The 57671-nt window shown below is 59.6% G+C and carries 50 protein-coding genes (2 of these 50 running past the window's edge); 24 read left to right on the top strand and 26 right to left on the bottom strand.

Going from position 1 to position 57671, the window contains the following annotated elements; translation table 11 throughout:
• On the bottom strand, window positions 1-3 hold the start of the coding sequence (locus J2Y56_RS09410; RefSeq protein ID WP_007945421.1) for a polysaccharide lyase family 7 protein. Its footprint begins 666 nt before the window's first position; 3 of the gene's 669 nt are visible here — the first part of the coding sequence; the start codon lies at window positions 1-3; its stop codon lies off the left edge, out of view.
• A gap of 323 nt (window positions 4-326) precedes the next feature.
• Between J2Y56_RS09410 and J2Y56_RS09405 the strand changes: the two genes are divergently transcribed.
• From J2Y56_RS09405 to J2Y56_RS09395, 3 genes are read left to right on the top strand one after another with little or no spacing between them, the layout of a single operon-like run.
• Entirely contained in the window at window positions 327-2450 is a 2124-nt protein-coding gene (locus J2Y56_RS09405) for an EAL domain-containing protein (protein ID WP_310349852.1), read from the top strand.
• 45 nt (window positions 2451-2495) lie between these two features.
• A complete protein-coding gene (locus J2Y56_RS09400; RefSeq protein WP_310349851.1) occupies window positions 2496-2987 on the top strand; it encodes a M48 family metallopeptidase in 492 nt (163 codons plus the stop codon).
• Between the two features lie 25 nt (window positions 2988-3012).
• The gene (locus J2Y56_RS09395; RefSeq protein WP_007945417.1) at window positions 3013-3309 is read left to right on the top strand and encodes a helix-turn-helix domain-containing protein; all 297 of its coding nucleotides are present in this window, start codon (window positions 3013-3015) and stop codon (window positions 3307-3309) included.
• Window positions 3310-3425: 116 nt separating this feature from the next.
• On the opposite strand, the gene J2Y56_RS09390 is transcribed toward J2Y56_RS09395, so the two are convergent.
• The gene (locus J2Y56_RS09390) at window positions 3426-3881 is read right to left on the bottom strand and encodes a GNAT family N-acetyltransferase (RefSeq protein ID WP_007945416.1); all 456 of its coding nucleotides are present in this window, start codon (window positions 3879-3881) and stop codon (window positions 3426-3428) included.
• A gap of 256 nt (window positions 3882-4137) precedes the next feature.
• Here J2Y56_RS09390 and J2Y56_RS09385 point away from each other — a divergent pair, with 256 nt between their 5' ends.
• On the top strand, window positions 4138-4875 hold the full coding sequence (locus J2Y56_RS09385; protein WP_310349848.1) for a transporter substrate-binding domain-containing protein: 738 nt from the start codon (window positions 4138-4140) through the stop codon (window positions 4873-4875).
• 47 nt (window positions 4876-4922) lie between these two features.
• Here J2Y56_RS09385 and yccS read toward each other — a convergent pair whose 3' ends face one another.
• From yccS to betI, 9 genes are all read right to left on the bottom strand, one after another.
• Entirely contained in the window at window positions 4923-7106 is a 2184-nt protein-coding gene (yccS, locus tag J2Y56_RS09380) for a YccS family putative transporter (protein ID WP_007945412.1), read from the bottom strand.
• A 224-nt stretch (window positions 7107-7330) separates the two neighbouring features.
• Window positions 7331-8509: an NAD(P)/FAD-dependent oxidoreductase gene (locus J2Y56_RS09375; protein ID WP_310349846.1), complete on the bottom strand. Its 1179-nt coding sequence runs from the start codon at window positions 8507-8509 to the stop codon at window positions 7331-7333.
• Between the two features lie 146 nt (window positions 8510-8655).
• The gene (dbpA, locus tag J2Y56_RS09370) at window positions 8656-9993 is read right to left on the bottom strand and encodes an ATP-dependent RNA helicase DbpA (RefSeq protein ID WP_238543950.1); all 1338 of its coding nucleotides are present in this window, start codon (window positions 9991-9993) and stop codon (window positions 8656-8658) included.
• Between the two features lie 231 nt (window positions 9994-10224).
• Window positions 10225-11652, bottom strand: a complete 1428-nt coding sequence (gene mdtD, locus J2Y56_RS09365; protein WP_007945409.1) for a multidrug transporter subunit MdtD — start codon at window positions 11650-11652, stop codon at window positions 10225-10227.
• 187 nt (window positions 11653-11839) lie between these two features.
• Complete coding sequence (locus J2Y56_RS09360) at window positions 11840-13177, bottom strand: metallopeptidase TldD-related protein (protein ID WP_310349845.1); 1338 nt, start codon at window positions 13175-13177, stop codon at window positions 11840-11842.
• Window positions 13177-14619 (bottom strand): TldD/PmbA family protein, encoded by a 1443-nt coding sequence (locus J2Y56_RS09355; RefSeq protein WP_310349843.1) that lies wholly within the window; start codon window positions 14617-14619, stop codon window positions 13177-13179. Before J2Y56_RS09355 ends, J2Y56_RS09360 begins: the two co-directional genes overlap by 1 nt.
• 274 nt (window positions 14620-14893) lie before the next feature.
• On the bottom strand, window positions 14894-16597 hold the full coding sequence (betA, locus tag J2Y56_RS09350; protein WP_007947780.1) for a choline dehydrogenase: 1704 nt from the start codon (window positions 16595-16597) through the stop codon (window positions 14894-14896).
• A gap of 156 nt (window positions 16598-16753) precedes the next feature.
• Window positions 16754-18226: a betaine-aldehyde dehydrogenase gene (betB, locus tag J2Y56_RS09345; RefSeq protein WP_007947779.1), complete on the bottom strand. Its 1473-nt coding sequence runs from the start codon at window positions 18224-18226 to the stop codon at window positions 16754-16756.
• 108 nt (window positions 18227-18334) lie between these two features.
• Window positions 18335-18928, bottom strand: coding sequence for a transcriptional regulator BetI (gene betI, locus J2Y56_RS09340; RefSeq protein ID WP_007947778.1), 594 nt, complete (start codon window positions 18926-18928; stop codon window positions 18335-18337).
• 379 nt (window positions 18929-19307) lie between these two features.
• Between betI and J2Y56_RS09335 the strand changes: the two genes are divergently transcribed.
• Window positions 19308-21257 carry a BCCT family transporter gene (locus J2Y56_RS09335; RefSeq protein ID WP_310349864.1) on the top strand — a complete coding sequence of 650 codons (1950 nt, stop codon included), beginning with the start codon at window positions 19308-19310 and terminating at the stop codon, window positions 21255-21257.
• A 197-nt stretch (window positions 21258-21454) separates the two neighbouring features.
• On the opposite strand, the gene choV is transcribed toward J2Y56_RS09335, so the two are convergent.
• From choV to J2Y56_RS09320, 3 genes are all read right to left on the bottom strand, one after another.
• Window positions 21455-22633, bottom strand: coding sequence for a choline ABC transporter ATP-binding protein (gene choV / locus J2Y56_RS09330; protein WP_007947773.1), 1179 nt, complete (start codon window positions 22631-22633; stop codon window positions 21455-21457).
• Window positions 22630-23475, bottom strand: a complete 846-nt coding sequence (gene choW / locus J2Y56_RS09325; protein WP_007947772.1) for a choline ABC transporter permease subunit — start codon at window positions 23473-23475, stop codon at window positions 22630-22632. Before choW ends, choV begins: the two co-directional genes overlap by 4 nt.
• Before the next feature lie 66 nt (window positions 23476-23541).
• Complete coding sequence (locus J2Y56_RS09320; protein ID WP_007947771.1) at window positions 23542-24489, bottom strand: choline ABC transporter substrate-binding protein; 948 nt, start codon at window positions 24487-24489, stop codon at window positions 23542-23544.
• Window positions 24490-24925: 436 nt separating this feature from the next.
• Between J2Y56_RS09320 and J2Y56_RS09315 the strand changes: the two genes are divergently transcribed.
• Entirely contained in the window at window positions 24926-26302 is a 1377-nt protein-coding gene (locus tag J2Y56_RS09315; RefSeq protein ID WP_310349839.1) for an L-serine ammonia-lyase, read from the top strand.
• Window positions 26303-26851: 549 nt separating this feature from the next.
• Window positions 26852-27955, top strand: a complete 1104-nt coding sequence (locus tag J2Y56_RS09310; RefSeq protein ID WP_007947769.1) for a GlxA family transcriptional regulator — start codon at window positions 26852-26854, stop codon at window positions 27953-27955.
• A 103-nt stretch (window positions 27956-28058) separates the two neighbouring features.
• On the opposite strand, the gene J2Y56_RS09305 is transcribed toward J2Y56_RS09310, so the two are convergent.
• The 6 genes from J2Y56_RS09305 to choX all read right to left on the bottom strand — a co-directional run bounded on the left by J2Y56_RS09305 (window position 28059) and on the right by choX (window position 33550).
• Window positions 28059-28322 carry a hypothetical protein gene (locus J2Y56_RS09305; protein ID WP_007947768.1) on the bottom strand — a complete coding sequence of 88 codons (264 nt, stop codon included), beginning with the start codon at window positions 28320-28322 and terminating at the stop codon, window positions 28059-28061.
• A gap of 388 nt (window positions 28323-28710) precedes the next feature.
• Window positions 28711-29874 carry a gamma-butyrobetaine dioxygenase gene (locus tag J2Y56_RS09300; RefSeq protein WP_007947765.1) on the bottom strand — a complete coding sequence of 388 codons (1164 nt, stop codon included), beginning with the start codon at window positions 29872-29874 and terminating at the stop codon, window positions 28711-28713.
• Window positions 29875-29888: 14 nt separating this feature from the next.
• Complete coding sequence (locus J2Y56_RS09295) at window positions 29889-30365, bottom strand: thioesterase family protein (protein WP_150780564.1); 477 nt, start codon at window positions 30363-30365, stop codon at window positions 29889-29891.
• Window positions 30366-30508: 143 nt separating this feature from the next.
• On the bottom strand, window positions 30509-31474 hold the full coding sequence (locus J2Y56_RS09290; protein ID WP_007947762.1) for an L-carnitine dehydrogenase: 966 nt from the start codon (window positions 31472-31474) through the stop codon (window positions 30509-30511).
• 142 nt (window positions 31475-31616) lie between these two features.
• On the bottom strand, window positions 31617-32504 hold the full coding sequence (locus J2Y56_RS09285; RefSeq protein WP_007947761.1) for a 3-keto-5-aminohexanoate cleavage protein: 888 nt from the start codon (window positions 32502-32504) through the stop codon (window positions 31617-31619).
• Window positions 32505-32605: 101 nt separating this feature from the next.
• A complete protein-coding gene (gene choX, locus J2Y56_RS09280) occupies window positions 32606-33550 on the bottom strand; it encodes a choline ABC transporter substrate-binding protein (protein WP_007947759.1) in 945 nt (314 codons plus the stop codon).
• Between the two features lie 224 nt (window positions 33551-33774).
• On the opposite strand from choX, the gene J2Y56_RS09275 reads away from it, so the two are divergent.
• Window positions 33775-34719: a GlxA family transcriptional regulator gene (locus J2Y56_RS09275; protein WP_310333505.1), complete on the top strand. Its 945-nt coding sequence runs from the start codon at window positions 33775-33777 to the stop codon at window positions 34717-34719.
• A 51-nt stretch (window positions 34720-34770) separates the two neighbouring features.
• Here J2Y56_RS09275 and J2Y56_RS09270 read toward each other — a convergent pair whose 3' ends face one another.
• Complete coding sequence (locus J2Y56_RS09270; RefSeq protein WP_007947757.1) at window positions 34771-35187, bottom strand: DUF3010 family protein; 417 nt, start codon at window positions 35185-35187, stop codon at window positions 34771-34773.
• 217 nt (window positions 35188-35404) lie between these two features.
• Here J2Y56_RS09270 and J2Y56_RS09265 point away from each other — a divergent pair, with 217 nt between their 5' ends.
• Together J2Y56_RS09265 and J2Y56_RS09260 are read left to right on the top strand one after the other, a co-directional pair.
• Window positions 35405-35701: a helix-turn-helix transcriptional regulator gene (locus J2Y56_RS09265; RefSeq protein WP_007947756.1), complete on the top strand. Its 297-nt coding sequence runs from the start codon at window positions 35405-35407 to the stop codon at window positions 35699-35701.
• A complete protein-coding gene (locus tag J2Y56_RS09260; protein ID WP_310349833.1) occupies window positions 35698-36936 on the top strand; it encodes a type II toxin-antitoxin system HipA family toxin in 1239 nt (412 codons plus the stop codon). Before J2Y56_RS09265 ends, J2Y56_RS09260 begins: the two co-directional genes overlap by 4 nt.
• A 4-nt stretch (window positions 36937-36940) precedes the next feature.
• Here the strand turns inward: J2Y56_RS09260 and J2Y56_RS09255 are convergent, their stop codons facing one another.
• The gene (locus tag J2Y56_RS09255; protein ID WP_007947754.1) at window positions 36941-37342 is read right to left on the bottom strand and encodes a lysozyme inhibitor LprI family protein; all 402 of its coding nucleotides are present in this window, start codon (window positions 37340-37342) and stop codon (window positions 36941-36943) included.
• Window positions 37343-37576: 234 nt separating this feature from the next.
• On the opposite strand from J2Y56_RS09255, the gene J2Y56_RS09250 reads away from it, so the two are divergent.
• The 8 genes from J2Y56_RS09250 to J2Y56_RS09215 all read left to right on the top strand — a co-directional run bounded on the left by J2Y56_RS09250 (window position 37577) and on the right by J2Y56_RS09215 (window position 47265).
• The gene (locus J2Y56_RS09250; RefSeq protein WP_033049556.1) at window positions 37577-38554 is read left to right on the top strand and encodes a dipeptidase; all 978 of its coding nucleotides are present in this window, start codon (window positions 37577-37579) and stop codon (window positions 38552-38554) included.
• A gap of 161 nt (window positions 38555-38715) precedes the next feature.
• A complete protein-coding gene (locus J2Y56_RS09245; RefSeq protein WP_007947752.1) occupies window positions 38716-39246 on the top strand; it encodes a DUF5943 domain-containing protein in 531 nt (176 codons plus the stop codon).
• Window positions 39247-39261: 15 nt separating this feature from the next.
• Entirely contained in the window at window positions 39262-41322 is a 2061-nt protein-coding gene (gene dgcA / locus J2Y56_RS09240) for a dimethylglycine demethylation protein DgcA (protein ID WP_310349831.1), read from the top strand.
• A gap of 111 nt (window positions 41323-41433) precedes the next feature.
• Complete coding sequence (gene dgcB, locus J2Y56_RS09235; RefSeq protein ID WP_007947750.1) at window positions 41434-43383, top strand: dimethylglycine demethylation protein DgcB; 1950 nt, start codon at window positions 41434-41436, stop codon at window positions 43381-43383.
• Window positions 43383-44603 carry an electron transfer flavoprotein subunit alpha/FixB family protein gene (locus J2Y56_RS09230; RefSeq protein WP_310349829.1) on the top strand — a complete coding sequence of 407 codons (1221 nt, stop codon included), beginning with the start codon at window positions 43383-43385 and terminating at the stop codon, window positions 44601-44603. Before dgcB ends, J2Y56_RS09230 begins: the two co-directional genes overlap by 1 nt.
• Window positions 44604-44618: 15 nt before the next feature.
• On the top strand, window positions 44619-45389 hold the full coding sequence (locus tag J2Y56_RS09225; RefSeq protein ID WP_310349828.1) for an electron transfer flavoprotein subunit beta: 771 nt from the start codon (window positions 44619-44621) through the stop codon (window positions 45387-45389).
• Window positions 45390-45409: 20 nt separating this feature from the next.
• Window positions 45410-45976 (top strand): GNAT family N-acetyltransferase, encoded by a 567-nt coding sequence (locus J2Y56_RS09220; RefSeq protein WP_007947744.1) that lies wholly within the window; start codon window positions 45410-45412, stop codon window positions 45974-45976.
• 122 nt (window positions 45977-46098) lie between these two features.
• Window positions 46099-47265: a retropepsin-like aspartic protease gene (locus J2Y56_RS09215; RefSeq protein WP_310349827.1), complete on the top strand. Its 1167-nt coding sequence runs from the start codon at window positions 46099-46101 to the stop codon at window positions 47263-47265.
• Between the two features lie 249 nt (window positions 47266-47514).
• Here the strand turns inward: J2Y56_RS09215 and J2Y56_RS09210 are convergent, their stop codons facing one another.
• Both J2Y56_RS09210 and gbcA read right to left on the bottom strand, forming a co-directional pair.
• Window positions 47515-47745, bottom strand: a complete 231-nt coding sequence (locus J2Y56_RS09210; protein ID WP_310349825.1) for a hypothetical protein — start codon at window positions 47743-47745, stop codon at window positions 47515-47517.
• A gap of 305 nt (window positions 47746-48050) precedes the next feature.
• Complete coding sequence (gene gbcA, locus J2Y56_RS09205) at window positions 48051-49346, bottom strand: glycine-betaine demethylase subunit GbcA (RefSeq protein WP_310349823.1); 1296 nt, start codon at window positions 49344-49346, stop codon at window positions 48051-48053.
• Window positions 49347-49642: 296 nt separating this feature from the next.
• Here gbcA and gbcB point away from each other — a divergent pair, with 296 nt between their 5' ends.
• Window positions 49643-50743, top strand: coding sequence for a glycine-betaine demethylase subunit GbcB (gene gbcB, locus J2Y56_RS09200; protein WP_007947741.1), 1101 nt, complete (start codon window positions 49643-49645; stop codon window positions 50741-50743).
• Between the two features lie 125 nt (window positions 50744-50868).
• On the opposite strand, the gene J2Y56_RS09195 is transcribed toward gbcB, so the two are convergent.
• On the bottom strand, window positions 50869-51693 hold the full coding sequence (locus tag J2Y56_RS09195; RefSeq protein ID WP_007947740.1) for an NAD(P)-dependent oxidoreductase: 825 nt from the start codon (window positions 51691-51693) through the stop codon (window positions 50869-50871).
• A 280-nt stretch (window positions 51694-51973) separates the two neighbouring features.
• A complete protein-coding gene (locus tag J2Y56_RS09190; protein ID WP_007947739.1) occupies window positions 51974-53014 on the bottom strand; it encodes a low specificity L-threonine aldolase in 1041 nt (346 codons plus the stop codon).
• 133 nt (window positions 53015-53147) lie between these two features.
• Here J2Y56_RS09190 and J2Y56_RS09185 point away from each other — a divergent pair, with 133 nt between their 5' ends.
• From J2Y56_RS09185 to J2Y56_RS09165, 5 genes are all read left to right on the top strand, one after another.
• Complete coding sequence (locus J2Y56_RS09185) at window positions 53148-53858, top strand: TraX family protein (protein ID WP_310349821.1); 711 nt, start codon at window positions 53148-53150, stop codon at window positions 53856-53858.
• A 285-nt stretch (window positions 53859-54143) separates the two neighbouring features.
• Window positions 54144-55397: a serine hydroxymethyltransferase gene (gene glyA, locus J2Y56_RS09180; protein ID WP_007947736.1), complete on the top strand. Its 1254-nt coding sequence runs from the start codon at window positions 54144-54146 to the stop codon at window positions 55395-55397.
• Between the two features lie 23 nt (window positions 55398-55420).
• Window positions 55421-56671 carry a sarcosine oxidase subunit beta gene (locus tag J2Y56_RS09175; RefSeq protein ID WP_007947735.1) on the top strand — a complete coding sequence of 417 codons (1251 nt, stop codon included), beginning with the start codon at window positions 55421-55423 and terminating at the stop codon, window positions 56669-56671.
• 14 nt (window positions 56672-56685) lie between these two features.
• Window positions 56686-57015, top strand: a complete 330-nt coding sequence (locus J2Y56_RS09170) for a sarcosine oxidase subunit delta (RefSeq protein WP_007947734.1) — start codon at window positions 56686-56688, stop codon at window positions 57013-57015.
• Window positions 57012-57671: the 5' portion of a sarcosine oxidase subunit alpha gene (locus J2Y56_RS09165; RefSeq protein WP_310349819.1), read on the top strand. The gene runs 2358 nt beyond the window's last position; the window shows 660 of its 3018 coding nt (coding positions 1-660); the start codon lies at window positions 57012-57014; the stop codon falls past the right edge of the window. Before J2Y56_RS09170 ends, J2Y56_RS09165 begins: the two co-directional genes overlap by 4 nt.

Raw genomic sequence — 57671 nt, 5'->3', positions numbered from 1 at the left:
CATAGACAAAGCTTCCACAAATTTTTACTGCACGCACGTACCAGAAGCTCTAGTACGCGCCTTGGAGGGCGGTCTTTATAAGCGTTGCAGGCCACTTTGTTAATGCCTGAATGGCAAATGATTGACGTCAACATCCTGTCGAAATGCCATCTCGCCCGGTTTTCGGGGCTTGCAGGACCGACCGTTAGTCGGCAAATTAACGCGTTGGTTAAGTGGTGGGGCTCTGATAGCTTCTGCTTATGCGAATCGCGGTCTAAAGTGATGCCACAGTATTTGTCCGGTTTTCACAAGAAACCGGCCTGACGTCCCCGAACAAGAGAAGCAGCATGGAATGCGCGCAACCCACGCCAACCGAAGGCGGTTCGATCCTTTTAATCGTCGATGATTACCCTGAAAACCTGATCAGCATGCGCGCGTTGCTTCAGCGCCAGGACTGGCAGGTCATGACCGCAGCCTCCGGCTTTGAAGCGCTCGGTCTGTTGCTCAAACACGATGTCGACCTGGTTTTGCTCGATGTGCAAATGCCGGGCATGGACGGTTTTGAAGTCGCGCGCCTGATGCGCGGCAGCCAGCGAACGCGTCTCACGCCGATCATTTTCCTGACGGCCAACGAACAGTCTCAGGGCGCCGTGATCAAGGGGTACGCCAGCGGTGCGGTGGATTACCTGTTCAAACCGTTCGACCCGCAAATTCTCAAACCCAAAGTTCAGGCCCTGCTGGAGCATCAGCGCAATCGCCGTTCGTTGCAGCGCCTGAGCCACGACCTGGAAGCCGCGCGCGCGTTTAATGCCTCGGTGCTGGAGAACGCGGCTGAAGGCATTCTGGTGGTGAGTGAGGACGGAGTGATCCGTTTTGCCAACCCGGCCATGTCGCGGCTGCTCAATGCCACGGTGCAGGAGTTGCAAGGCAAAGCGTTTGTGGATTTCCTGCAAAAACCGCATATTCCGGTCTGGGCGGATTCCGAGATGTACAACGGTTACAAGCGTGGCGAAACCTTGCGCCTGCATGACGCGTTCTTGCGTACCGCCCCCGGCCAACAAGTGCCAGTGGCGCTGTCGTGCGCACCATTGCCCGCTGAACAGCACGCCATGGTGGTGACGGTTTTGGACATGTCGGTGGTGCGTCACCTGCATCAGCAACTGGAGTTCCAGGCGGTTACCGACCCGTTGACCGGGCTGCTCAATCGCCGGGGTTTCTACCAGACCGTGGAAAACCTGTTGCTGCGCGGCGAACGCGCCGACAGTACCTGGGTGCTGCTGTACCTGGACCTCGACGGCTTCAAACGGGTCAATGACTCCCTCGGCCACGATGCCGGGGATCGCGTGCTGCGCTGGGTGTCCGAGCAGTTGAAGGCCTGTCTGCGCCCCCTCGATCTTCTGGCGCGCATGGGCGGCGACGAGTTTACGGTGCTCCTGGACCTGGAGTTTCCCGAGCAGGCGGCGAAGATTGCGGAAAAACTCATCGAGCGGGTATCGGTCTGTCAGCAGATTGATGGTCTGGAAATCTCCTTGGGCGCCAGCATCGGTATTGCGACGTATCCGGATGGCGGGGCCAGCCTCGACGGTTTGTTGCGGGCCTCCGACATTGCCATGTACGAAGCCAAGCGTGCGGGCCGTCAGCAGTACCGTTTTTACGATCATGAAATGAATGGCCGGGCGCGATCGCGGCTCATGCTCGAAGAAAGTGTGCGCACGGCCATCGAAAACCGTGATTTCAATTTGGTGTATCAACCCCAGGTATCCATCGCCACTGGGCAGATCCGTGGGTTCGAGGCGTTGCTGCGTTGGCAGCACCCGAGCGTCGGCGATGTCCCGCCAGGGCTGTTTTTGCCATTGCTCGAAGAGGCGCGGCTGATCAGTCGACTGGGCAGCTGGATTTACCATCACGCGATTGGGCAGCGAAAGACTTGGGAAACTTCGTTTTCCGAGGACCTGGTGCTAGGTATCAGTTTGAGCAGTACCCAGTTCGGCATGCCCAATCTGGTCAGCGAATTGCGTCAGGTACTGGAGCGCCATGGGCTGGAGCCTCGTCATCTGGAAGTCGAGGTGACGGAAGAAGCGCTGATGCAAAACCCCGAAGAAACCCGAAAGACCCTGCGGTTGCTGCGCAATCTTGGAGTGCTGGTGGCACTGGACGACTTTGGTTCCGGGCCTTGTTCCCTCTCTCATCTGCGCGATCTGGAACTGGACACGCTCAAGTTCGACCGGCATTTGATCGCCCGCCTGCCTGAATCCTCGCGCGACGCCGCGTTGGTGCGCAATGTGATCGACCTGTGCAAGGGATACGGAATCCGGGTAATCGCCGAAGGGGTGGAAACCGTTGCTCAGTACCAATGGCTGCAAGCCAATGGCTGTGAGTACGTGCAAGGTTTTCTGGTGGCACGGCCGATGATGGCTGTGGACGTCGGCGACTGTGTGCCGCCGTTCGGCTGGAGCGCACTGAAGGGCTGAATTCGCTACACTGGCGACCTTTTCGTGATTCGTGTTGCTGCCCCAATGACCGCGTTGAAATACCTCCAGGCCTATCCTGCTGCATTGCAGGATCAAGTGCGCCAGCTGATCGCCGACGATCGGCTGGGCGAGTACCTGAGCAAGCGTTACCCGCAAAAGCACGGCGTACAGAGCGACAAGGCGCTGTACACCTATGCGCTGGACCTTAAGCAGGAATACCTGCGTAACGCCCCGGCCATCGACAAAGTACTGTTCGACAACCGTCTGGACCTCACTCATCGCGCCCTGGGCTTGCACACAACGATCTCGCGGGTGCAGGGCGGCAAGCTCAAGGCCAAGAAAGAAATCCGTGTGGCTTCGCTGTTCAAGGAAGCGCCTGGCGAGTTTCTGAAAATGATCGTGGTGCATGAGCTGGCACACTTCAAAGAGTCCGATCACAACAAGGCGTTCTACAAACTTTGCGAACACATGCTGCCGGGCTATCACCAGATGGAGTTTGACCTGCGGGTGTACCTGACCTGGCGGGACATGCAATAACGGATCAACAGCCGGGAGTCTTTGAATGGAAGTCAGCAAGACCAAGAGCAGTTTCTATCGCCGATTGTACGTGGCGTACCTGATCGACAGTGGGCAGGCGAGCAGCGTCCCGGCCTTGACCGACGTGACCGGAATGCCCCGGCGCACGGCGCAGGACACAATTGCGGCGTTGGCGGATCTGGATATTGTTTGCGAGTTCGAGCAGGAAGAGGGCGCGCGCAATCATGCCGGGTGCTATCGGATTCGTGAGTGGGGGGCGATTGATCGGGGGTGGATCGAGCGGAATTTGCGGCAGATAAAAGCGGTGTTGGAGTACCCCTGATTCTTGCGGACGATCGTTCCCACGTTCTGCGTGGGAATGCAGCCCGGGACGCTCCGCGTCCCAAGAGCGGACGCAGAGCGTCCATTGAGGCATTCCCACGCGGAGCGTGGGAACGATCATTGTGGCCGACGCATCCCGATATGAGGAATACCATCCTCAACGTATTCCTCACCCGCCACCACAAACCCGTACCGCCCGTAATACCCCTGCAAATGCGCCTGGGCCGACAGATAAACCGGTATGTCCGGCCATTGCTTCTCAGCCTGCTTCAAAGCCTGCGCCATCAGCTCATGCCCAATTCCGATACCACGTGCCGCCGGGGCAACAATCACCCGGCCAATCACCACATCGCCCCCTTGCGTCTGAGGGTCGAGCAATCGTAGATAACCCACCAGCCGATTCTCGTCCCAGGCCATCAAATGGCAGGTGTCACCTTCCAGATCCTGGCCATCAATGTCTTGATACACGCATTTCTGTTCGACGACGAACACCTCGGCGCGCAATTGCAGAATGGCGTACAGCTGTTCCTTACCCAGGTCGCTGTGGTGTTTGCAAATCCAGTCAATTGTCATTTTCACACTCCTTGAACATCGTCGCTCCGATACTAAGCGTCCTGAGGACGGTTGTCTTGATGGCAGGAAAATCTGTGACAAAGGCCAAAATGCCATCATTCATTTCGGGCGGCGTTGTCTTCTTTGTGTAACCTGCAATGAGGCGCTGTGTTGTGGCTTCAATGAGCTATGTTGAGTACTTGGCTGCCGGTATATGGGTCTTGGAGTTTGGGCTGAAAAACACATCGGGTAACCCGCCCGCTAAGGATTTTCTAGCATGCCGCGATTGCATCAAGCTTCTGCTTTGATTGTGTTGCTGTTGCTCACACAGGGTGCGGCGGCGGAAAAGCTGCGTCTGGTTGCCGATGCCTGGCCACCCTTTACCGACGCCACGCTGGTCAACGGCGGCTTGGCGACGGACATCGTCAGTACCGCGCTGGCCCGGGCCGGTTATGCCAGTGATTTTGAACAGGTGCCTTGGGCGCGAGCCCTGATGGGCGTGGGCGAGGGGCGCTATGACGTGCTGGTCAACGCCTGGTACACGGATGATCGCACCAGATTAGGCCAGTTCTCCGACGAGTATTTGCTGAATCGCGTGCGCTTTCTGAAACGCAAGGACTCGTCTATCGAATACAAAAATTTGCAACAACTGCACACTTTTCCGATTGCGATCGTGCGTGGCTACGCTTATTCGCCGGAGTTTGATGACGACGGGTCACTGCAGAAAGTCCCGGTGCATAACTTTTCCATGGCGGTACGCATGGTGGCGGCGGATCGGGTCAAGTTGACGCTGGAGGATGAATACGTCGCCCGTTATCACTTGGCGCGCGAATCATCCAAGGTACGCAATGCCGTGGAGTTTTTGCCAACACCGTTGAGCGAGAACAGCCTGCACATATTGGTCAGCTTGAAGAACCCGCAACACGAAAAGATCGTCGCCGGTTTTGACCGCGAGATTGCCGAGATGAAGGCGGATGGGAGTTATGAGCGTTTGATGAAGCAGCATGGGATGTGAGGTATGGCTGATGGTCCCTTCGCGAGCAGGCCCCCCCCCCGCAAATCTCAAGTCTCGCTGGTGTCTTTAATCAAATGCGCCGCCAAGGTCCGCAACGGCCCCAGCTGCCGACAAATCAACGCTAACTGCGTCTGCACCAAGCGCTGCCCTTCATCGATCTCATCGGGCATCTGCTCAAGCGAATTGGCCAGCGCCTCTTCCTCGTCACTCTGAATCGCAATCGGCTGTTTGCTCGCCAGGCCCTGAGCGATTTCGTCGATGCTCGCCGCCAGGCTCACGCCGGCACCCTCAATCAAATGCTCACGCACATCCGCTGGTAGCGGGGTTTCGCGATGTGCTCCGAGACCCGACAAATAGCTGAGCAACGTATGCGACAGCACCAGAAAACGAAAGCCGACATCCGCTTCTTTCCGGAAATGCCCGGGTTCCATGAGCATGTTGGCCAGCGTCGTCGACAGCGCTGCGTCGGCGTTGTGTGCATTGCGTCGAGCCAGGCGATAAGCCAGGTCGTCGCTTTTGCCGGCGGCGTATTGCTGCATGATTTGACGCAGGTAGATGCTGTTGCAGGTCAGGGTATTGGCCAGCACTTTGTTCAGGCGTCGGCCCTGCCAGTCCGGCAGGAACAGGAACACCGCGAGCCCGGCGATCAGGCTGCCGAGCAAGGTATCGAGCAGTCGCGGCAGGAACAGCCCATAACCGTCCCCGACCTGATTGAAGCAGAACAGCACCATCAAGGTAATCGCTGCCGTGGCCAAGGTGTAGCGCGTGGTCCTGTTGATAAAGAACACCACGCCGGCGGCAATCGCGAAGCACGACTGGATCAGCGGATTGGGGAACAGATCGAACAACGCCCAGGCCATCGTCAGGCCGATTGCGGTGCCGATGATCCGTTGGCCGAGTTTGCGTCGGGTGGCGCCGTAGTTTGGCTGGCAAACGAACAGCGTGGTGAGGATGATCCAGTAGCCTTGCGACGGATGAATCAAATGCACCATGCCGTAGCCGATGCTCAACGCCAGGGGCAAACGCAGTGCATGGCGGAACAGCAGCGACGTTGGCGTCAGTTGCGTGCGCAAACGAACCCACACATCTTTGAGGCTGCGTGGCGAACGGTCGAGCAGGCTACTGTCGGTGGCATCGGCCAGGGCTTCCGGGTTGCTGGCATCGCTGAGCAAATGGTCGAGTGTGGCGAGGTTGGCCGCCAGCGCTCGCAGCGAACGCAACAGCCCGCGCCAGGCCGGGTTGCTCTGGATGCGCAGGTGTTCGATGGAGGCGTGCAGGTCGCTCAGGGCCTCGGCAAAGCCTGCGTCATAGACGAACGGCTGACGCATCTGGATCGATTCGGCCAGGGCGCGGCAGGCCTTGCCTTGCTGACGCAGCAGACGCTGACAGCGGAACAGCACGTCGCTGTGGAAAAACGCCTCGGCGAGTGCGTTATAGGGGTAATGCGAGGAACTGGCGCGCTCGTGGATGTCCTGAGCGAGGAAGTACAGTTTCAGGTAGCGACTGACTTTCGATCCCGGCCGACCATTGCCGACCCGGTGCAGAATGATTTCCTTGGCGGCGTTCAGGGCCGCCACCACACGCCCGTTCTGTTGGGCCAATTCCAGGCGACGTGCTTCCACGTCCATCTGCCGGATCGGCTCGAACAGCGACGATTTCAGTTTCAGGTAGTAACCCAATTCGCGAAACAATCGCGCCAGGCTCTGCTGCACCGGCTGGTTGGAAAACATCGCCTGCCACAGCACCGACAGCAAACCGTACCAGGCCGCACCGGCCACCAGCAGCACCGGTTCATGCCAGAAATCGGTGACCGCGCCGCCGCGCTGGTCCACGCCGATCATGGTGTAGACCGACAGAATCAGTGTCGCCGAGGCAATGGCGCCATAGCGCTCGCCGAGGGCGCCGAGCATGGTCAGGCAAAAGCTGGCCACGGCCAGGGCGATGACGAAGATATAAGGGTAGGGGAAGAGCAGTTCGACGGAGAAGGCTGCGACGCTGAAACACACCAGCGTCACGGCGAGCGCGTTGAGGCGGCCCTGCCAACTGTCGTCGGTTTCGGCCAGGGCGCTGGCGATGATCCCCAGGAACAACGGGATCAGCAGCCCCATTTCATCCTGATACCAACAGACCGCCATGCTGCCGGTCAGGGCAATGAACACCCGCACGCTGTAGCTGAATTTATCCAGCGCCCAAAGGCGACGCAGAGACTGACTGAGAGGAGTCGATGACATGAAGTGCGAAGGCCTTCCGAGGCAATGACGCTAAATTGAGCCAGTAATGACGCCGACGCAATGGCGCCGATCACATCTGACAGCAAAATCTGTTCCTTTAAGCTTCACGCATAACCACTGTGGGAGCGAGCCTGCTCGCGAAAGCGGTCTTACATTCAACATCGATGCTAGATGTTCCGACCTCTTCGCGAGCAGGCTCGCTCCCACAGTGTGTTGGGGTTGTATCAGACGAATTGCGCGGCGGCGTAGCCTGAGGCCCAGGCCCACTGGAAGTTGAAACCACCGAGGTGTCCGGTGACGTCGAGCACTTCGCCGATGAAGTACAACCCCGGGCTTTTCAGCGACTCCATGGTTTTGGACGACACTTCGTTGGTGTTGACGCCGCCCAAGGTGACTTCGGCAGTGCGGTAGCCTTCGGTACCGGCCGGCACCACTTTCCAGCTCGCCAGTTTTTCGGCGATGTCGGCGATTTCCGCGTGGGTGTACTGCTTCATCGGTTTGGACACGAACCAGTTGTCCGCCAGCAAGTTGGCCATCTTCTTGGTGAAGATTTCCCCCAGCAGGGTTTTCAGCTCGCTGTTCGGACGTTCGGCCTGCTGCTGTTGCAGCCACTCATGCACGTCGTGGTCCGGCATCAGGTTGATCTCGACCGTGTCGCCGGATTCCCAGAACGAAGAAATCTGCAAAATCGCCGGGCCGCTGAGGCCGCGGTGAGTGAACAGGATGTTCTCGCGGAAACTCTGATCGTTGCAGCTCACCAGGCAATCCACCGACGTGCCGGACAGCTCGGTGCAAAGTTCTTTCAGCTGATCGGTAATGGTGAACGGCACCAGGCCAGCGCGGGTTGGCAACAGTTCATGACCGAACTGTTTGGCGACCTGATAACCGAAACCGGTGGCACCCAAGGTCGGAATCGACAGGCCGCCCGTGGCGATCACCAATGACTCACAGGTGATCTGGCCCATCGTGGTGTCCAGCAGGTAACCGCTTTCGAGTTTTTCGATGGTCTGGATCGAGGTGTCCAGGTGCAGGCTCACGCCGACCTGATCGCACTCGTTGAGCAGCATTTCGAGGATGTCGCTGGATTTGTTATCGCAGAACAACTGCCCGAGCTTTTTCTCGTGGTACGGCACGCCGTGTTTGGCGACCATACCGATGAAATCCCACTGGGTGTAGCGCGCCAGTGCGGATTTGCAGAAGTGTTCGTTCTGCGAGAGGAAATTGCCCGGTTCGGTGTACATGTTGGTGAAATTGCAGCGGCCACCGCCCGACATCAGGATTTTCTTGCCGGCCTTGTTCGCATGGTCGAGCAACATCACTTTGCGCCCACGCCCGGCGGCGGTCAGCGCACACATCAACCCTGCGGCGCCAGCGCCAATGATCACGACTTCGGTAGAGCGCAAAACGGTGTCCTCACACAAGAGCTGATCTGGAATGCAATCAAATGTGGGAGCTGGCCTGCCGGCGATGGCATCGACGCGGTTTACCAGTCAGACCGAGTCGATGCCATCGCTGGCAGGCCAGCTCCCACAGGGGGGGCGCGGCGTTCTTACAGGATGCGAACGCGCAGCGAACGGCCTTTGATCTTGCCGTCATTCAGGCGCTGCAAGGCTTGCTTGGCGATCCCGCGTTCAACCGCCACAAAAGCCTGGAAGTCGAAAATCGCGATCTTGCCCACCTGGGCGCCCGGAATACCGGCATCGCCAGTCAGTGCGCCCAGAATGTCACCCGGACGAACCTTGTCTTTACGGCCGGCACCGATGCACAGGGTGCTCATCTGCGGCAGCAACGGACCGCCACCCTGGCTGGTGAGGTTGTCCACCAGATCCCAGGTCAACGGCGATTGCTGCAGATGTTCGATGGCTTGGGCGCGTTGCGCTTCGGGCGGTGCAACCAGGCTGATCGCGAGGCCTTTCTCACCGGCACGACCGGTACGGCCGACACGGTGAATGTGGATTTCCGAATCACGGGCCAGTTCGACGTTGATCACCATATCCAGCGAGTCGATGTCCAGACCGCGAGCAGCGACGTCGGTGGCCACCAGTACCGAAGTACTGCGGTTGGCGAACATCGCCAGCACCTGGTCGCGATCACGCTGTTCCAGATCGCCATGCAGACCCACGGCGGAGATGCCTTTGGCGGTCAGGTGGTCGACGGTTTCCTGAACCTGCTGCTTGGTGTAGCAGAAGGCCACGCAGGATGCCGGGCGGAAGTGGCCGAGGACCTTGGTCACGACGCTCATGCGCTCTTCCGGGGAGATCTCGTAGAAGCGCTGTTCGATCTGTGAGTCGTCGTGGAACGCCTCAGCCTTCACTTGCTGCGGGTTGCGCATGAATTTTGATGCAAGCTGCTTGATGCCTACCGGGTACGTGGCCGAGAACAGCAGTGTCTGGCGGCGTTCCGGGGCCTGCATGATGATTTCTTCGATGGAGTCGTAGAAACCCATGTCGAGCATGCGGTCAGCTTCGTCGAGAATCAGCGTGTTGAGGCCGTGCAGTACCAGCGAACCTTTGCGCAGGTGCTGCTGAATGCGCCCCGGCGTGCCGACGATGATGTGCGCGCCATGTTCCAGCGAAGCGATCTGCGGGCCGAGGGAGACGCCACCGCACAGGGTCAGAACCTTGATGTTGTCTTCGGCGCGGGCCAGACGACGGATTTCCTTGGCGACCTGATCCGCCAGCTCGCGGGTCGGGCAGAGGATCAGCGCCTGGCAACCGAAGTAGCGCGGATTGATCGGGTTCAGCAGGCCGATACCGAAGGCGGCGGTCTTGCCGCTGCCGGTCTTGGCCTGGGCGATCAGGTCCATCCCCTTGAGGATCACCGGCAAGCTTTGCGCCTGGATCGGCGTCATCTGGGCATAACCGAGGGAGTCGAGGTTAGCCAGCATGGCGGCGGACAGCGGCAAAGTATTAAAAGCGGTGGCGATGGTGGTCACGGGACTGGCCTGCAAAACAAAATGTCGCGCAGTGTACCAGTCTGGCCCTCTCTACCTGCAAATTCTGGACGAATAGCCTGTAGCAGCTGCCGAGGCACGAGGCTGCGTTGCGTGTCCGCAGGACCGCTATCGGGGGCCGCTTCGCAGCCCAACGCAGCCTCGTGCCTCGGCAGCTGCTACAAGTCAGTGTTCTATATCGTGCTCGCGGGTGACCGTCCGTCGGCCATCCGTTGGTGAGAGCTGCGAGAAGATGGCTGCGGCGAGCATTGCCATGATGCCAACGGTGACGAAGGTCAGTTGGAACGCGCCCAGAACCGTCTGCACGCCATCGTTTCCGATCTCTGCGGTAAAGCCGCCGAGCAATGCACCGGCACACGCAACCCCCAGGCTCAGGGACAATTGCGCCACCACCGACAACAGGCTGTTGCCGCTGCTGGCGCTGGCATCGTCGAGGTCGATCAGGGTCACGGTGTTCATCGCCGTAAATTGCAGCGAGTTGATTGCCCCGAGAATCGCCAGCAGACACAGCAGCAGCCAGTACGGCGTCTGTTCGCTGACCAGGCCCATGCTCGCCAGCATGATGCCCAGCGCCAGGGTATTGCCGGTCAGCACGATGCGATAGCCCAGACGCTCGATCAGCGGTCGCGCCACCCACTTGGCGATCATCGCCGCTGCGGCCAGCGGCAGCATGCTCATCCCGGCCTGTGACGGCGAATAACCCAGCGCCACTTGCAGCAGCAATGGCACGAGGAAGGGCAGTGCGCCGCTGCCGAGGCGGGCGAACAGGTTGCCGAGAATGCCGACGGCAAAGGTCCGGGTCTTGAACAGCGATGGGGCGAATAGCGGATTGTCGATATGCCCGGCGCGCAACCAGTACGCCGCGAGACAGGCCATGCCAGCGAACAGCAGCAACATCACTCGCAAGTGGGGCAGATGCATTTCGCCCAGGCCTTCCATGGCGATGGTGATCAGAATCATTGCGGCGCCGAACAGCACGAATCCCAGGCTATCGAAACGGGTGCGTTCGGAACCGCGCAGGTCCGGGATAAATTTCCACACGGCATAGCAGCCGACCAACCCGACGGGCAGGTTGATCAGGAAGATCCAGTGCCAGGTCAGGTATTGCACCATCCAGCCGCCCATGGTCGGGCCGATCAACGGTCCGAGCAGGCCGGGAATGGTGATGAACCCCATGATCCGCACCAGTTCCGAGCGCGGGTAGGCGCGCAGCACCACGAGGCGCCCGACCGGCAACATCAACGCGCCGCCCAGGCCCTGAATCACTCGGGCGCCATTGAGCATGCTCAGGCTGCTGGACAAGGCGCAGAGCAACGAGCCGAGACTGAATAGCAAGATTGCGCTGAAGAAGATTTTCTTGGTGCCGAAACGGTCGGCGATCCAGCCGGAGGCGGGGATCAGCAAGGCGACGGTGAGCATGTAGGCAATGATCACACCCTGCATGCGCAAAGGGTCTTCCGCCAGGTCCCGGGCCATGGCCGGCAGGGCGGTGTTGAGGATGGTGCCGTCGAGCGATTGCATGAAAAAAGCGATGGCGACGACCCACGGAATCCAACGGGCGGTGACAGCGTCGAGAGGCGGGCGGTTGGGCATGGGACCTCTTGCGGGTGTGAGATGAAACAATCTGCAAAACGGTGAACCCTGTAGCAGCTGGCGAAGCCTGCGTTCGAGGACGAAGTCCTCGCATACCGGCAGCCGCGTTCTGTCTGATCCACCGCATTTGCCGGGCTGGCGAGGACTGCGTCCTCGAACGCAGGCTTCGCCAGCTGCTACAAGGTGTTTACAGCGTCAGCGTGAGTTTGCTGATCAGTGCGCCGGGCAACAACGCCGAAGCGGTCGCCCGCTGACTGTAGGTACTCGCCGACAGCAACAAATCACGCTCTTCGGTCAACGCCTCCAACTGCGAACCGAGCAAACTGTAGGCACTGTCATCAAAACGCATGGTGCTGACCGGCGCCTGAATCTCGCCGTTCTCGACCCAGAATGTCGCAAACCGCGTCATGCCGGTCATGCGTGCCCCCGGTTGGTCGGAGTAGTTCAAGTACCACAGGTTGCTGATGTACAAACCCGTGCCCAGTTGCTTGAGGATCTCGGCTTCAGGCAACGTCCCGGCAGCCATGATCAATGCACTCGGCATTTCACCGCCGCCCGCCCCGTTGGCGCTCAAACCGTATTCGGCCGCGCTGCGTGAATTGACCATTTGTGCGCCGGCCCGGCCTTCGACGATCAACCCCAGATCACTGCGTGGATAGCCTTCGCCGGAGAAAGCCGGGCTCAGGGAGCCACTGACCTTTTCATCAATGGACACCTGCGCACTGAACGCACTGTCCCCCGCATAAAGCTTTTGCAGGGGACTGGTTTTGCTGGCAATCGACTGCGCCGAAAACCCGCCCCAGCAGAGCATGCCCATGATTTCTTCGAGTGCCGCCGGTGCGAGGTAGGCGCGGTACTGACCCGGTGCCAAGGTGCGCAATGGCCGACCGAGAAACGCCAATTGCTCGCGTGCCAGAGCGAAGCGCTTGGCAAACCCTTCGCTGCTCCAGTCATGCCCGGCGTAGCTGGCTTTCACCGCTTGGCCATTTTCATGAAACAGGCTGAAGTCGAAGTTGAAACTGTTGGCTTGATGCCAGCCAAACGCCCCCGAGGAGCTGGCGAAACCACGACTGATCGGGCCTGCCGCGTAGAAACCCACCAGGTCCAGGCCTTCGGCGGCCTGAGTGATTTCAGCGACCACTTGCTCGGTGTCCGGCAGTGGATGCTCCTGCACATTCTTGCTCTGCCAACCGTTGTGGTTGAGCAGCAAGTACGGGTCCAGCGGTAGCAACGGCAGGATCGATCGCAACTGTTGCAGACCTTCGGCCAGACGCTGCACATCCACTTCCGGATCACCGGCCAGCGTGATGTCGAGGTCGGTGTGCCGGCCATCGTTGATCAGTTTGAAACCGACACTCGCCTGCTGCACCTGACCGGCCTGACGCACCTTGGCGTGGTTGAAGCGCACGAAGGCCGACGACTCGGCGGCGTAGCTGAGGGTGAACTGCTCCGGCTCGCGAATCGCCTCGCGCAGCCAGTTGACCAAGACCTTGAAAGACTCAGCCTGACTTTTTGAAGTGCTCATCAGGCATCTCCCCCAAACACATCAACGTTGCTGAACACACAGGCCGGCGAGGCGTGGCCGACACGGATCACCTGGTTCGGTTCGCCCTTGCCGCAGTTCGGTGTGCCCAGCACCTTGACGGTGTCGGCGTCGCCGACGGCGCTGAGGTTTTTCCAGAACTGGGCGGAAATCGCCCGGTAGTTGGGGTTTTTCACCACGCCTTTGAGTTCGCCGTTTTCAATCAACTGCGCCCATTCGCAGCCGAACTGGAACTTGTTACGTGCATCGTCGATGGACCACGAACGATTGGTCGACATCATGATGCCGTGCTCGATGTTGCCGATCAGTTGCGCCAGCGGTTGATCGCCGGGCTCGATATTGAGGTTGGCCATGCGGTCGATGGGTGGGCGGTTCCAGCCACAGGCGCGACTGTTGGCAACGCCGTTCATGCCGGCGCGAAATTGCGACAACGCGCCACCCAATGGGCGCAGCAGCAAACCTTCCTTGATCAGGAATTGCTTGCTCGCGGCGGTGCCGTCATCGTCATGGCCGTAGCTGGCGAGCTGTTCGGGGATGTCCGGGTCGAACGTCACATTGAGCAGTGACGAGCCATATTGCAGGTGACCGAAGTCTTCTGCCTTGACGAAACTGGTGCCGGCGTAATTGCGCTCGTCGCCGAGGATGCGGTCCAGTTCCAGCGGGTGACCGATGGACTCGTGAATCTGCAACATCATCTGGTCCGGCATCAACAGCAGGTCGCGCGGGCCTTGTGGGGTGTTCGGCGCCAGCAGTAATTGCAGCGCTTGATCTGCGACTTGCGGGCCGGCACCGATCAGGCCACAACGGCTGATCACATCGGCGCCGCCCTGTTGGCCGAAGTTCTCGCGGCCCAGGCTACGGGTCTGGCTGTCGCTGCCGTCGTAGGCGGTGACGTCGAGGCCAGGGTAGACGAAACGTTGCGCCTGGCGCAGTTCGGCGCCAGCGCTGTTGAGGTAGATCTGCTCGACGTGAGTGACGCCGATGCTCACTTGCCAGTTCACCAGTCGCTCGTCCTTGGGCACGGACGCGGATTCGGCGCCGAGCAATTGGTAGCAATCGCTCAGGGACGGGAAGGGCTGGTCGAGGTTCGGCGAAAAGTAGTCGGCGCGGTCGCTGGAGACGACTTGGTTGCGCAGGTCGAGCAAGGCGTGGGGCTTGAGTCGCCGAGCTTGTTGCTCGGCGCGGTCCAGCGCCGATTGCAGGCCTTGTTGCGACAGATCATTGGTCGCGGCGTAGGCTTCGACACCGTTGACGCGCACGGTCAGCATCGCGCCTTCGTCACGGCTCAGGCTTGGAGGTTCGGCGACGTTCTTGCGCACCGACAGGTACTGGCCGGACTCGCGCGCATAACGCAGCGAAAAGAATTCAGCGCCCGTGCGCAAGGCAGCGAAGCGCTGCTTGAGCTGGGGGTGGAAATCGAACATTCAGGAACCTCCTTGGCATGGAGTGGCGGTGTTGCGGTACTGCGAGGGGGGTGAAACGTTTGCGTGGCGCTAGATTAGGCCTGCGCGGGGGGTAGGATCAAGCTTGGATCGGTGTAGGAAAGTATTACCGGGAGAGGTGTGGTGTTTTGGCTGGCCCCATCGCGAGCAGGCTCGCTCCCACATTTAATTTTGGGTGATCACAGATTATGTGTTCACCCAAGATCCCCTGTGGGAGCGAGCCTGCTCGCGATTGGCTGCGCCTCGGTGTGATGCCTTACTGAGCAGTAGCGCTCACATCCCGCATCGGCTTGCCCCGCACCGGTGCATCACCGGCCACGAAATAAGCAGCCTTGCTGCGCGGCAGCGGCTGGCGGCCACGGATCTTGTCGGCGATTTTCTCGGCGATCATGATCGTCGGCGCGTTCAGGTTGCCGGTGGTGATGATCGGCATGATCGAGGCATCGACCACTCGCAGACCTTGCATGCCGTGCACCCGACCTTCGCCATCAACCACGGCCATTTCGTCGGTGCCCATCTTGCACGAGCAAGACGGGTGGAACGCGGTTTCGGCGTGTTCACGGATGAACTTGTCGAGCTGCTCATCGGTTTGCACGTCGATGCCTGGGCTGATTTCGCGGCCACGGAAAGCGTCCAGCGCAGGCTGCTGCATGATTTCACGGGTCAGGCGGATGCCGTCGCGGAATTCCTGCCAGTCCTGCTCGGTGGCCATGTAGTTGAACAGGATGCTCGGGTATTCGCGCGGGTCTTTCGACTTCGCTTGAATACGACCCCGGCTTGGCGAACGCATCGACCCCATATGCGCCTGGAAACCGTGCTCTTTCACACCGTTGCTGCCGTTGTAGTTAATCGCGACCGGCAGGAAGTGGTACTGGATGTTCGGCCAATCGAATTCCGGACGGGTGCGGATGAAACCGCCGGCTTCGAACTGGTTGCTGGCGCCGATGCCGGTGCCGTTGAACAACCACTCGGCACCGATGGCTGGCTGGTTGTACCAAAGCAGCGACGGGTACAGCGAAACTGGCTGGGTGCAGGCGTATTGCAGGTACAGCTCAAGGTGATCCTGCAGGTTTTCGCCGACGCCTGGCAGGTCATGGACCACCGGGATGTCGAGTTTGCTCAGCAGTTCGGCCGGGCCGACACCGGAGCGTTGCAGGATCTGCGGCGACGCGATGGCGCCGGAACACAGCAGCACTTCCTTGCGGGCGCGGACTTCAACACGTTCTTCAGCGGCGCCGATCAGGTAACGCACGCCGACCGCACGCTTGCCTTCGAACAGGATCTTGTCGGTCAGGGCGTGGGTGACGATGGTCAGGGTCGAACGCTTCTTGGCGACGTCCAGGTAACCGCGAGCGGTACTGGCGCGACGGCCCTTCGGCGTCACGGTACGGTCCATCGGGCCGAAGCCTTCTTGCTGGTAACCGTTCAAATCTTCGGTGCGCGGGTAACCGGCCTGCACGCCCGCTTCGACCATGGCGTGGAACAGCGGGTTGTTGCCGGCTTTGGGCGTGGTCACGCTGACCGGACCTTCGCCACCGTGATAATCGTTCGGGCCGATGTCGCGGGTTTCGGCTTTGCGGAAATACGGCAGGCAGTTCAGGTAATCCCAGTCTTCCAGGCCTGGCAGTTTGGCCCAGTTGTCGTAGTCCATCGCGTTGCCACGGATGTAGCACATGCCGTTGATCAGCGAGGAACCACCCAGGCCCTTGCCGCGACCGCATTCCATCCGGCGACCGTCCATGTGCGGCTCTGGATCGGTTTCGTAGGCCCAGTTGTAGCGACGGCCTTGCAGCGGGAACGCCAGGGCCGCCGGCATTTGCGTGCGGAAGTCGAAACGGTAGTCGGGGCCGCCCGCTTCGAGCAGCAGGACAGTGACGCCTTCGTCTTCAGTCAGACGGGTCGCCAGGGTGTTACCGGCCGAGCCGGCACCGATGATGATGTAATCGAATTCTTGGGACATTGAATGCACCCTCTTTGAAGTTGGTCAGGTCACCTGTAGCAGCTGCCGAGGCACGAGGCTGCGTTGGGTTGCGCAGCGACCCCTTTGAGGGCGGTCCTGCGGACGCGCAACGCAGCCTCGTGCCTCGGCAGCTGCTACAGGGTTTTCGGGTGTGCCTTAGAACACCGAGGCGTAATCGCCCAGTTCGACCTGTACCGATTTGATGCGGGTGAAGTTGTTCAGCGAGCTGATGCCGTTCTCACGGCCAACACCTGACTGCTTGTAGCCGCCGACCGGCATCTTCGCGTCGGACTCGCCCCAGGCGTTGATCCAGCAGATACCGGCTTCCAGTTGATGAATCACGCGGTGGGCGCGGTTCAGGTCCTTGGTGACGACGCCAGCGGCCAGGCCGAAGTCGGTGTCGTTGGCACGGCGGATCACTTCTTCTTCGGTTTCGTAGGTCAGGATGCTCATCACCGGGCCGAAGATTTCTTCGCGAACGATGGTCATCTCGTCGGTGCAGTCGGTGAACACGGTCGGGGCCACGAACGCGCCTTTGGCGAATTCGCCGTCAGTCATACGACCGCCGCCGCACAGCACGCGAGCGCCTTCTTCTTTACCTTTGGCGATGTAGCCCAGCACGCTTTCCATGTGGGCGAAGCTGACCAGAGGACCGAAGTTGGTGTTCTCGTCTTCCGGATTGCCAACGCGGATGCGCGCAACGCGTTCAACGATCTTGGCTTCGAAGGCGGCTTTCAGGTGGCTCGGTACGAACACGCGAGTGCCGTTGGTGCAGACCTGACCGGAGCTGTAGAAGTTGGCCATCATTGCGGTGTCGGCGGCGCGATCGAGGTCGGCGTCGTCGAAGATGATCAGCGGGGATTTGCCGCCCAGTTCCATGGTCACGTCTTTCAAGGACGAAGCGGAAGCGCTGGCCATGACTTTCTTGCCGGTGTCGGTGCCGCCGGTGAAGGAGATCTTTTCGATGCGTGGGTGCTCGGTCAGCCAGGTGCCGACTTCACGGCCGCTGCCGGTCAGTACGTTGAACACACCCGCCGGCAGGCCGGCTTCGGTGTAGATCTCGGCCAGTTTCAGGGTCGTCAGGGAAGTGACTTCGCTTGGCTTGAAGATCATCGCGTTACCGGCCGCCAGGGCCGGTGCGGATTTCCACAGGGCGATCTGGATCGGGTAGTTCCACGCGCCGATACCGGCCACGACGCCCAGTGGTTCGCGACGGGTGTAGACGAAGGAGGTGGTGCGCAGCGGGATCTGCTCGCCTTCTATGGCCGGAACCAGGCCTGCGTAGTATTCCAGCACGTCAGCACCGGTGACGATGTCGACGTAACGGGTTTCGGAGTACGACTTGCCGGTGTCCAGGGTTTCCAGGGCGGCCAGTTCATCGTTGCGCTCGCGCAGGATGTCGACGGCACGGCGCAGGATGCGCGAACGCTCCATGGCGGTCATTGCCGCCCAGATTTTCTGGCCCTTTTCGGCACTGACTACTGCGCGCTCAACGTCTTCTTTGGTCGCACGTTGTACTTTTGCGAGGACTTCACCGTTAGCCGGGTTGATGGCTTCGAAAGTGGCGTCGCTGCTGGCGTCAGTGTAGCCGCCATCGATGTAGAGTTTTTGCAGTTCGAAACGGGCCATAAAGTCCTCGCAAGAGCATAAGTGGGTTGGCGGTAACCACTGGACGTGCCGTGAAGCATTGGCGACGCTGGTCAGTGGCGGTTCGGGGGTTGAGCGTTTATGTGTGCTCTAACTCACCCGCTTGGCCAGTTGGATATCCATGTATTCGTAAGCGATCTGTTGCGCCTGTCCGGTGTCGAAAGCGTCTCCCGACAACGCACCGCGCAACCACAATCCGTCGATGAGGGCTGCCAGGCCACGGGCTGCACTGCGCGCATCATCGAGCGGCAATACACGGCGGAACTGGCAGCACAGGTTGGAATACAGACGGTGATCGTTGATCCGCTGCAACCTGTGCAAAGACGGCTGGTGCATGCTGGTGGCCCAGAAGGCCAGCCAGGTTTTCATTGCCGGGCCATTGACCTGGCTGGCGTCGAAGTTGCCTTCGATGATCACCTGCAGATGCGCCCGCGGGCTTTCATCTGTCAGCGCCAGTCGGCGCGCGGTGACGTTCTCGCTGAGGACAGTCATCAGGTACCCCATGGTGGCGGCGATCAGGCCATTCTTGTCCTGAAAGTAGTGACTGATGATGCCATTCGAGACACCGGCCAAACGGGCGATCAGCGCAATGCTGGCGTCCCCCATGCCGACCTGATCGACGGCCTGCAATGTGGCTTCGATCAATTGCTGGCGGCGGATGGGTTGCATACCGACCTTGGGCATCTTGCACATCTCCTTAGGCCTTCCGGTGGACGTCAAGCGGCTACCGGATTGAGGGCCAGTCTATTTTGTTTTGATTGAACGTTCAATCAACAAAGAATAAGATCTGCGACAATTCGTCGCTGCTTACTGATTTTGCCTACGCGTAAATGGCGATAAACCGACATCCAAAAATGCTCGAAACCTATACGCGCAGGCGTTCCAAGGGTTTCGGGCTTTTTTCGGGGTGTCTTTATATCACCCGCCGGTCGGCTGCCCACTAACCGATTGGTCGGGTATCGCGTTGCCTTGTGTTCTTCTCTCGCACTGCCGGAGCATCTGTGCCATGAGTTCTGCCTCTCTAATAAAGACCCCACCCGATAAGGTGACGGTCAACGGTTGGGTGTTCTACACCTCTACCGCGCTGATCCTGTTGTTGACCGCCATTCTGATCATCGCCCCGCAAGAGGCCGGCAGATTGCTCGGTATAGCTCAGGCCTGGTTGTCCCGCAGCTTCGGCTGGTACTACATGGTAGTCATCGCCGCTTACCTGGTGTTCGTGGTGGGCCTGGCGTTTTCCTCCTACGGCAAGCTCAAGCTGGGCAGCAAGGACGATACCCCGGACTTCAGCTACGGCGCCTGGGCGGGGATGTTGTTCTCCTCGGGTATCGGCATCTCGCTGTTGTACTTCGGGGCCTCCGAGCCACTGGACCACTACTTCAATCCACCGGAAGGCGTGGCCGCCAGCAACATGGCGGCGCGTCAGGCCGTGCAGCTGACGTTTCTGCACTGGGGCCTGCATGGCTGGGCGATTTACGCACTGGTCGGTCTGGCCGTTGCCTACTTTGCTTACCGGCACAACCAGCCGCTGGCGTTGCGTTCGGCGTTGTATCCGTTGGTGGGCGAACGCTGGGTCAAAGGCGCGGCCGGTCATGCGGTGGACGGTTTTGGCATGTTCGTGACCCTGTTGGGGCTGGTGACGAACCTGGGGATTGGTTCGTTGCAGGTGTCGTCCGGGCTGGAAAACCTGTTCGGCATGGAACACAGCAACACCAACCTGCTGATCGTGATCATCGTGATGAGCACCGTGGCGACCATCGCCGCCGTGTCGGGCGTGGAAAATGGTATCCGCCGTCTGTCCAACCTGAACATCGTGCTGTTCAGCGGTCTGCTGATTTTCGTGCTGCTGTTCGGCCCGACCCTGCACCTGCTCAACGGTTTCGTGCAGAACATAGGTGATTACCTGAACGGCGTGGTCCTGAAAACCTTCGACCTCTATGTGTACGAAGGCGACAGTGAGAAGTCCGACCGCTGGTTGGGCCTGTGGACCCTGTTCTACTGGGCCTGGTGGATTTCCTGGGCGCCATTCGTGGGCATGTTCATCGCGCGTATTTCCCGTGGCCGCACGGTGCGTGAACTGGTGGCCGGCGTACTGCTGATCCCGTTGGGCTTCACCCTGGCGTGGCTGTCGATCTTCGGTAACTCGGCCCTGGACCTGGTGATGAACCATGGGGCGGTGGAGCTTGGGAAGACGGCGCTTGAACAGCCATCCATGGCGATTTACCAACTGCTTGAACATTATCCGGCGTCGAAGGTTGTGATCGGCGTGTCGATTTTTGTCGGTTTCGTACTGTTCCTGACCCCGGCGGATTCCGGCGCGGTGATGATGGCCAACCTTTCGTGCAAGGGCGGCAACGTCGACGAGGATGCGCCGCACTGGCTGCGGATCTTCTGGTCGGCGGTGATCACCCTCGTGACCATCGGCTTGCTGTTCGCCGGTAACTTCGAAGCCATGCAAACCATGGTGGTGCTGGCCGGTCTGCCGTTCTCGGTGGTACTGGTGTTCTTCATGTTCGGCTTGCACAAGGCCATGCGCCAGGATGTGCAGATCGAACAGGAGCAAGCGGAATTGGCTGCGCGCGGTCGTCGTGGTTTCAGCGAGCGTTTGACTCAGCTGGACTTGCAGCCGAACCAGTCGATCGTCCAGCGTTTCATGGACAAGCAAGTCAGCCCGGCGCTGGAAGTTGCGACGGTGCAATTGCGTGCTCAGGGGCTGGATGTGCAGACGTTGCTGGGCAAGTCCAAACGCTGCATGGGCGTGCGGATCGAGATGGAAGAGGGTAACCCTTTTGTCTACGAAGTGAGCCTGGATGGCTATCTGGCGGCGGCGAGTGACACAGTGTCGGCTGAAAGCGCTGATGAACCGCGTGCGCGCTACTACCGCGCCGAGGTGTACCTGCACAACGGCAGCCAGGATTACGACTTGATGGGCTTCACCCAGGATCAGATCACTCGTGACGTGCTCGATCAGTTTGAAAGCCATCGGCAACTCCTTGGCCGGGTCTATAGCTGAGTTGTAAGCGACGCGGTGTTTCAGTCTGAAGCACCGCGTCGGCCTCATCGCCAGCAGGCTGGCTCCCACATTGGAATGCATTCCCTTGTGGGAGCCAGCCTGCTGGCGATGAGGCCTCCAACTTCAACACGGCATCGCCCGCTGTCCCGATAAACAAAAACGCCGCGATCTCTCGCGGCGTTTTTGTGTCTGTTGCCTTACCCCAGGTTCTTGCCGAGCAGTGCGTGATACAGCTCGCTGTCACCCAGAATCCCGACCACTTTCTGGTTGTCGTGCAGCACCAGTTTATTGCCGGTCTGATATCGAATCTGCAGCGCATCGCGCATGCCGATGTTGGAGTCCACCAGTGTCGGCCGACGTCCCAGGCCTTCAACCGCTTGCCCTGGAATCCAGTTCTGCAGGTCCAGGCTCAAGCCGTTCTGGCGGGCGCCTTTGATAGTGTTGCCTTCGGCCAGGTCCAGCCACGAATCGCCGCCCGGATCGAGGCAGACTGAACCGTTGATGCGCTTGCAGTTATCCAACGTGCGCATCAGGCTGCGGCCGCACAACACGTTCAGCGGATTGGTGTGCGCAACGAAGGTCCGCACGTAGTCGTCCGCCGGGTTCAACACGATCTCTTCCGGCTTGCTGTATTGAATGATCCGGCCGTCTTTCATGATCGCAATACGGCTGCCGAGCTTCAGGGCTTCATCGAGGTCGTGGCTCACGAACACGATGGTCTTGCTGAGTTTGTTTTGCAGTTCCAGCAATTCGTCTTGCAGGCCCTGGCGGATCAGCGGGTCGAGTGCCGAGAACGGTTCGTCCATCAGCAGAATGTCGGCGTCCATCGCCAAGGCGCGAGCCAGACCCACGCGTTGCTGCATACCGCCGGAGAGCTCGTCGGGTTTCTTGTTGCGCCACTGGGTCAGGCCCACCAGCTCCAGCTTGTCGTCCACCAGCTTGCGCCGTTCTTTTTCCGGGCGACCCTGCATTTCCAGGCCGAAACTGATGTTCTCGCGCACCGTCAGCCAAGGCATCAGGGCGAACTTCTGGAACACCATCGCAATGCGCTTGGTGCGCATCATTTTCAGTTCCGCCGGGGTGCACGAGGCGATGTCGATCTGCTTGCCTTCGTGCTCGACGAACAACTTGCCACGGCTGACGGTGTTGAGGCCGTTGATGCAGCGCAGCAGGCTGGATTTTCCTGAGCCGGACAGGCCCATCAGTACGCAGATTTCACCTTTTTCGATGTCCAGGCTGGCTTTTTCAACGCCGACAATTTGCCCGGTCTTTTTCAGGATCTGGTCGCGGGTCATGCCTTGGTCGAGAAGCTTGAGCGCCTCACGCGGGTCTCTGGAGAAGATTACGTCGACGTCTTCGAAGCGAATAATGCTCATGCGTCACCCCCTACTTTAGCGTCGGGTTGTTTGCAGATACGGTCGAGCATGATCGCCAGCAATACGATCGCCAGGCCCGCTTCGAAGCCCAGGGCGATATCAGCAGTGTTCAGTGCGTTGACCACGGGTTTGCCCAGGCCGTCGGCGCCCACCAGTGCCGCGATCACTACCATCGACAGCGACAGCATGATGCACTGGGTGATGCCGGCCGCGATGCTTGGCATGGCGTGGGGCAGTTCAATCCGTGAGAGCAGTTGACGGCGCGAGCAGCCGAAGGCTTTGCCGGCGTCCATCAGTTCCTGTGGAACATCGCGAATGCCCAGGTAAGTCAGGCGGATAGGCGCGGCAATCGCGAACACCACCGTCGAGATCAGGCCCGGGACCACACCCAGACCGAAGAGGGTCAGGGTAGGAATGAGGTACACGAAGGTCGGCACGGTCTGCATCAGATCGAGCACCGGACGCATCATTGTGTAGAACATCGGTTTGTGCGCGGCGACGATGCCCAACGGCACGCCGATGACCACGCAGACCAGGGTGGCGAACAGCACTTGGGCGAGGGTTTCCATGGTTTCCTGCCAGTACCCCAGGTTGAGGATCAGCAGGAAGGAGGCGACGACGAAAGCCGTTAGTCCCCACTTTCGTTGTATGAAGTGTGCCAGTAGCGCGATAAGGCCGATCAATGCCAGCGGGTTGAACCAGGTCAGCGCAAAAGTCACGCCGTGGATCATCGTTTCCAGGGTTATCGCGATTGCGTCGAAGGTGTTGGCGCCGTGTTGCGTCAACCATTCAACGAAGCCTGCGATGTACTGGCCTAAAGGGATTTTCTGATCAATCAGCATGGTAGTGAACGTCCGCATGCAAGGAAATAAACAGCCCGGACGGCCGAAACCGCCCGGCATAAGCGATTACTGAGCGAGCTTGGCTTTCACGGCCTCCAGGCCAGGTTTACCGTCAATGGTGGTCACGCCAGCGAGCCAGGTATCGAGGACCTGTGGATTGTTTTTCAGCCAGGCCTTGGCGGCCGCGTCAGGCTTCATCTTGTCGTCCAGGATGTTGCCCATCAGAGCGCTTTCCATGTCGACGGTAAATTCCAGGTTCTTCAGCAGTTGGCCGACGTTGCTGCATTCCTGGGTGTAACCCTTGCGGGTGTTGGTTGCCACGGTGGCGGCGCCGAAGTCGGGGCCGAAGAAGTCGTCACCACCGGTCAGGTATTGAATCTTGAAGCGCTTGTTCATCGGGTGGGGGGCCCAGCCGAGGAAGACCACGGCGGTGTCGCGCTTCTGCGCGCGATCGACCTGCGACAACATGCCGGCTTCGCTGGACTCGACCACTTTGAAACCAGCGTCTTTAAGGCCGAAGGCGTTCTTGTCGATCATACTCTGGATCAGGCGATTGCCGTCGTTTCCGGGCTCGATACCGTAGATTTTGCCGTCGAGTTCTTTCTTGAATTTAGGGATGTCGGCGAAGTCATGCAGTCCTTTGTCGTACAGCGCTTGCGGCACGGCGAGGGTGTACTTGGCGCCTGTCAGGTTGGTGCGCACGACGTCGACCGTGCCGGCATCGCGGTAGGCCTTGATGTCGTTTTCCATGGTCGGCATCCAGTTCCCCAGGAAGATGTCCATGTTCTTGCCGTCGGCGAGGGACTTGTAGGTCACCGGCACGGAAATCATCGTGGTTTTGGTCTTGTAGCCGAGGGCGTTGAGCACGACGCTGGTGGTGGCGGTCGTCGCGGTAATGTCGGTCCAGCCAACATCGGAGAAGTTTACGGTACTGCACTGAGCGGGTTCTGCAGCTTGAGCCAGTAACGGCAGACTCAGCATTGCGGCCAACAACAACGACGGGGAACCTTTCATGGATGGACTCCTTGGTGTTTTTTTTGGCAGTGTTCCGACTGGACCACCGCACTTATAGGTTGCGGTTGGGTGGCGTTTTGGAGACAGCTCTACCACGGCGCCTTGCAATCGAGTCGATACGATCATGTACCAGTGAAAATCTGACGCCTACAGGGTGCGTCGTAACCAGTACAGGGAGGGTCGCATCCAGTGTCGGTGACGTCGTTTACAGCTTTTTTCAGCCCTTTTTTTCCCGCTGATCCGCTAAAAAACGGCGAAAACATTGCGTCGCCGCCCTACGGCGTTAGTGGGCATGAGTGCGTCGGTGTGAGACGTCGAACGACATGACAAAAGCCTGATGATGCGGCCATCTCGGCGGATTGCAGCTTGAGCGTAGCAGCTCCGCCACTGGGCGCTTTTTGCGTCTGGAGTCGGCACATCCAGGAGTTCGGCAGTAATGGCTATCAGTGTTTTCGACCTGTTCAAAATCGGCATCGGTCCTTCCAGTTCGCACACCGTGGGGCCTATGCGGGCCGCCGCGCTGTTTGTTGAGTCGCTGCGCGAAAGGCATTTGCTGGATCAAGTGCGCCGCGTTGAAGTCCAGCTCTACGGTTCGCTGTCGGCCACCGGCATCGGTCACGGCAGCGACAACGCGGTGATCATGGGCTTGATGGGGGAGTGGCCGGACGCGATCGACCCGTCGCAAATCGGGATCTGCATCGCCACCCTGCGCGAAACCGACACATTGCTCCTCGACGGTCGCTTGTCGGTGCCCTTCGTCTGGGCCCGCGACATGCGCCTGATCGACGAAAACCTGCCGTTCCACCCCAATGCCATGACCCTGATCGTCGAGGGTGATCATGGCGAGTTGCATCGCGACACCTACTATTCCGTCGGCGGCGGTTTTGTCGTGGATGAAGCCCAGGCGTCCAGTGGCGTGGTCGATCTGGATCGCACCGAGTTGCCGTACGATTTTTCCAGCGCCGTCGAACTGTTGAGCCTGTGCCAGACGCACAACCTGCGCGTGGCTGAATTGATGATGGCCAACGAAAAGGTCTGGCGCAGTGAAGAAGAAATCCGCGCCGGCCTGATGAAGCTTTGGCGCGCCATGCAAGATTGCGTCGACCAGGGTCTCAAGCACGAAGGCATCTTGCCCGGCGGCTTGAATGTGCGTCGTCGCGCAGCGAAATTGCACCGCAGCTTGCAGGAGCTGGGCAAACCGAATGTGATCGGCTCGACCTTGAGCGCCATGGAATGGGTCAACCTGTTCGCGCTGGCGGTCAACGAAGAGAACGCCGCCGGCGGGCGCATGGTGACAGCACCGACCAACGGCGCGGCGGGGATCATTCCGGCGGTGTTGCACTACTTTATGAAGTTCAGCGAAGCGGTGACGGACGCCAACGTGGTCGACTATTTCCTCAGCGCCGCAGCCGTGGGGATTCTGTGCAAAAAGAACGCTTCGATTTCCGGTGCCGAAGTCGGTTGCCAGGGTGAGGTCGGTTCGGCCTGCGCCATGGCAGCGGCGGGGTTGGCAGAGATTCTCGGCGCCACGCCGGAACAGCTGTGCAACGCCGCCGAAATCGGTCTGGAACACAACCTCGGTCTGACCTGCGACCCGGTGGGCGGGCTGGTCCAAGTGCCGTGCATCGAACGCAACGCGATTGCGGCGGTGAAAGCGATCAACGCGGCACAGATGGCGCTGCGGGGGGATGGTCAGCACTTTATCTCGCTGGACCGCGTGATCCGCACCATGCGCGATACCGGCGCCGATATGCATGACAAATATAAAGAGACATCCCGGGGTGGGTTGGCGGTTAGCGCGGTGGAGTGCTGAGTCAGTAATTCCGAGTTGTCTGCTTCGCGAGCAAGCCCGCTCCCACATTAGATCTCCAGTGGGCATGGTGTTGTGTACCGCAGAGATCAAATGTGGGAGCGGGCTTGCCCGCGAAGGCGCCAGACCAGTCAAAACTGCGCGCTAAGTGAACACCTGATCCCAATTGCGCCACCTTTTGGCGCGTCGCTTACAGATAAGCGCCTTTCCCGAGATCAGGGATCCAAAACAACCCTGACCACCCGTCACCCGTGCCTGCGGTGACACTCGTTCCCGGCAGCTCGCAGCCCTGTTCCCACAAGTGCTACCGATTTGCTCACCGCCAACGGGGCGGGGCGCTTGCCTCGCCTGATGGCACTTTTATCCTCTGCTCCACGCACGTCATATGCAGACACATTCCGACGTCGTTTTCAGGAGTTATTGAACGCGCATTCAATTTTAGGCATGGCAATTGCTCTGTCATTACAAAGCCCGTCTCCCACCCGAGAACGATGGCAATAAAAAGAGCCTCCGCCTGAGGCCATCACCCGCTTTGTGTGAGGAGATACCGCGATGACGACGTTCAACTCCGGGGCCCAACCCCAGAACCGTGCGCCTCAATCCATTGGCTTTTTGCTGCTGGACAATTTCACGCTGATTTCTCTGGCCTCCGCAGTAGAACCCCTGCGCATGGCCAACCAATTGTCCGGACGCGAGCTGTATCGCTGGACCACTATGACAGTCGATGGCGGCCAGGTCTGGGCCAGTGACGGCCTGCAGATCACCCCCGACTGCTCCATGCATAAAGCGCCGGCCCTGGACACCATCATCGTCTGCGGCGGTATCGGTATCCAACGCACTGTTACCCGTGAGCACGTGTCATGGCTGCAAAGCCAGGCACGTCAGTCCCGTCGTCTGGGCGCGGTCTGTACCGGCAGTTGGGCCCTGGCCTGTGCCGGCCTTCTGGACGGTTTTGATTGCAGCGTGCATTGGGAATGCCTGGCCTCGATGCAGGAAGCCTTCCCGCGGGTGGTCATGAGCACGCGTTTGTTCACCCTGGACCGTAACCGTTTCACCAGTTCCGGCGGCACCGCGCCACTGGACATGATGCTGCACCTGATCAGCCGCGATCACGGCCGTGAACTGTCCGCCGCGATCTCGGAAATGTTTGTCTACGAACGTATCCGCAACGAGCAGGATCACCAGCGCGTGCCGCTCAAGCACATGCTCGGGACCAACCAGCCGAAGTTGCAGGAAATCGTGGCGCTGATGGAGGCCAACCTCGAAGAGCCGATTGACCTTGATGAATTGGCGGTGTACGTCGCTGTTTCGCGTCGACAGCTTGAGCGGTTGTTCCAGAAATACCTGCACTGCTCGCCTTCGCGTTACTACCTGAAACTGCGCCTGATCCGCGCCCGGCAGTTGCTCAAGCAAACGCCGATGTCGATCATCGAAGTGGCGTCGGTGTGCGGCTTTGTTTCCACGCCGCACTTCTCCAAGTGCTACCGCGAATACTTCGGCATTCCACCGCGTGACGAACGTGTAGGTTCCAACACCACGCAACAGGTGGCGATGATGCCGCTGCCGCAAGCACTGGTGCTGTCACCTCTGTCCGGGCCGTTGTCGGCGTTGAGTCAGGCGCGGAACGAGTCGACTTTCGCTAGCGTACGGCTTTAAACCGAGCGGGCTTCATCGCGAGCAGGCTCACTCCCACATTGACCGAGTTCTCTCAAAGGAATGCGGTCAACTGTGGGAGCGAGCCTGCTCGCGATTGGATCTATCAGGCACTGCGACTCTGCTGATACTCCGCCAATGCCGGCAGCAATTGCCTATCGATGGCCTGACGCACCGCCGGCAGGATGGTCGCGCTGCTGGTGTACATCTGCTTGACCATGGTCCGCAGCTCAATTGCCCTTTCGTTATTCAGGCCCCGTACCGCGCATTCGCAAGCTTGCTCGGCGGTGGCCCCCGGGGGCACTGCAAATCCCAACGCCTTGAGCTGGCCCAACAGGTCTTCCTGGTCGATCAAATCGGCGTACATCATGACGCAATCCTTCTTCAGGGAACGGTGTCTTGGCTCGATTCTCGTAGGGGGATGCGGTGGCGGCAAGGGCGATTTGTCGCAATGGCCGCAATACCTATGAGCATGTCGTTTTCGGCTAACTCGCGAGTCAAGGGAGTGGGCACACTGGACTCAGCTGGCAACACGAAGGTTTGGTCACCCTCGCGCAACGGCTCCTCGACAGTACCCTCCTCAGCCCCGATCTTGTCACGGCTTGATCGGGGTTTTTTTTGCCTGTAAATCAGTTGGGAATATGTTGTCTGGACGGACGCCATCGCGAGCAGGCTCACTCCCACACTCAACCGCACTCCTCTGAAAGAACTCGGTCAATTGTGGGAGCGAGCCTGCTCGCGATGAACGATGACGCGGTCTAGCGTTGCAGCACAAGGATCCGCGACAACAACTCATCACGGTCAACGTAGCAGCCTTGGAAATGCCGGGCGCCGCTGGCGGGGTCGAACGCATTGCGGGCATGCAGCGTGCGGCGATTATCAAAGCACCACAGTTCGCCGGGATTGAGCCGCGTCATCACCCGGTACCGCGCTTCTCGGGTCATCGCAATGAAACGCCGGTAGGCGTGATACAACTTGGGCATCTGCTCCACGGAGGCATCAAACGGCCCGCGCAGAAAATTCGCCATGCGGATTTCCGATACCTGTCCCAACGCATCCAGCGCAATGATCGGCGCCAGGCAGCGGTAGTCGCTGTGACGGTCCTTGTTGCGGAATTCCACAGGGATTTCGCAAAGACTGTTAAACGCCTCTGGATCCTCTTCACGCAGGGCGTCGGCAATGGCAAAACCGTCGACAAAAATACTCTCGCCACCGTCGGCGTCATTGACCAGGCAATGCAGAAATTGCAACCCCGGTTGCAGCTCCCGGGTGGGCAGATCGCTGTGCAACGGCAGGTTGAAAGCGGTGTAGGCATTGCTGTCGGCATCGGCCTTGGATTGCACGTTGAACAGCACACCGAAATTGCTCTCGCGGATGAAGGAAATTCGCTGGGCAATCAGTTTCAGCGAGCCCGGCTCAGTCGGTACACCGCGAACCTGGGTCAGACCGACATCGCGCACCGCCAGCAGCCATTGCAGCAGGGCGTTGTTGTCGTTCATCAACGCCTGGTAATCGAACACCGGCAACTGCAAATCGCTGCGCCAAAGCCGTGCTTTGGGTTTGCCGGCCTGGCGTTCGGCGCGGGATTCATCGTCATAGGCATGGGCGCGCAACCAGCCCGGGTCGTAGCGGCTGAGATGGCCATCTTCCCACTCGACGCTGAGACAACCTTCAATATCGACGCTAGCCCCGCTCGGTATCAGGTTTTGCGCGACATCGACGATTTCCAGCACTTGCTCGCGGGTCACGGTATAGACGCATTTCGGGCACGGGCAATTGTCCCGCAACCATTGGTGATGAAAGGGGCTGACGCGATGATCGGCCCACTTCACCAGAATTCGGTCCGCCAAGGATTGCACGCCTACGAGCGCGCTGATCAACGGATAAGTACGGAAGTCGGCAAAAGCAGCGGCGGTGTTCAATGGCGATCTCCTTGTTATTTTTTTTGGGGTAAAGCGATCACTCGGCCAATGTACTCAGGGGCAGGCAGGTCGGCTTGCTCGGCAACGATGGCTTGCAGCTTGCTCAGTGACAGTTCGCTGAACGGTGCGGATCGTGGCCCGGCGAGCTCGACGTGAAGCAGCATCTGCTCATTGCCGGCCAGTTCCTTGTCATCTCCCACAAGATGGAGGCTGTGATAGAGGTGCAAGCGTTTGCTGTCGTGGCCAATGATCTGCGTATGCACTTCGACGTCGGCGTCGAGCTTCACTTCGTGCAGGTAATTGAGGTGCAGTTCCAAGGTAAACAGCGAGTGGCCGCTGGCTTCGCGGTTATTGCTGTCCATGCCGAGGCGATCCATCAGCGCGTCGGTAGCGTAGCTGAAAATCAGCAGGTAGAACGCGTCGCGCAAGTGGCCGTTATAGTCGACCCAGTCGGGGATGATGCGGGTTTGGTAGGTGGTGAGGGTGGGCATGTTTCTCTCCAGGCATGATCGGGATGATCGTCCCCACGCTCCGCGTGGGGATGCAGCCCGGGACGCTCTGCGTCCCAAGAGCGGACGCAGAGCGTCCATTGAGGCATTCCCGCGCGGAGCGTAGGAACGATCAGTGCGGCGGGTTACTCGCTGAAGGTCATCCCATGCTTCTCTTTGGTGGTCTTCACCGCCTCAAGCACCGCCAGCAAGCAATCATCACGATAGCGCTCCAGCGCCGAAATACTGTGGGTCCCCAGCTGATCAGTGGTGCCATCCACCACATCATCAATCAATTTGTCGGTCAGCTCCGGCGCGGGCAGGTAGGTCCACGGCAACTGCAAGGCCGGCCCGAACTGTGCCATGAAGTGGCGCATCCCGGCATCGCCACCCGCCAGGGTGTAGGTCAGGAACGTGCCCATGAACGACCAGCGCAAGCCCGCGCCAAAACGAATCGCGTCATCGATTTCACCGGTGGTCGCCACACCGTCGTTTACCAGATGCAGCGCCTCCCGCCAGAGCGCTTCGAGCAAGCGGTCGGCGATAAATCCGGGGACTTCCTTACGCACATGCAGCGGACGCATGCCCAAGGATTCATACACTTTCATTGCCGCTTGAATCGCTTCAGGCGCGGTGTTTTTGCCGCCGACCACTTCCACCAGCGGCAGCAGGTAAACCGGATTGAACGGGTGCCCGACCACGCAGCGTTCAGGGTGTGTCGCACTTTCGTAGAACTCGCTCGGCAACAGGCCCGATGTGCTGGAGCCGATCAAGGTATTGGGCTTGGCCGCCGCGCTGATTTTGCTGTGAAGTTCCAGTTTCAGCTCGAGACGCTCGGGGGCGCTTTCCTGAATGAAGTCGGCATCGCGCACGCATTCTTCAATCGTCGCGACAAAGCGCAAGCGATCCTGGGAAGCGCCCGGTGCCAGGCCTTGTTTCTCCAGTGCGCCCCAGGCATTGGCGACGCGTTTGCGCAGGGCGGCTTCGGCACCCGGCGCGGGGTCCCAGGCGACGACGTCGAGGCCATGGGCGAGGGCGCGGGACACCCAGCCGCTGCCGATGACACCGCTGCCCAGGGCTGCGAAGGTTTTGATTTCGGTGATGAAGGTCATGGCGACGTCCTGAAAGTATTCGGTGATCCCCTGTGTGAGCGAGCCTGATCGCGATTGCGCAGTGTCAGTCGGCAGAGATGCCGGATGTGACGGCCCCATCGCGAGCAGGCTCGCTCCCACAGTTGGAAAGAGTTGTTAGCAGTTAACCGCGCTTGGTCAGCCCCATTTTTATGCGACCTTCCGCCGGGGTCAGCACGCGGGCACCAAGTCGGCTGAGAATTTCGCTGGCACGCTCGACCAGTTGGCCGTTGGTCGCCAGTACGCCTTTGTCCAGCCAGATGTTGTCTTCCAGGCCGACCCGCACGTTGCCGCCGAGCAACACCGCTTGCGCGGCCATTGGCATCTGCATGCGACCAATGCCGAACCCTGCCCACACCGCATTGGCCGGCAGGTTGTCGACCATGGCTTTCATGGTCGTGGTGTCCGCCGGCGCGCCCCACGGGATGCCCAGGCACAGCTGGAACAGCGGGTCGTCGAGCAGGCCTTCCTTGATCAACTGTTTGGCGAACCACAGGTGACCGGTGTCGAAAATTTCCAGCTCGGCTTTCACGCCCAGCTCTTGAATGCGTTTGGCGCCGGCACGCAGCTGGGCCGGGGTGGACACGTAAATAGTGTCGCCATCGCCGAAGTTCAGGGTGCCGCAATCGAGGGTGCAGATTTCCGGCAGCAGTTCTTCGACATGCGCCAGGCGGGTCAGCGGGCCGACCAGGTCGGTGTTCGGGCCGAACTCCATCGGGTTCTCGCCGGCGCCGATTTCCAGGTCGCCACCCATGCCAGCGGTAAGGTTGACGATGATGTCGACGTCGGCCTCGCGGATGCGCTCCATCACTTCACGGTACAGCGCCACGTCGCGGCTGAACTTGCCGGTTTCGGGGTTACGCACGTGGCAGTGGACCACGGTGGCGCCAGCCTTGGCGGCTTCCACGGCGGCGGCGGCGATTTGTTTCGGGGTGACCGGCACGTGTGGGCTCTTGCTGGTCGTGTCGCCAGCACCGGTGAGTGCGCAGGTGATGATGACGTCGTGGTTCATTGGGCGGTTCCTTACAGGCAAGTGCTTTTTAGGAGAAAGGCAGGGCGTAATGACCCCGTTCGCAGCCCGGTCGGGCTGCGAATCGGTGGTTCGATTCAGGTTTATTTACTGGTCAGTTTCAGGTTTTCAGCCGCCGGTTTGCCGTCGAAGGTGGTGACGCCTTCGAGCCAGCGCTGTTTGTCTTGCGGGTGATCTTTCAGCCATTGCCTGGCCGATTCGAAGGCGTCCTTGTGATCCAGCAGTGGCTGCATCATCCGGCTCTCGTCTTCGGCGGTATAGGTCAGGTTGCTCAGCAAGCGGCCGATGTTCGGGCATTGCTCGGCGTATTTCGGTGCAGTGACGGTCCAGACCGTGGCCATGCCTTCGTTCGGGCCCAGGGCGTCGTCGCTGCCGGTGAGATAGGTCATCTTGACGTTGACGTTCATCGGGTGTGGCGCCCAGCCGAAGAACACCACGGCCTCGTTACGGCGCACGGCGCGATCCACTGCCGCGAGCATGCCGGCTTCGCTGGACTCGACCAGCTGGAACTTGCCCAGGCCAAACTGGTTCTTGGCGATCATCGCCTTGATCTGGGTGTTGGCGCCCGAGCCTGGTTCGATGCCGTAGATCTTGCCGCCCAGTTCTTTCTCGAACTTGGCGATGTCGGCGAAGGTTTTCAGGCCCTTGTCGGCGAGATAAGTCGGTACGGCGAGGGTGGCGCGGGCATCTTTAAGGCTTGGCGCTTCAAGCACCTTGACCTGGTTGCCATCGACGAACGGGGTGATGGTCTGGGTCATCAGCGGGTTCCAGTAACCGAGGAACAAGTCCAGACGCTGATCGCGGATCCCGGCGAAGATGATTTGCTGGGACGCGCTGGTTTGTTTGGTGTTGTAGCCGAGGCCATCGAGCAGGACCTGGGTCATGGCACTGGTGGCGATTACGTCAGTCCAGTTCACTACGCCCATGCGCACGTTCTGGCATGACGCGGGTTCGGCGGCCATGACACTGGCGCTCAGCAAAGCGGTACCGCTGAGTGCAAGAACACAGCTGCTGATCAGTCGTTTCATCTCAGGTTCCTCGGCAGTTCGTTATTGTGGGTCCGGTCATCTTTGCGCGCCGGTGATGCCACGTTACGCAGCTCAGGCCCTATGAAAACGCACTACGGCGACCAGCTCTTGCACTGCAGCGACCTGTCCTCTTGAATGCCTGTTGCAAGTGGGGTATCAACGTCCCTACGCTGCCCGCCCTCTCGTTACCTGGCCTCTTGTTACCTGCTAAGCGAGTGCGCTCCATGTCCCAGGATTTCTACTTCTTGTTGATGCCGGGTTTCTCGGCCATTGGATTTATCTCGGCCATCGAACCGCTGCGGGTCGCCAACCGCTTTCGCGGCGAGCTGTATCGCTGGCACGTATTGAGTGCTGACGGTGGGGCGGTGCTGGCCAGCAACGGTATGTCGGTCAACGCCGACGCGACGCTGGAGCCACTGAAGAAAGGCGCGATCCTGCTAGTCGTGGCAGGTTTCGAACCACTGAAATTTGCCACCCCGGCGCTGGAGCACTGGTTGCGTCGCCTCGACAACGAAGGCGTGACCCTCGGCGCCATCGACACCGGCAGTTTTATCCTCGCCGAAGCCGGTCTGCTCGACGGCCATCGCCTGACCCTGCACTGGGAAGCCATCGACGCGTTCAAGGAATCCTATCCGCAGCTCAGCGTCACCCAGGAGCTGTTCGAAATCGACCGCCGCCGCATCACCTCGGCTGGCGGCACCGCCTCCATCGACCTGATGCTCGACCTCATCGCCCAGGCCCATGGCCCGGAACTGGCGATCCAGGTCAGCGAACAATTCGTACTCGGCCGCATCCGCCCGCGCAAAGACCACCAACGCATGGAAGTCGCCACGCGCTATGGCATCCGCAACAAGAAGCTGGTGCACGTCATCGGCGAGATGGAACAGCACAGCGAACCGCCGCTGACCACGCTGGAACTGGCGGAGTCGATCAAGGTGACGCGGCGCCAGCTGGAGCGATTGTTTCGCCTGCACCTGAACGACACGCCGAGCAATTTTTACCTGCGTTTACGGTTGGAAAAGGCGCGACAGTTGCTGCGGCAGACTGACATGAGTGTGCTGGAGGTGAGCATTGCGTGTGGGTTTGAATCGCCGTCTTATTTCACCCGAAGTTACCGGGCGAAGTTTGAGCGGTGTCCGCGAGAAGACCGGCGCACCGCCAAAGCGTAGTTGATCGTTGATCGTTCCCACGCAGAGCGAGGGAACGATCGGTGGAGGGCGTTACTTCTTCATCAAGGCCGAGCAGGCTGCTTTGTAGGCTTCATGCTGATACTTGTTCAGCGTCGCCGGCAGCTCAAAATCAAACTTCTTGCTCTGCGCATTGATCGTCTGTGGCGACAGCAGCGTCACCTCGCAACTCTCCAGCAACTGAACAATCCCTTCGATCTTGAACGTGGTCGGCCCACCGGCAAACTCGCCTTTCTTGCTGCGCTTCTTGATCGCGATCCGGTCGATGGAATTCTCACGCACAAACGACGCGACCTGAGCGGCAAAGACTTTTACGTTCGCCGCGTCCTCGTCATCGTCGAGGGCTATTTTCTTGGTGGCCAGAGCGACGTGGGTCAGCACCTGATCGTCGAGGGAGGCCAAGGCGATGATCGCTTCGCTGCCTTTGATTTCGATGCCGCAGATTTTCATTTGAGTCCCTTTCCCGGTTGATGATGTGCAGCTTATAGCTCAAAGAATAAACGTAACGGGTGCGTAATAGGTAGGAAGGTGTTTTTGAATATGAATAGAGGTTCAAATGTTGTCTATTAAGTAATTATTTACGATATATAAGTCAAAATATTATCCTTTAAATGTTGATTGCCGATCGCGCTGCTACACTTGCTCACACTCCACTTGAGGTCGAATCATGGCCCTTACCCATATCCTCTACTCCCCTGGAGAGATCGCTTTACAGATTGCCGGGAATGCCAAGCGTCTGAGACTCGGAAAAAACCTTTCGCGACGCACGCTCGCGCAAAAATCAGGTGTCCCTGAGTCGAATATCAAGCGTTTTGAAACGACCGGAAAGATCTCCCTTGATGGCTTGTTGCTGATCGCAATTTGCCTCGGGGCGGAGGAACCGCTAACGAATTTGTTTGCCTCAACCCAGTCGCTGACACTCCAGGAACTGAAAAACTACGAAAGGGCTCGTGGCCGACAATGAAAAACGTCAATGCACTCAGCGTTATGCTTCAAGGATCACGCGTCGGTGAGCTTGTCGCCATTCCTCGTCGGGGGGTGTTCTTTTCTTATGATCCCGGCTGGCTGGCAAAAGGATTTAACCTCGCGCCGTTTCATATGGATTTTTCGGTCAAGCCCCAGAGTGCGGCTGACCCCTTGCTGTTCGACAGCTTGCACGGCGCGTTCAGCGATTCTTTGCCCGACGGCTGGGGATTGCTACTCATGGATCGCTTCTTTCGCAGTCAGTTGGGCGTCGAGCGTCACAAAATTGGCCCGCTGGATCGACTGGCCTATATGGGCAATCGCAGCATGGGCGCGCTTGAATACGCGCCGATGTTCGAAGCCGTTGAAGCAGACGAAGACCTCGACTTGGCTGCTCTATACGAGGCTTCACAAACGATACTTTCAGGCAGCACTGACGAGGTCATCAGTTCTCTGCGATTGGCGGGCGGTTCCCCCGGTGGTGCACGACCTAAAGCGGTGATTGGTCTTTCACCGGACAAACATCGCGCTATTTCGTCGTTTGGCGAAATGCCCGTGGGTTATGAACACTGGTTAATCAAGTTTCGCAGTGAAGAGGAGCATCGTGACAGCGGCGCCATAGAGCAGGTTTATGCATTGATGGCCCATCGGGCAGGGATCGAAATTTCCGAGTCGCAATTGTTTCAGGTAGAAACCAATAAGGGCGAAGAACGATTCTTTGCCACCAAACGCTTTGATCGGGCAGAAGGTACCAAGCGCCACATGCTGACCGCGGCGGCGATTCTGTACGCCGATTTTCGTAAACCTAGCCTCGATTACAGTGACTTACTGCGAGCGACCTGGGCAATGACCAAGGACGCGGCCGAGGTCGAGAAAATGGCCCGACTGATGGTGTTCAACGCTCTGGCTCATAACCATGACGATCACGCGAAGAACTTCTCTTTTTTCGGCGGCAAGGATGGCTGGAAAATGGCGCCGGCGTACGACCTGACATTTTCCAGTACCGCAGGGCGCGGCAACGAACACACCACAGCCTTCGCGGGAAGAGGCAAACCCGCACGCAAGGCTCTCATTGAGGTGTGCAAACCTTTCAGTTTCCTTGCGCCCGAACGCTACATAGAACAAACGCTAGATGCTTTTTCCGAGTGGAGAGTCTGTGGCGCCGATCTGGAAATCGATAAAACGGCCAGCAAAAAACTGCTGACCACTCTTGAGTCGGTGTGGCAGGCGCTTTAACGCATCACTCCTGCCCAATCGACTCCAAAAATTCCGACCGCTCATCACTCATCCGCGCCACGCAATCATTCTGCGCAATCGTGAATGCCTTGCTACCGCTCGTCGCTGGAAAAACCTCAACCGCGCAATCCGCATCCCGGGTCTTCAGCCATTGCTGCTGGGCGACCTTGAGCTTGGCGGTGATGTCGGCCAGTTGTGCCGGGTTCTTGCCGTAGGCCGTTTGCATGCGCTCGGCCAGGCTTTGGTAGTTGTTCTTCAACAAGTCTTCGGCGGCGGTTCTGCTGTAGGCCGAGCATTCCAGGGTCTGGATGTCGTTTTCGACTTTGTCGCAAGGGTTGTCTTCGGACTCTTCAACCGCGTGTACGCTGGTCGCTATCAGTGCCAATGCCAGGAAGATCGATTTCATTGCGCCGCCGCCCCAATCCAATAGTGCATTCAGTAAAGCAGCGAATTCTGGCCGATGCGCAGGTCCTTGAACAGGTGGCCCGAGATGTCCGATGGCGACCCTTTGTCGCGGATTGACGCTTTCGGCAAACCCCCTGTCGTTTTTGCACCCGGCTACCAAGGCACCGAGGCATATGCTGGCCCCAAAGCGCCGGCACACGATTCGGCGCATGAATCGCTAATAGGGGACAGCCTGATGAGCCCAGCCGAATTGCACGCCGACAGCATCGTTATCGACGGGCTGATTATTGCCAAGTGGAACCGTGAACTGTTCGAAGACATGCGCAAGGGCGGTCTGACCGCGGCCAACTGCACCGTTTCGGTGTGGGAGGGCTTCCAGGCGACCGTCAACAACATCGCCGCCAGCCAGAAGCTGATTCGCGAGAACAGCGACCTGGTGATTCCGGTGCGCACCACCGCCGACATCCGCAAAGCCAAAGAGCAGGGCAAGACCGGGATCCTGTTCGGCTTCCAGAATGCTCACGCCTTTGAGGACCAGATCGGTTATGTCGAGGTGTTCAAGCAGCTGGGCGTCGGTATTGTGCAGATGTGCTACAACACCCAAAACCTGGTCGGCACCGGCTGCTACGAGCGCGATGGCGGCTTGTCCGGTTTCGGTCGTGAAATCGTCGCCGAGATGAACCGTGTTGGCGTCATGTGCGACCTGTCCCACGTTGGCTCGAAAACCTCAGAAGAAGTCATTCTCGAATCGAAGAAACCGGTGTGCTACTCCCATTGCCTGCCATCGGGTCTGAAAATTCACCCGCGCAACAAGTCCGATGAAGAACTGAAGTTCATCGCCGATCACGGCGGTTTCGTCGGCGTGACCATGTTCGCGCCGTTCCTGGCCAAAGGCATCGATTCGACCATCGACGATTACGCCGAAGCCATCGAGTACGTGATGAATATCGTCGGCGAAGACGCTATCGGTATCGGCACCGACTTCACCCAGGGCCACGGCCAGGACTTCTTCGAATACCTGACCCATGACAAGGGCTACGCCCGCCGCCTGACCAGCTTCGGCAAGATCATCAATCCGCTGGGCATCCGCACCGTGGGCGAGTTCCCGAACCTGACCGAAACCCTGCTCAAGCGCGGTCATTCCGAGCGCGTGGTGCGCAAGATCATGGGCGAAAACTGGGTGAACGTCCTCAAAGACGTCTGGGGCGAGTAAGCCCACTTACAAACATCGATTCCTGTAGCAGCTGCCGAGGTACGAGGCTGCGTTGCGGTCCGCAGGACCGCCCTCGGGGCCGCTTCGCAGCCCAACGCAGCCTCGCAGGCTCGCCAGCTGCTACATATCGCCTCAAAACATCGAATTCTGGAGCTTTACCCATGGCTAAAATCGCCCCGCAATTGCCAATCGAAGTCGACAGCGAAACCGGTGTCTGGACCTCCGACGCCCTGCCAATGCTGTACGTGCCGCGTCATTTCTTCGTCAACAACCACATGGGCATCGAGGAAGTGCTGGGCGCCGAAGCCTACGCCGAAATCCTCTACAAGGCCGGCTACAAATCCGCCTGGCACTGGTGTGAAAAAGAAGCTGAATGCCACGGCCTGGAAGGCGTTGCTGTATTCGAGCACTACATGAAGCGCCTGTCGCAACGTGGCTGGGGTCTTTTCAAGATCCAGGACATCGACCTCGACAAGGGCACTGCCAGCGTCAAGCTCGAACACTCCGCATTTGTCTACGTCTACGGCAAGGTCGGGCGCAAGGTCGACTATATGTTCACCGGCTGGTTTGCCGGTGCCATGGACCAGATTCTGCAAGCCCGTGGCAGCAAGATCCGTACGGTTGCCGAGCAAGTCTACGGTGGCTCCGAAGAAGGCCACGACGACGGCCTGTTCACCGTCAAGCCGTTGTAAGTCGAGGAACCCGCCATGGCTTTCGAAGCAATGTTCCAGCCGATCCAGATCGGCAAACTGACCATCCGTAACCGCGTGCTGAGCACCGCGCACGCCGAGGTCTATGCCACCGACGGCGGCATGACCACCGACCGGTACGTCAAGTATTACGAAGAGAAAGCCAAGGGCGGGATCGGCCTGGCGATTTGCGGCGGTTCCTCCAGCGTGGCCATCGACAGCCCGCAAGGCTGGTGGAAATCGGTCAACCTGGCCGACGACCGGATCATTCCGCACTTCCAGAACCTGGCCGATGCCATGCACAAGCATGGCGCCAAGATCATGATCCAGATTACCCACATGGGCCGTCGCTCGCGCTGGGACGGTGAACATTGGCCAACCCTGCTGTCGCCATCGGGCATCCGTGAGCCGGTGCACCGTGCGACCTGCAAAACCATCGAACCGGAAGAAATCTGGCGGGTGATCGGCAACTACGCCAGCGCTGCTGCGCGTGCGAAGGCCGGTGGCCTGGACGGCGTCGAACTGTCGGCAGTGCACCAGCACATGATCGACCAGTTCTGGAGCCCACGGGTCAACAAACGTACCGACGAATGGGGCGGCAGCTTCGAAAACCGCATGCGTTTCGGCCTCGAAGTGATCAAGGCTGTGCGGGCGGAAGTCGGCCCGGATTTCTGCGTCGGCATCCGTCTGTGCGGTGATGAATTCCACCCGGACGGCTTGTCCCACGAGGACATGAAGCAGATCGCCAAGTACTACGACGACACCGGCATGATCGACTTCATCGGCGTGGTGGGCTCGGGTTGCGATACCCACAACACCCTGGCCAACGTTATCCCGAACATGAGTTATCCACCGGAGCCATTTCTGCATTTGGCGGCCGGTATCAAGGAAGTGGTCAAGGCCCCGGTTTTGCACGCGCAGAACATCAAGGACCCTAATCAGGCAACCCGAATCCTGGAGGGCGGCTACGTCGACATGGTCGGCATGACCCGTGCCCACATCGCCGACCCGCACCTGATCGCCAAGATCAAAATGGGTCAGGTCGACCAGATCAAACAATGCGTCGGCGCCAACTACTGCATCGACCGTCAGTACCAAGGGCTGGACGTGCTGTGCATCCAGAACGCCGCGACCTCCCGTGAATACATGGGCGTGCCGCATATCATCGAGAAGACCACCGGCGTGAAGCGCAAAGTTGTGGTGGTCGGTGCCGGTCCTGCCGGGATGGAAGCCGCTCGCGTGTCGGCCGAACGTGGCCACGACGTGACCCTGTTCGAGAAAAAAGAATTCATTGGCGGGCAGATCACCACCGCCTCGAAAGCCCCGCAACGGGACCAGATCGCCGGTATCACTCGCTGGTTCCAGCTGGAACTGGCGCGGTTGAAAGTCGATCTGCGCCTGGGCGTGGCGGCCGATGCGGCAACCATTCTCGACCTGCGTCCGGACGTGGTGGTACTCGCCGTCGGCGGTCATCCGTTCCTGGAGCAGAACGAGCACTGGGGCGCGGCTGAAGGCCTGGTGGTCAGCAGTTGGGACATCCTCGACGGCAAGGTCGCACCGGGCAAAAACGTGCTGGTCTACGACACCATTTGCGAGTTCACCGGGATGTCCACCGCGGACTTCCTCGCCGATAAGGGCAGTCAGGTCGAAATCGTCACCGACGACATCAAACCGGGCGTTGCGATTGGCGGCACCTCGTTCCCGACGTACTACCGCAGCATGTACCCCAAAGAAGTGATCATGACCGGGGACATGATGCTGGAGAAGGTCTACCGCGAAGGCGACAAGCTGGTGGCGGTGCTGGAAAACGAATACACCGGCGTCAAAGAGGAGCGGGTGGTGGACCAGGTCGTCGTCGAAAACGGCGTGCGTCCGGACGAAGAAATCTACTACGCCCTGAAGGAAGGCTCGCGTAACAAAGGCCAGATGGACATCGAAGCCCTGTTCGCGATCAAGCCGCAGCCTTCGTTGAGCCAATCGGGCGACGGCTACTTGCTGTTCCGTATCGGCGACTGCGTGGCGCAGCGCAACACACACGCCGCCATTTATGACGCACTCCGGCTCTGTAAGGATTTTTGACGGCTTAGCTGCAAGCCGTAAGCTGCAAGCTACAAGTAAAAGCTCAGCCTCACCGCAGCTTTTTCTTGCAGCTTGTAGCCTGTCGCTTGCACCTCGCCAGAGGTGACTCTGATGTTAAACACCCTTCTTCCAATCCTGTTGTTCGCTGCCTTGGGCCTGGCTGTCCTGGGCGCGTTGCGGCGGGTGGCCATGTGGCGTCAGGGCCGGGCTTCGAAAGTCGACCTGATCGGCGGTCTGTTCGCCATGCCCAAGCGTTACATGGTCGACTTGCACCACGTCGTCGCGCGGGACAAATATATCGCCAACACTCACGTCGCCACGGCTGGCGGTGCGGTGGCGTCCATCGTGCTGGCGATACTGGTGCACGGTTTCGGCCTGCATAACCGCATTCTTGGTTATGCGCTGCTGTTGATGACGGCAGTGATGTTCGTCGGCGCGATCTTTGTCTACCTGCGTCGGCGCAACCCGCCAGCGCGATTGTCCAAAGGCCCGTGGATGCGCCTGCCGAAAAGCCTGCTGGCGTTCTCGGCATCGTTCTTCCTGCTGACTCTGCCGGTCGCGGGCATCCTTCCGGAAAACTTCGGGGGGTGGCTGGTGGCTGCGATCCTCGGCGTCGGTGTGCTGTGGGGCGTCTCGGAACTGTTCTTTGGCATGACCTGGGGCGGGCCGATGAAGCATGCCTTCGCCGGTGCGCTGCACCTGGCCTGGCACCGTCGCGCCGAGCGTTTTAATGGTGGCCGTTCCACCGGTTTGAAACCGCTTGACCTTAACGACCCGACCGCGCCGCTGGGCGTGGAAAAGCCCAAGGATTTCACCTGGAACCAACTGCTCGGTTTCGACGCCTGTGTGCAGTGCGGTAAGTGCGAAGCCGCGTGCCCGGCATTCGCCGCTGGTCAGCCGTTGAACCCGAAAAAGCTGATCCAGGACATGGTCGTCGGCCTGGCCGGTGGTACTGATGCGAAATTCGCCGGTAGCCCTTATCCAGGCAAGGCGATCGGCGAACACGCCGGTAATCCCCATCAACCGATCGTCAACGGTCTGGTGGACGCCGAAACCCTGTGGTCCTGCACCACCTGCCGCGCCTGCGTCGAGGAATGCCCGATGATGATCGAGCACGTCGACGCCATCGTCGACATGCGCCGCCATCTGACCCTGGAAAAAGGCGCGACTCCGAACAAGGGCGCCGAAGTCCTGGAAAACCTGATCGCCACCGACAACCCGGGCGGCTTTGCGCCGGGCGGGCGGATGAACTGGGCAGCGGACTTGAACCTCGCGCTGATGAGCGAAAAGAAATCTGTCGACGTACTGTTCTGGGTCGGTGATGGCGCCTTCGACATGCGCAACCAGCGCACCCTGCGCGCCTTCGTCAAAGTACTGAAAGCGGCCAAAGTCGACTTCGCCGTGCTCGGGCTGGAAGAGCGCGACAGCGGTGACGTCGCCCGGCGTTTGGGCGATGAAGCAACCTTCCAGTTGTTGGCCAAACGCAACATCCAGACCCTGGCCAAGTACAGCTTCAACCGTATCGTCACCTGCGACCCGCACAGCTTTCACGTGCTGAAAAACGAGTACGGCGCCTTCGACGGCAACTACCTAGTGCAACACCACAGCACCTACATGGCGCAAATCATCGGCGCTGGCGCCCTGAACCTAGGTCAGCACAAAGGCAGCAGCGTGACCTATCACGATCCGTGCTACCTCGGTCGCTACAACGGCGAATACGAGGCGCCGCGTGAAGTGCTGCGCGCCCTCGGAATTGAAGTGAAAGAGATGCAACGCTCCGGTTTCCGCTCGCGCTGCTGCGGCGGCGGTGGCGGTGCGCCGATCACCGACATTCCGGGCAAGCAACGGATCCCCGACATGCGCATGGAAGACATCCGCGAAACCGGCGCCGAACTGGTGGCCGTGGGTTGTCCACAATGCACCGCGATGCTCGAAGGCGTGGTCGAACCGCGTCCGCTGATCAAGGACATCGCCGAACTGGTGGCCGATGCATTGCTCGAAGATGCCGCACCGAGCAAACCGGCTGCACCGGCCCAACGTGAACCCGCGGAGGCCCACTGATGAGCGACATTATCCGCCGTGACCCACGCGCCGAATGGATTGCCCGTAACCGCTTGCATCCGCTGCACGCGGCCATGCAACCGGCGCAACACAGCTGGATGGGCCCCAATGGCGTCATCCGCAAGAATCTGCATGGCATCGGTTTTATCGGCCCCAACGGCATCAAGCGCATTGACCGCAGCGGCGCTCAGCAGGGCGGGGCGACTAAACGAACCGCCGCCGTTGAAGTGCAATTGCCGCTGTATTCAGTGCCGGCACCGGCGTTCTACATCAGTGTGGTGCCGGACATGGTTGGCGGCCGCTTGAGCAGCCACGACCGCGACTTGCTGGGCCTGGCTCATCAATTGGCCGGCCAGGACGGCGCGGTCTTGGCCGTGGTCTTCGGTGAGCACAAGGAGAATGCCTTCGCCACCGCTGGCGTTGATCGCTTGCTGGTATTGGAGGGCGACGAATTCAGCGGTTATGCACCGGAACAACGAGTCCAGGGTCTGCGGGCTGTGGATAACCAGTTCAGCCCGCGTCATTGGCTGCTGCCGGACAGTCGCAGCGGCGGTGGCGAACTCGGTCGGCGCTTTGCCGCCGCACTGGGCGAACGCCCGGCCACGCGGGTCTGGCAGGTCAAGGACCAGGAATGCATCGGCCGGGCCGGTGCCGGTTTGCAAGACCTCGCGCGTCCTGTCGCCCGGATGATTCTGGCCGCTGCCGAATGCGCCGAACCGGTCAGCGAAACCCGTCACGAAGCCTTGCCGGTGGAGTTATCCACAGCCGTTGCGCGCAGTTTGTCGCGTATCGAGGACTTGGGCGCAGTGGCGGTGGACCCGGCGGCGATTCCAATGGCCGAAGCCGAATTCATCTTCTCTGGCGGCAACGGGGTCAAGGACTGGGGACTTTTCCACAGGACCGCCGAAGCACTGGGCGCCACCGAAGGCGCGTCCCGCGTGGCAGTGGACGATGGCTTCATGGCGCGTGACCGTCAGGTCGGTGCGTCCGGCACCTGGGTCACCGCGCGGGTTTACGTCGCGGTGGGCATTTCCGGGGCGATCCAGCACCTGCAGGGCATCGGTGCCTGCGACAAGGTGGTGGCGATCAACCTCGATCCTGGCTGCGACATGATCAAACGGGCCGACCTGTCGGTAATCGGCGAGAGCGCCGAGATTCTTCAAGCCTTGATCGATGCGGTGGCGGCTTACCGCAACGACGCCAAGCGCGATGCGGCTTAAGAGAAGGAAAGGGTTATGAGCACGAAAATCATCAGCCTGGTGTCCATCGGCGCCCACCCGACCTCTGGCCGGCCACGTCGCGCGGAGCAGGATGCGCGGGCGGTGGAACTGGGCCTGCAACTGGCCGGGGATAACCTGCAAGTGCTGCACGCTGGCGACGTCGCGGAACCGGCGTTGCGCGCTTACCTGGGCATGGGCCTCGACCAGCTACACGTGCTGGAACAACCATCGGGCGCCGATGCCTTGCCGACGTTGACCGCTTATTTGCGCGATGCGGGGGCGCAGGTCGTGCTGACCGGCAGTCAGGCGGAAACTGGTGAGGGTTCGGGCATGTTGCCGTTCCTGCTGGCGGAAAGCCTCGGCTGGCCGCTGGTGGTGGGGTTGGCGCAGGTGGAATCCATCGACGGCAATTCAGCGCTGGTGCTTCAAGCCTTGCCGCGTGGTCAGCGCCGTCGCTTGAAAGTGCGCCTGCCGTTTCTCGCCACTGTGGATAACGCTGCGCCGAAGCCTCGGCAGAGCGCCTACGGACCGGCGCGTCGGGGTGTGTTACACGCCGATGACGTGGAAGTCGTCGACGATGAATTGCTGGCGGTCGCTACTCTGCAACCGGCCAAACCACGGCCCAAACGCTTGAAAGTGATCAAGGCCAAGAGCGGCGCCGATCGCATGAAGGCGGCGACGGCAAAGGCCAGCGGGGGCGGGGGGCAAGTGCTCAAGGGCGTTACGGCGCAAGCGGGGGCTGACGCCATTCTCAAATTGTTGATTGAAGAAGGAGTGGTCCGCTAACGGACCGTTGGGGGAAGTCAATGGCTGTTGAGTTTCGCTCTGCCCGGCGCAGCGACGCGCGGGAGATTGCGCGGTTGTTCCAGATTTCATCGGAGGGGGCTTCGGATTACATCTGGAGCCAGATAGCAGAGCCCGGCCAGGACCTGCTGGACGTTGGCGCCATCCGTTATGCCCGCGACGATGTGGATTTTTCCTATCAAAACTGTCTGATCGCCGAGTCAAACGGGGAAATCGTCGGCATGATGCACTGCTATGTGATGCGCCATGATCCGCTGGCGGCGCCGGTGACCGATCCGGTCTTGGCGCCCTACGCAACGATGGAAATCCCCGACACCCTCTATATCTCCAGCCTCGCGCTGCATGAGGGCTGGCGCAACCTCGGTCTGGGCAAGCAATTCCTCGCGTTCGCCTACGACCGGGCCAACCAGTTGGGGCTCAATGGCCTGAGCCTGATCGACTATGCCGCCAACACCGGTGCCCGGCGGTTTTACGAGCGACATGGCTTTCGTATCGTCGATACCTGCCAGATCACGCCCCACCCGATGATTCGGGTTACGGGGGAGGCCTATCTGATGTACCGGCCATAAGGGCTGCCGATCGCTCTGCCGCGCAGTGAGCTAAAGTTTTGCTGTGCGCTGGTTAAGGGTTTACGGAGCTTTCAGAGGTTCAGCGCTGAGTCATAAAACTGGTTTTTATGCGTGGGTTGAACATGAAGGTTCTGCGTAGGCGTGCAACGTGGTTGCTCAGTGCGGTGATGTGCGAGCCTGCGGGGTTGATGGCGGCTTCCAACACTGAGTCCGATCAGGATTTTTACCAGTGGCTAGAGTCGGAGCCAGGGCAAACAGCGTCGTTGGCCCAACTGCGCCAGCAGTGCGACAAGGTGCTGGACGCCGAAAATAACCTCAATTGCTCCGTGTCCGTTTTCGCCCGAATGTTCGAGGCCAAAGCCGCCAATCAGTTGCCTGATTACTACCTGGCGATCAAGCGCCGCCATGCCCGGGCCATCGCGAGTGATTCCGAGCTCAACATCCTGTTTTCCATGTTTGGCCGCCAATCGCTCGCCACCCTGCGCGCGGTCGGTGATTTCTCGGTGACCCGCTCCCGACGGCACGAGGTGCTGCCGATTTATCCACGTCCCGGTGAGGGATACGTCACAGACGAAGTGCTGCCCTACATCGACGTCAAAGCGGCCAATGGTGTCTCGACACGCTTTATCTTAGACACCGGCGCCCCGCAAACCCGGGTCAACGACAAAACTGCCAAGCGGATGGGCATCACGTTATTGACCGACTCCCATTACGGCTACAGCACCTATTATGGCGAGCACAACCTGCCTGCCAAACTCGGGATCTTCGATTCTTTGAAGATCGGCGGGAGCGAGTTCAAGAACGTCCTGGTGTTTGTCAGTGACCGGGATAACCTGTTGGGGCTTGATCTGATCGGTAAGCTGGGGCGTCTGAAGCTCAAAAAAAAGACCCTGGCGCTTAATGCTGAACCTCCTGCGCGATGCGATTCCCCCATTACCTATTCGCGTGCGGACATCAATCAAAGACTGACCATTGCCGCACGGCTGGATCGTCGGGAGACGCTGGCGATTGTTGATACAGGGAATGTGGATTACCTGACGTCGGCCTCACCGGGTGATCACCCGATTCACGTCGCCGAAAAATCGCGCCACCAGATCTTCAAGGGTGAGTTGGATTTGTCCGGGCACATCAGGTTAATGACCTACAAATACTACCCGGGCTTCACCATTCCTCCGTCGTTGGTGTCGGGTCAGTATGTGCCTTCGATTCTGTTGGGGTGGCGGGCATTCAATGATTATGAATTGAACCTGGACACTGAAGCGGGTCGTTCGTGCCTGAATAGAATCTGATTTACCCACAAACCCTGTTAGCGTTTCTGTGGATAACGTGTTTGCCCCTCGCTACACCCCATACATTTCAAGCCCTGTAAGCCTTCGTATAAAAAGCAACCAGCCTAACTGGCGGTTTTTACAGGCTTTTTGCGGTGGATAAGGTTTCTCGCTTTCCAATACTTGCCCCCAATCTCTGTTGACGCTTCTGTGGATAAGATGTTCGCTAACCGCTACAGGCCATGTAAACCGGGTGCCATAGGTGGTTGATTAAAAAACGATCAATCCATCGTTTTGGACCGGTAAACTGCCCGCAAACCCCGATTTGTCGCGGCTTTCAACGGTTTTCCACAGAACCGCAGAAGTTGCCCCCAAACTCTGTTGGCGCTTCTGTGGATAAGGTGTTCGCCATCCTCTGCAAGCCATATAAAACGTGCCCTGCAAGATTTTGATCAAAAAACGATCAGACGCTGTTAAAAACCCTGCTTCTGGATAAGTCACGGATTTTCTTCGGTTTCTGTGGAGAAAGTTATCTGTAACAGCACACTTGTCCCCAATAGCTGTGGGTGGAGGTGTGGATAACTTGTTTGCGGAAGGCTGGAAGGTGCGTGTGGCATAGCGCTGAACGGAATAGGTCATATTTCGTACAGTTCTGAATCGGGGGGAGGGATATCGGGGAAAGGACGTGTTGTCAGGGATGGCGCTTTCGCGAGCAAGCCCGCTCCCACACTCGACCGTGTCGTTCACAACGTCTATGAACACCACCGATCTAATGTGGGAGCGGGCTTGCTCGCGAAGCTTTTGACTTAGCCTTGGACCGGAACACCTTTGAGATACGGCGCAGGCTCAGCTCCCAGGTTATTCAGCAAACGCTCGCTGTACCAGTCCACGAAGTTCACCACGCCAAACTCATAGGTCTTGGAGTAAGGCCCTGGCTGGTACGCCGTGGAGTTGATGCCGCGCTGGTTCTCTTCGGCCAGGCGACGGTCCTGGTCGTTGGTGGCGTCCCAGACCTTGCGCATGCGTTCCACGTCGTAGTCCACGCCTTCGACTGCGTCCTTGTGAACGATCCACTTGGTGGTGACCATGGTTTCCTGAGCGCTGATCGGCCACACGGTGAAGACGATGATGTGATCGCCCATGCAGTGGTTCCACGAGTGTGGCAGGTGCAGGATGCGCATCGAACCCAGGTCCGGGTTTTTGATGCGCCCCATGAGTTTGGCGCAGCCCTGTTTGCCGTCCAAGGTCATCGACACGGTGCCTTTGAGCAGCGGCATGCGCACGATGCGGTTACGCAGGCCGAAGCTGGCGTGGGCGTAAGGGATCTTTTCGGCTTCCCAGGCGGCGGCAGAGGCGGCGACGTGGTCCTTGAAGGCCTGGTCGGCACGCGGATCGGTGACGTCGTCCCATTCCAGCAGGGTTTTCAGCAGTTCCGGGTGCGATGCGTTGCAGTGGTAGCACTCGCGGTTGTTTTCCAGCACCAGTTTCCAGTTGGCCTTTTCCATCAAGGTGGTGGTAATCGCCACCTTGGTGTTCTCCATGTCGTACGGTTCCATGTAATGGTTCAGCGTCGACAGGAAGTCATCAATGGCCGGTGGGTTCTCCGACAGGCTGATGAAAATGTAGCCGCCAGCGGTTTTCACGTTCACCGGCTTGAGGCCGTACTGATTCATGTCGAAGTCGGCGCCCATTTCGGTGCCGGCGAACAGCAGACGACCGTCCAGCTCATAGGTCCACTGGTGGTAGTGGCAGACCAGTTTGGCAACCTTGCCTTTTTCACTGGTGCACAGACGCGAACCACGGTGGCGGCAGACGTTGTGGAACGCATGCACCACGCCTTCTGCGCCGCGAATCACGATGATCGGGTTCTTGCCGACTTGCAGGGTCAGGTAGTTGCCCTTGGTCGGGATCTCGCAGGTCATGCCGGCGATCAACCACTCTTTCTGAAAGATTTCCTGCATGTCGATATCAAACAGCCGCTCGTCAGAGTAAAACGGCTGCGGCAGCGAGAAGGTACGCTCGCGCTCTTGCAGCATCTGCGCGGTGGCCTTGCGTGCGGGTTCCAGTGGATCGCCCAGACTGATTTTTGCGGTGACGTCCATCGATTTGATCCTCATGGCCATTCTGTGTGGCCGGCGAAAGTGGCTAATCAGGTGTACTGCTAGAGGTTGCTACGCAAGGTGTAAAGGATGTGTCTTGGTATGGGGCGAGTGTGGGGCCGGCGCCGGCCAGAACCTTATCCACGAGCGACATGGCCCACTCTGTTCCCGACGCGCAACCCCCGGTAGCTGCTGGCTGGTCGCGATAAGTATGTGAATGTCGCAGATAGGTAAATGGGTGGTCCGCGCGTTACGCAGAATCGCCAACATAAGGCCGAGCATCGGCGGTGGAGAACAGCATGTCCAACAGCTTCCTGAATCCGGTAACGACCCAGACCTGGGCCAATGGTCGACACATCGTCCGTTGCGTCAAAGTCATCCAGGAAACCTGGGATGTGCGCACCTTCTGCTTCATGGCCGACCAGCCGATCATGTTCTTCTTTAAACCGGGGCAGTTCGTCACCCTGGAGCTGGAAATCGAAGGCGTGCCGATCATGCGCTCCTATACCATTTCCAGCTCGCCGTCGGTGCCGTACAGCTTTTCGGTGACCATCAAGCGTGTGCCGGGCGGCAAGGTTTCGAACTGGCTGCATGACACCCTGCATGAAGGTCAGGAGCTGGCGGTACACGGCCCGGTCGGGCTGTTCAACGCCATGGACTTCACCGCGCCAAAAGTGCTGTACCTCAGCGGCGGCGTCGGCATCACGCCGGTCATGTCCATGGCGCGCTGGTTCTACGACACCAACGGTAACGTCGACATGGTGTTTATCCACAGCGCCCGCTCGCCCAAAGACATCATTTACCACCGCGAACTGGAACACATGGCGTCGCGGATCGATAACTTCAGCCTGCACCTGATCTGCGAGAAGCATGGTCTGGGCGAACCATGGGCCGGTTATCGCGGGTACCTGAACCACAAGATGCTTGAGCTGATGGCGCCAGACTTCCTTGAGCGCGAAGTGTTCTGCTGCGGCCCGACGCCGTACATGACGGCAGTCAAACGCTTGCTGGAAAACGCCGGTTTCGACATGAAGCGCTATCACGAGGAATCCTTTGGCGCCACGCCGCCGGAAGCCCGTGCCGATGCGGTGGAACAAGCCGAGCAAGCGGCGGATGCGCCGGAAGTCGATCTGGCGGACCTGCATCAAGTGGAATTCACCGCGTCCGGCAAAAGCATTCGCGTGGCGCCGGGTGAAACCGTTCACGCCGCCGCGGCCAAGCTCGGGCTGTTGATTCCGAAAGCGTGCGGGATGGGGATCTGCGGGACGTGCAAGGTGATGAAGCTGGGTGGCGAAGTCGAGATGGACCACAACGGCGGGATCACCGAAGAAGACGAGGCCGAAGGGTTCATCCTGTCGTGCTGCAGCGTGCCGAAGGGTGACGTGCGGATCGAGTTCTGACGGTTGCACAACTACCTTGTAGGAGCTGTCGAGTGAAACGAGGCTGCGATCTTGATCTTTTGAAATCAAAGTCAAAAGATCGCAGCCTCGTTTCACTCGACAGCTCCTACAGGGGGGTGGAGATTTCAGTCAATAAACAAGTCCGGCATCAACTTGTCGTTGGTGCCGGGCTCAAAGCGGTAGTGATCGAATTCGGTCACGCCATGCTCCCGCAGAATTTCCTCATCAATCAGCAATCGCCCGGTGATGCTGCGCCCGCTGCTGTCCAGAATGACGTGGGCGGCATCCGCCATGATTTCCGGCGTGCGCGCGTGTTTGAACGATTCCCGCGAGCCGAGCTGAAACTCAATGGCGGCAGTGGCGATCATGGTCTGTGGCCACAGCGAGTTGACGCTGATGCCGTAATTCTTGAATTCCTCGCTCATGCCAATCGTCAGCATGCTCATGCCGTATTTGGTCACGGTGTAGGGGCTGTATTGGGCGAACCACTGGGTCGCCAGATTCAATGGCGGCGACAGGTTAAGAATGTGCCCACCGGTTTTTTTCAGATAGGGCAGGGCGGCCTGGCTGCACAGCAGGACGGCGCGGGTATTGATTTGGTGCATCAGGTCGAAACGCTTGAGTTCGATGTGTTGAACCCCGGTCAGCTTGATCGCCCCGGCGTTGTTGATCAGCGCATCGATACCGCCGAAATGTTCGTTGGCTTGGGCCAGGGCTTTTCGTACCGCGTCTTCGTCACGCACATCCACCTGCAATGCCAGCGCCTTTGCGCCCGCCGCTTCAACTTCCTGCGCCACGCTGAAAATCGTGCCCGGTAGCTTGGGGTGCGGCTCGGCGCTTTTGGCCGCAATCACAATGTTGGCCCCGGCACGCGCCGCGCGCAGCGCGATCTCACGACCGATCCCGCGGCTGGCGCCGGTGATGAAAAGGGTTTTGCCTTTCAATGACATGCGTGCGCTCCCGATTATTGTTATGAGAGCGGATCAAAACCGCTCGCAGACAATGTAGACCAAGAGTTGCGTCACGCTCAGAGGCACTTTTTGTATCGGGAGGGCGACAGCGCTTTTATGTAGCAGCTGGCGCAGCCTGCGTTCGGCTGCACAGCAGTCGTGAATTCGGCCAACGCGGTATGTCATGCACACCGCGTTATAGGGTTTACGACTGCTTCGCAGCCGGACGCAGGCTTCGCCAGCTGCTACAGGGACTGTGTCGTTTCTGGCTGGTGGGAGATCAGCGGGACATGACTTCGCGAATGTCTGCGGCCAATTCCCGTACGCGCTCTTCTTCGGTGTCCCACGAGCACATGAAGCGGGCGCCACCGTTGCCGATGAAGGTGTAGAAGCGCCAGCCCTTGGCGGTCAGGGCGGCGATGGCCGGTTCCGAGAGTTGCAGGAATACGCCGTTGGCCTGCACCGGAAACATCAGTTCCACTCCCGTAATATCGCTCACCAGTTCGGCTAGCAACTGCGCGCAATGGTTGGCGTGGCGGGCGTATTTGAGCCAGGCGTCGTTTTCCAGGATCCCGACCCAGGGCGCCGAGAGGAAGCGCATTTTCGAGGCCAGCTGCCCGGCCTGTTTGCAGCGGTAGTCGAAGTCTTCAGCCAGTTTTTGGTTGAAGAACAAAATGGCCTCACCGACCGCCATGCCGTTTTTCGTGCCGCCGAAGCACAGCACGTCGACGCCGGCCTTCCAGGTCAGGTCCGCTGGCGAGCAGCCGAGGAACGCGCAAGCGTTGGAGAAACGCGCGCCGTCCATGTGCAGGTTCAGGCCCAGCTCTTTGCAAGTAACGCTGATGGCACGGATTTCTTCCGGGGTGTAGACGCTGCCGACTTCAGTGGCCTGGGTCAGGGTCACAACGCGCGGTTTTGGGTAGTGAATGTCCTGGCGCTTGAGGGCGACTTCGCGGATCGATTCCGGGGTCAGCTTGCCGTTTTCAGTGCGGGCGATCAGCAGCTTGGAACCGTTGGAGAAGAATTCCGGTGCGCCGCATTCGTCGGTTTCGACGTGGGCTGTTTCCGAGCAGATCACGCTGTGGTAACTCTGGCACAACGACGACAGGGCCAAGGAGTTGGCGGCAGTGCCGTTGAAGGCGAAGAACACTTCGCAGTCGGTTTCGAACAGTTTGCGGAAATAGTCGGAGGCGCGAGCGGTCCATTCATCGTCGCCGTAAGCGCGCTGGTGGCCGTGGTTGGCCTGTTCCATGGCCGCCCAGGCTTCAGGGCAGATACCGGAATAGTTGTCGCTGGCGAATTGTTGGCTCTTATCGGTCATAGCCCTGCTTTCCGTGGTCGAGACGCCTATGGTGAAGCGACTCGTGGTCAATGATGGTGCGCACTTTACCGAAGATCATCCGGGGAGCACACGCGATGCGTCTGACAGAAAAACACAAAGACGACGGGCAATTATGCACATGACGCAACGGGATGGGGCACTGGATCTGCTCAAGTGGCTGGCGCTGTTGAGCATGGTGCTCGATCACCTGCGATATGTCGGTTATTCCGTCGATCTGCTGTATGTCCCGGGACGGTTGGCGTTTCCGTGGTTTTGCCTGGCGATGGCGGTGAACCTTTCCCGTGCACGGGAAGTTACACATCAATGGCGGTATTTGGGCTGGTTGCTGCTGTTCAGTGCCGTCAGCGAAATACCTTACCGGCTGTTCATCCCTCATCTTTCCACCTTGAATGTGATGCCAACGCTGGCGCTCGGTCTGTTGGTTGCGCGTGGGTGGCAGCACCCGACGCTGTCATCGCGGCTGCTGGCGATTGGCGCGCTGTCGCTGGCGGCATTGTTCCGCGAACACGTGATGTTTGGTTTCTTTGGGGTGCTGTTGCCGTTGGCGATGGTGCTGGTGATTCGGCGTCCCTGGTATTTCGCGCTGCTACCGGCGTTGGTCTGTCTGGCAGCCAACGAATTGCACGTGCTGTATTACGCCGCGAAGCTGGGCAACAGTGCTGCCGTTCCTGGCATCGTCGCTTGTCTGATTGCGCCACTGCTTGGAATGTTGCTATTGCGACATGCCAGAGGCGTTCATCCGCCGCCGATGCGGCGCTGGGCATATGCCCTGTATCCGCTGCATTTCCTGCTGTTGCTCGCAGTCCGCCAAGTCTTCACATAACCCCTGTGGGAGCCAGCCTGCTGGCGATTGCGGAGGTTCAGCCACCTTCAGTGTCGCCTGTGCCGCCGTCATCGCCAGCAGGCTGGCTCCCACAGGGGATTTGCGCAGATTAGGAGGGTGTGTCTGTCAGAGCATTTCCCGCCATGTCGTAAACGCACCTTTGCGTGGCGTGCGTAGGCATTTGATCTGCCAGCGCCGGTCATACCATCGCATTCAAAGGGCACAGCCGAAAGGCGCATGCCTCACCGAGACGAATGGCGCACCACCGCCGCTGGGAGAGACGCGATGTTCAGCAAGCAAGACCAGATCCAGGGTTACGACGATGCACTGCTGGCGGCGATGAATGCCGAGGAGCAACGCCAGGAAGATCACATCGAGCTGATCGCGTCCGAGAACTACACCAGCAAACGCGTCATGGAAGCGCAAGGCAGCGGCCTGACCAACAAATACGCCGAAGGCTATCCGGGCAAGCGCTACTACGGTGGCTGCGAGCACGTCGACAAGGTTGAAGCCCTGGCCATCGATCGCGCCAAGCAACTGTTTGGTGCCGACTACGCCAACGTCCAGCCGCACTCCGGTTCTTCGGCCAACAGCGCCGTCTACCTGGCACTGCTGCAAGCGGGCGACACCATTCTCGGCATGAGCCTGGCCCATGGCGGTCACCTGACCCACGGCGCCAAAGTGTCGTCCTCGGGCAAGCTGTATAACGCCGTGCAGTACGGCATCGACACCAAAACCGGGCTGATCGACTACGACGAAGTCGAGCGTCTGGCCGTCGAGTGCAAGCCGAAGATGATCGTTGCCGGTTTCTCGGCCTATTCCAAGACCCTCGACTTCCCGCGCTTCCGTCAGATCGCCGACAAAGTCGGTGCCCTGCTGTTCGTCGACATGGCGCACGTCGCCGGTCTGGTCGCCGCCGGTTTGTATCCGAACCCGCTGCCTTACGCCGACGTGGTCACCACCACCACCCACAAGACCCTGCGCGGTCCGCGTGGTGGCCTGATCCTGTGCAAGTCCAACGAAGAAATCGAGAAGAAACTCAACGCTGCGGTATTCCCGGGTGCCCAGGGCGGCCCGCTGATGCACGTGATCGCCGGTAAGGCGGTGTGCTTCAAGGAAGCGCTGGAGCCTGGCTTCAAGGCCTATCAACAACAAGTGATCGACAACGCCCAGGCCATGGCCGGCGTGTTTATCAAACGCGGCTACGATGTAGTGTCCGGCGGCACCGATAACCACCTGTTCCTGGTCAGCCTTATCCGTCAGGGCCTCACCGGCAAAGAGGCGGATGCAGCACTCGGTCGCGCCCACATCACCGTGAACAAGAACGCTGTCCCGAACGATCCACAGTCGCCGTTCGTGACCTCCGGCCTGCGCATCGGCACCCCGGCGGTGACCACGCGCGGCTTCAAGGTGACCCAGTGCGTGACGCTCGCCGGCTGGATCTGCGACATCCTCGACAACCTCGGCGATGCCGATGTCGAGGCCAATGTCGCCGAGCAGGTTTCGGCCCTGTGCGCGGACTTCCCGGTTTATCGCTGAGCGCGGTTTTGGAGTAAATGACTATGCAACGCTACTCGGGCTTCGGCCTCTTCAAACACTCCCTCAGCCATCACGAAAACTGGCAGAAAATGTGGCGCACGCCGACCCCTAAAAAGGTCTATGACGTGGTCATCGTCGGCGGTGGCGGGCATGGTCTGGCGACCGCCTACTACCTGGCCAAGGAACACGGCATCACCAACGTGGCCGTGGTCGAGAAAGGCTGGCTGGGCGGCGGTAACACCGCGCGCAACACCACCATCGTTCGCTCCAACTACCTGTGGGACGAGTCGGCGCACCTGTACGAACACGCGATGAAACTGTGGGAAGGTCTGTCCCAGGACCTGAACTACAACGTGATGTTCTCCCAGCGCGGCGTTTACAACCTGTGCCACACCCTGCAAGACATTCGTGATTCCGAGCGTCGGGTCAGCGCCAACCGCCTCAACGGCGTGGACGGCGAACTGCTCGATGCCAAACAAGTGGCCGACGAGATTCCGTACCTCGACTGCTCGAAGAACACTCGCTATCCGGTGATGGGCGCGACCGTCCAGCGTCGCGGCGGCGTGGCCCGTCACGATGCCGTGGCATGGGGCTTTGCCCGTGCCGCTGACGCACTGGGCGTGGACTTGATTCAACAGACCGAAGTGATCGGCTTCCGCAAGGAAAACGGCGTGTGCATCGGTGTGGAAACCAACAAGGGCTTCATCGGTGCCAAGCGCGTCGGTGTCGTGACCGCCGGTAACTCCGGGCACATGGCCAAGCTCGCCGGTTTCCGTCTGCCGATCGAATCCCACCCGCTGCAAGCGCTCGTGTCTGAGCCGATCAAACCGATTATCGACAGCGTGATCATGTCCAACGCCGTGCACGGTTACATCAGCCAGTCCGACAAGGGTGACCTGGTGATCGGCGCCGGTATCGACGGCTACAACGGCTACGGCCAGCGTGGTTCGTACCCGGTGATCGAGCACACCATCCAGGCCATCGTCGAGATGTTCCCGGTACTGTCCCGCGTACGCATGAACCGTCAGTGGGGCGGCATCGTCGACACTACCCCGGATGCGTGCCCGATCATTTCCAAAACCCCGGTACCGAACATGTTCTTCAACTGCGGTTGGGGCACCGGCGGCTTCAAGGCCACACCTGGCTCGGGCAACGTATTTGCCGCAAGCCTGGCCAAGGGTGAAATGCACCCATTGGCCGCACCTTTCTCCATCGACCGTTTCCACAACGGTGCGTTGATCGATGAACATGGCGCTGCTGCGGTTGCCCACTAACAGGAGAAATCCCCATGTTGCATATCTTCTGTCCTCACTGCGGCGAACTGCGCTCCGAAGAGGAATTCCATGCATCCGGCCAGGCGCACATCCCGCGTCCACTGGATCCGACCACCTGCACCGACGAGGAGTGGGGCGACTACATGTTCTTCCGCGATAACCCTCGCGGTCTGCACCACGAGCTGTGGGATCACGTTGCCGGTTGCCGTCAATACTTCAACGTCACCCGTGACACCGTGACCTACGAGATTCTCGAGACCTACAAGATCGGCACCAAGCCGCAGTTCACCGACAAGACTGAAAGTCCGAAAGCGGCCGCGCAGGCTCTGGGAGCGAAGGTATGAGCCAGATCAATCGCCTGTCCAACGGTGGACGGATCGACCGCAACAAAGTGCTGAACTTCACCTTCAACGGCCAGAGCTACAAAGGCTTTGAAGGCGATTCGCTGGCCGCCGCCCTGCTGGCCAACGGTGTGGACATCATCGGTCGCAGCTTCAAATACTCCCGTCCGCGCGGCATCTTCGCCGCCGGTGCCGAAGAGCCGAACGCCGTGCTGCAGATCGGCGCGACCGAAGCCACGCAGATCCCGAACGTACGCGCCACGCAACAAGCGCTGTATCAAGGTTTGGTCGCCACCAGCACCAACGGCTGGCCAAGCGTGAACAACGACATGATGGGGATTCTCGGCAAGGTTGGCGGCAAGCTGATGCCGCCGGGCTTCTACTACAAAACCTTCATGTACCCGCAATCGTTCTGGATGACCTACGAGAAGTACATTCGTAAGGCCGCCGGTCTTGGCCGCTCGCCGACCGAGAACGATCCGGACACCTACGACTACATGAACCAGCACTGCGATGTGCTGATCGTCGGCGGTGGCCCTGCTGGCCTGGCCGCTGCATTGGCAGCAGCCCGCAGCGGTGCCCGCGTGATATTCGCCGATGAACAGGAAGAGTTCGGCGGCAGCCTGCTCGACTCCCGCGAAAGCCTCGACGGCAAGCCT

This window comes from Pseudomonas sp. BE134 (genome assembly GCF_031456105.1).
Lineage (GTDB): Bacteria > Pseudomonadota > Gammaproteobacteria > Pseudomonadales > Pseudomonadaceae > Aquipseudomonas.
The sequence above is the reverse complement of the archived record's forward strand: the minus strand, read 5'-3'. Positions and strand labels throughout refer to the sequence as shown.

Coding starts and splice junctions, on each gene's coding strand:
- J2Y56_RS09405 (WP_310349852.1), top strand. CDS start 327: ATGGAATGCGCGCAACCCACGCCAACCGAAGGCGGTTCGATCCTTTTA.
- J2Y56_RS09400 (WP_310349851.1), top strand. CDS start 2,496: ATGACCGCGTTGAAATACCTCCAGGCCTATCCTGCTGCATTGCAGGAT.
- J2Y56_RS09395 (WP_007945417.1), top strand. CDS start 3,013: ATGGAAGTCAGCAAGACCAAGAGCAGTTTCTATCGCCGATTGTACGTG.
- J2Y56_RS09390 (WP_007945416.1), bottom strand. CDS start 3,881: ATGACAATTGACTGGATTTGCAAACACCACAGCGACCTGGGTAAGGAA.
- J2Y56_RS09385 (WP_310349848.1), top strand. CDS start 4,138: ATGCCGCGATTGCATCAAGCTTCTGCTTTGATTGTGTTGCTGTTGCTC.
- yccS (WP_007945412.1), bottom strand. CDS start 7,106: ATGTCATCGACTCCTCTCAGTCAGTCTCTGCGTCGCCTTTGGGCGCTG.
- dbpA (WP_238543950.1), bottom strand. CDS start 9,993: ATGCTGGCTAACCTCGACTCCCTCGGTTATGCCCAGATGACGCCGATC.
- mdtD (WP_007945409.1), bottom strand. CDS start 11,652: ATGCCCAACCGCCCGCCTCTCGACGCTGTCACCGCCCGTTGGATTCCG.
- J2Y56_RS09360 (WP_310349845.1), bottom strand. CDS start 13,177: ATGAGCACTTCAAAAAGTCAGGCTGAGTCTTTCAAGGTCTTGGTCAAC.
- J2Y56_RS09355 (WP_310349843.1), bottom strand. CDS start 14,619: ATGTTCGATTTCCACCCCCAGCTCAAGCAGCGCTTCGCTGCCTTGCGC.
- betA (WP_007947780.1), bottom strand. CDS start 16,597: ATGTCCCAAGAATTCGATTACATCATCATCGGTGCCGGCTCGGCCGGT.
- betB (WP_007947779.1), bottom strand. CDS start 18,226: ATGGCCCGTTTCGAACTGCAAAAACTCTACATCGATGGCGGCTACACT.
- betI (WP_007947778.1), bottom strand. CDS start 18,928: ATGCCCAAGGTCGGTATGCAACCCATCCGCCGCCAGCAATTGATCGAA.
- choV (WP_007947773.1), bottom strand. CDS start 22,633: ATGAGCATTATTCGCTTCGAAGACGTCGACGTAATCTTCTCCAGAGAC.
- choW (WP_007947772.1), bottom strand. CDS start 23,475: ATGCTGATTGATCAGAAAATCCCTTTAGGCCAGTACATCGCAGGCTTC.
- J2Y56_RS09320 (WP_007947771.1), bottom strand. CDS start 24,489: ATGAAAGGTTCCCCGTCGTTGTTGTTGGCCGCAATGCTGAGTCTGCCG.
- J2Y56_RS09315 (WP_310349839.1), top strand. CDS start 24,926: ATGGCTATCAGTGTTTTCGACCTGTTCAAAATCGGCATCGGTCCTTCC.
- J2Y56_RS09310 (WP_007947769.1), top strand. CDS start 26,852: ATGACGACGTTCAACTCCGGGGCCCAACCCCAGAACCGTGCGCCTCAA.
- J2Y56_RS09305 (WP_007947768.1), bottom strand. CDS start 28,322: ATGATGTACGCCGATTTGATCGACCAGGAAGACCTGTTGGGCCAGCTC.
- J2Y56_RS09295 (WP_150780564.1), bottom strand. CDS start 30,365: ATGCCCACCCTCACCACCTACCAAACCCGCATCATCCCCGACTGGGTC.
- J2Y56_RS09290 (WP_007947762.1), bottom strand. CDS start 31,474: ATGACCTTCATCACCGAAATCAAAACCTTCGCAGCCCTGGGCAGCGGT.
- J2Y56_RS09285 (WP_007947761.1), bottom strand. CDS start 32,504: ATGAACCACGACGTCATCATCACCTGCGCACTCACCGGTGCTGGCGAC.
- choX (WP_007947759.1), bottom strand. CDS start 33,550: ATGAAACGACTGATCAGCAGCTGTGTTCTTGCACTCAGCGGTACCGCT.
- J2Y56_RS09275 (WP_310333505.1), top strand. CDS start 33,775: ATGTCCCAGGATTTCTACTTCTTGTTGATGCCGGGTTTCTCGGCCATT.
- J2Y56_RS09270 (WP_007947757.1), bottom strand. CDS start 35,187: ATGAAAATCTGCGGCATCGAAATCAAAGGCAGCGAAGCGATCATCGCC.
- J2Y56_RS09265 (WP_007947756.1), top strand. CDS start 35,405: ATGGCCCTTACCCATATCCTCTACTCCCCTGGAGAGATCGCTTTACAG.
- J2Y56_RS09260 (WP_310349833.1), top strand. CDS start 35,698: ATGAAAAACGTCAATGCACTCAGCGTTATGCTTCAAGGATCACGCGTC.
- J2Y56_RS09255 (WP_007947754.1), bottom strand. CDS start 37,342: ATGAAATCGATCTTCCTGGCATTGGCACTGATAGCGACCAGCGTACAC.
- J2Y56_RS09250 (WP_033049556.1), top strand. CDS start 37,577: ATGAGCCCAGCCGAATTGCACGCCGACAGCATCGTTATCGACGGGCTG.
- J2Y56_RS09245 (WP_007947752.1), top strand. CDS start 38,716: ATGGCTAAAATCGCCCCGCAATTGCCAATCGAAGTCGACAGCGAAACC.
- dgcA (WP_310349831.1), top strand. CDS start 39,262: ATGGCTTTCGAAGCAATGTTCCAGCCGATCCAGATCGGCAAACTGACC.
- dgcB (WP_007947750.1), top strand. CDS start 41,434: ATGTTAAACACCCTTCTTCCAATCCTGTTGTTCGCTGCCTTGGGCCTG.
- J2Y56_RS09230 (WP_310349829.1), top strand. CDS start 43,383: ATGAGCGACATTATCCGCCGTGACCCACGCGCCGAATGGATTGCCCGT.
- J2Y56_RS09225 (WP_310349828.1), top strand. CDS start 44,619: ATGAGCACGAAAATCATCAGCCTGGTGTCCATCGGCGCCCACCCGACC.
- J2Y56_RS09220 (WP_007947744.1), top strand. CDS start 45,410: ATGGCTGTTGAGTTTCGCTCTGCCCGGCGCAGCGACGCGCGGGAGATT.
- J2Y56_RS09215 (WP_310349827.1), top strand. CDS start 46,099: ATGAAGGTTCTGCGTAGGCGTGCAACGTGGTTGCTCAGTGCGGTGATG.
- gbcA (WP_310349823.1), bottom strand. CDS start 49,346: ATGGACGTCACCGCAAAAATCAGTCTGGGCGATCCACTGGAACCCGCA.
- gbcB (WP_007947741.1), top strand. CDS start 49,643: ATGTCCAACAGCTTCCTGAATCCGGTAACGACCCAGACCTGGGCCAAT.
- J2Y56_RS09195 (WP_007947740.1), bottom strand. CDS start 51,693: ATGTCATTGAAAGGCAAAACCCTTTTCATCACCGGCGCCAGCCGCGGG.
- J2Y56_RS09190 (WP_007947739.1), bottom strand. CDS start 53,014: ATGACCGATAAGAGCCAACAATTCGCCAGCGACAACTATTCCGGTATC.
- J2Y56_RS09185 (WP_310349821.1), top strand. CDS start 53,148: ATGCACATGACGCAACGGGATGGGGCACTGGATCTGCTCAAGTGGCTG.
- glyA (WP_007947736.1), top strand. CDS start 54,144: ATGTTCAGCAAGCAAGACCAGATCCAGGGTTACGACGATGCACTGCTG.
- J2Y56_RS09175 (WP_007947735.1), top strand. CDS start 55,421: ATGCAACGCTACTCGGGCTTCGGCCTCTTCAAACACTCCCTCAGCCAT.
- J2Y56_RS09170 (WP_007947734.1), top strand. CDS start 56,686: ATGTTGCATATCTTCTGTCCTCACTGCGGCGAACTGCGCTCCGAAGAG.